Raw genomic sequence first — 57671 nt, 5'->3', positions numbered from 1 at the left:
AACAGGATGACGACGATCACCACCAGCACGATGGCTTCGAGCAGGGTGTGAATGACCGACTCGATGGAGGCTTTCACAAAGGCCGTCGTGTCATAGACGATGTCGAAATCCACACCCTCCGGCATGGTCTTCTTCAGATCGGCCATGGCGGCGTGGACGTTCTCAGAAATCTCAAGTGCATTGGAGCCGGGGGCCTGGAACACGCCCATGCCCACAGCCTGCTTGTTGTCGAGCAGCGAGCGCAGGGAATAATCGGCAGCCCCCATTTCAACGCGCGCAACATCGCCCAGCCGGGTGATTTCACCTTCGCTGCCCGATTTTACAACGATATTGGCAAATTCTTCCGGTGACTGGAGACGGCCTTGCGCATTGACGGAAAGCTGGAGGTCCAGACCCGAAACGGATGGCGATGCGCCGATGACACCGGCAGCGGCCTGAACATTCTGCTGGCGGATGGCATTGGCGATGTCGCTTGCGGAAAGTCCGCGCTCGGCTGCCTTCTGCGGGTCAATCCAGACACGCATCGAATAATCGCCACCGCCGAAAATCTGCACCTGACCGACACCCGGAACACGGGCAATCCGGTCCTTGACGTTCAGAACGGCATAGTTGCGCAGATAGTTCACGTCATATCGCCCATCGGGCGAAATAAGGTGAACGACAAGTGTGAGGTCGGGCGAGCTTTTGGCAGTTGTAACGCCAAGGGTGCGCACTTCTTCCGGCAGGCGTGGTTCGGCCTGTGAAATACGGTTCTGCACGAGCTGCTGGGCCTGATCGGGATCGGTGCCAAGCGCGAAGGTGACGGTCAGCGTCATGACGCCATCGGCGGTCGCCTGACTCTGCATATAAAGCATGCCCTCGACGCCGTTGATCTGTTCTTCAAGCGGCGTTGCGACTGTTTCGGAAATAACGGCCGGGTTGGCGCCTGGGTATTGTGCGCGAACCACAATTTGTGGCGGCACGACTTCCGGATATTCCGAGATCGGCAGACCTGTCATGCCGATCAGACCGGCAACGAAGATCAGAACTGACAGAACGCCAGCGAAGACCGGGCGGTCGACGAAAAAGCGTGAAAAGTTCATCTGTTTATCCCCCTTAAGCGGGAAGGCAAAGACTCTCCTGACCCGCGGGAACGTGCGTTCTCGCGGGTTGATGAGGCTGAGTTCTTGCGTCTAGCGCGCGCCGTAAGACGCGCCGTTTCAACTAATTCTTGGCAAGTGTTTCGGTGACAGGCTGCGGTACGACGACCACGCCCGGACGAATGCGCTGCAGGCCGTTGACGACGATATTCTCGCCGGGCTTCAACCCGCTTTCGACAATGCGCAGGCCGTCATAATTGCGACCGAGAACCACCTGCCGGTATTCAACCTTGTTATCCGCGCCGACGACGAAGACGAATTTCTTGTCTTGATCGGAAGAAATCGCCCGGTCGCTCACCACCAGTTTTTCATCCGGTTCCGGCTCGCCGAAACGAATGCGGACAAACTGGCCCGGTATGAGCCTTCCATCCGGATTGTCGATTGCCGCGCGAACGCGGATCGTTCCGGTCGTGGCATCGACTTCATTGTTGATGAGCTGTATATGGCCGGAAATCGGGGTGCCTTCATCGGAAGCGGTGCCGATCTGGACGGGAATGCGCTCGATGGCACTTCCGCCGGGTGAGGCGGCAAGCTTGGCAAGCGCCTTGGTGACGACTTCCTCATTGGCGCTGAAGCTTGCATAGATCGGATCGACCGAAACAAGCGTGGTCAGGACCGGCGAGGCGGAACTTGCGGCAACCAGATTGCCCGCCGTGACTTCCAACCGTCCGACGCGACCGGAAATCGGCGCGCGCACTTCCGTATATTGAAGGTCAAGCTCGGATGAACGAAGTGCTGCCTTGGCGGAACGCAGGCTTGCCTGCGCCTCGTCATAGGCGCTGGAGCGCTGGTCGAGGCCGCTCTGGGCAATGGTGCGGGTGGTCACGAGCTGACGCCCGCGTTCCAGTTCCGTTTTGGCCAGCGCAACGCGGGCTTCTTCGGCTGAAACCTGCGCTTTCGCCTTTTCGACTGCCGCCGCATAGGGCTCCGGATCGATGGTGACGAGCAGGTCGCCCTGCTTTACCAGTGCACCTTCGCGGAAATGAGCTTTCAGGATAGCGCCGCCGACGCGCGGGCGAATTTCAACCCGGTCAATCGCTTCCAGACGACCGGAAAATTCTTCCCAGCTCACGATGCGTCGCGATTCCGCCTTGGCGACCGAAACCGGTACGGCAGGTGGTGGAGCGGAAATATCGGTTGCGGCGTCGGCCTTGAGGTGAGGAACACCAAAGAGAATGGCGCCGCCGCCGGCTGCAGACAATAGGATACTCAGGCCGGCGCCCCAGAGGGCCCGGCGGGCTGTGATCGATGTCATTGTTGTATCTCCTAGAGCATAATCCGACCGGAGTGGAACGAGGATCGGTCAGATTATGCTTTCAATAAAGGAGGTTAGAGCTCCGCTCTAACCGGTGGGGGCCGGTCTCAATGTGAGCATCAGATCAAAGCTTGGGAGGACTTCAAAACTGATGTTATGCTGCGATTGGCTTTGCTCCTGCCTGCCGGAAGAAATCGGCAAACAGGTCGATAAGTTTATGTTCCTGTGGCGACCAGTCGGTGCCCGCCACCTTGTTTTCGGGTATCCAGCCGGCTTTTCCGGGCAGGACATGAGACTGAACCTTCACGCCCGCCTGACGGAGACGCTCGGCATAGGCTTGCGTTTCATCGCGCATCGGACATTGGGCGCTGGTGACAAGCAAAGTGGGTGCCAGGCCAGCAAGACGCGTACACAAGGCAGGCGCAGCATAGGGGTGGGTGAAACCCGCACACTCGCCCAGATAATGCTGCCAGCCATCCGACATCGTCTGAACGGCGCTTTCCGGGCAATATTTGCGGAAAGACGCCGTGGCGAGGCAGGGGTCTAGCATGGGCGAAAGCAGTATCTGACCCTTGAGATCGGTCAGATATTGATCGCGCGCCATGAGGGCCACGCCGGCAGCAATATTACCGCCCGCCTCTTCACCGGCGACGAACAGCATCGACTTCTTGTGCGCAAATTCAGGGCAACGCTCGCGCATCGAAGTCAAAATGGAGTAGGCTATCTCAAGCGCCGCCGGGAACGGGTTGAGGCAGGCCGACGAATATTCCGGCGATACGACCACCGCACCTGCCTCGGCAAGTGTTTCGGCAACGCGTTCGCAAGCGCCAAGGCAATTGACCGAGAAAGCCCCACCGTGAAGGTGCAACACCACCGGCGGAGGAGAGAGCAATTTGGCACCCTTATAAATGCGCGCCGTGCAGTTGGTGTTACCCGCCTGCATTGTCTCTACACTAAACTTCTCGCACATCTTTCTTGGCCTTCATGTATAGCGGCAAACCGCCATGGTCAGATATTAGCATTGTCTATAGGCTGGAATAGTCCCCTATAATTGGTTACACTGTCCAGAATCTCGAACAATGACGGCTTTTTGATAATGGACCAGCTCTCGGCCATGCGCGCTTTTCTCCGGGTTGTTGAAACCGGGAACTTCACGCGCGCCTCCGCCTCGCTCAATATGCCCAAGGCAACGATCAGCAATCTCATCCAGGGATTGGAAGCCCATCTGCGTACAAAACTCCTCAATCGTACGACCCGCCGTGTTCTCGTAACACCGGACGGCGCGCTTTACTATGAGCGTGCAGCACGATTGCTGGCCGATCTCGCGGAACTTGACGGCAGCCTGTCGAGTGCCCAGACCTTGCCGAAAGGTCGCCTGCGCGTTGAAATGGCGAGCGCGGTCGCCAATCTCATCATCATTCCGGCGCTGATCGAGTTTCACCAGCGTTATCCCGATATCCAGATTGACCTCGGCGTATCGGACCGGCCTGTCGATTATGTGGCGGAAAATGTCGATTGCGCCATTCGTATCGGTGAGTTGACCGACCAGTCGCTGATTGCGCGCCGCATCGGCGACATGCATTTCACTGCCTGCGCTTCCGCCGAATATCTCGACCGCTGTTCCACGCCGCTCCATCCTTCCGATCTCGGCAGGAACAGCACGGTGGTCGGTTATTTCCGGCCCTCGACGGGCCAGCAGATGCCGTTCCGCTTCAAAAAGGGGACGGAGGAAATCGAGGTCAACGGGCGCTATGTCGTGGCGGCGAACGAATCGACCACCTATCTCGCCGCCGCGCGGGCAGGGCTCGGTGTGGTGCAGGCGCCTTTGTTCATGGTGCGCGAGGATCTTGCAAACGGCACGTTGCGCCCTGTCCTGCAGGAATGGGAAATCGAGCCGATGCCGATCTATCTGGTCTATCCACCCAATCGGCACCTCAGCAACCGCCTGCGCGTCTTTGCCGACTGGGTGGTCAAGACGGTCGCAAGGTCTCAACTCAATGGAAATTAGCGCGCGCAGCGCCGCTTGTTGAGCCGGACCTTGATCCTGTCGGGAGAGGTATTTTTCGCCTTGTGGTCTGACGAGACGATGTGCGCACGCACAGTGCAGTCGCCGGCCAGAACCTCGAAATTATTGGAGCGGATATACATCACCGTATTGATCGGCTGGTCGGGCATTTTCTGCGCGACCGCATTGACGACAGCGGTGACTTCCTTCGCCCGTTGCTTCGAACTGCCATTGCTGGCAGCGAACGCCGGGCTGAACGCGGATGAGAATGCGAGTATGCCCGCAAGTAGAAAAGCAGCGTTAGCTTTCTTCATTGGCATGGCCTCCGATTGAGCTGGAATTGAATGGACCAACATAGGCCCCAATTGCGTCAATACCAGTACCGGAAGGCCGTTTTACCCACTCTTTGTCTCGTTTATGCCGTTTGCGATGCGTTTTACCGTGGTTGCAATCAGTAGCAGGCAGAGGAGCGGCTGCAGCCAGAAAATCCAGTCCGGGAGGCCGCCATCAATGGCGATCCAGGCGCCGAGCACGCCGAATATCACGGCGCGGTCGCTCTTGCCCATCGGTCCGTCATAGCGACGGCTCGCACCCACGGACGCACCGGCAACGCCTGCAAACTCCGTCAGGGTGGCCAGCAGTATAATCGCAAAAATCCAGGGCGCTGACAAAGGTGCGATGATCGCAAAGGGTGCGTACAGCGCGGCATCGGAGACGACATCGCCAATCTCGTTGAGATAGGCACCGAGCGTCGATTTCTGCCCGTGTTCGCGCGCCAGCATCCCATCGACGGCATTGAGCGCCATGCGCAGGAAGAGCCAGATCGGGACGAGGGCAAACCATGCCGCATTTCCGCTCCACGTCAGAAAAGCGCCAAGTATGATTGAGACGAGCGCGGCGGAGACTGTAACCTGATTGGCCGTTACACCGCCTGCCGCAAGTCGCACGACAAGAGGTCTCAGTAAATTCTGGAAACGCGACTTGAGTTGATAAACCGACATCAAGAATCTCTTGGGAAACGAAGAATAAGTATTGAACAGCTATTTGCGGTTCGCTCCAGCTCGTTTATTCAAACATTGTGTTTCACTCAATAGAAATTGGGGGCAATCGGCCCGTGAGGAAACAGGTGGAGAGGGGATGGCATGAACGAGCACGCAGTAAAACCGCATCGCGCCGCGCAGGAAAGCCAGTTCGTCACCCATGACGGCACCTCGCTGTTCTACCGTTTCTGGCCATCACTCTCCGACAAGCCGAAAGGCGTCATCGTCCTGCTGCATCGTGGCCATGAGCATAGCGGACGCGTCGCACATCTCGTCGACGAGCTGGGGCTGGATGACTATGCCTTCTATGCATGGGATGCGCGCGGTCACGGCCAGTCGCCGGGCGTGCGTGGCTTCTCGCCCTCATTTGGTGCGTCGATCCGTGACCTGGATAGTTTCGTAACCCATATCCGGCAGGAAACCGGCACCGCCATCGAGGACGTGGCAATCATCGCGCAGAGTGTTGGCGCGGTGCTGGCCGCTGCCTGGGTGCATGATTATGCACCTCATATCCGTGCACTGGTGCTGGCTTCACCTGCCTTTGACATCAAGCTCTATGTGCCATTCGCCAAGGAGGGCATCGGCCTGTGGCAGAAGCTGAAGGGCACGTTCTACGTCAATTCCTACGTCAAACCACAGTTTTTGACTCATGATCCGGAACGCATCGAATCTTATCGCACCGATCCGCTGATCACACGGCCCATCGCGTCTCACATCCTGCTGCAACTCTACGAGACGGCAAAGCGCGTGGTGGACGATGCGCGGGCGATCACCGTTCCGACGCAACTGCTCATTTCCGGCAGCGATTTTGTCGTGCGTCCTGCGCCGCAACATCGCTTCTTTGAAAATCTCGGCAGCCGCATCAAGGAGCGGCATGTTCTGAAAGGGTTCTACCACGACACGCTGGGCGAACGGGACCGCAAACCGGCAATCAAACACATCCACGATTTCATCGAGGCCCGTTTTGCCGAAAAGCCGCAGCGCGCCGATCTGACGGATGCGCATATTGCAGGCCACACGCGCGACGAGGCAGACCGGTTGTCGAGCCCGCTGCCGCTTCTGACCGCGCAGGGGCTTTACTGGGCGTCGACACGCGCTTCGATAGCCTTCGGTGCGTTGTTTTCGGAAGGGTTGAAAGTCGGCAAGCGTACGGGATTCGATTCCGGTTCCACGCTCGATTATGTCTATGAGAATGAAGCGCGGGGCCTCGGGCCGGGCGGCAAGCTCATCGACAAGCAGTTTCTGGAAGCCATCGGCTGGCGTGGCATCCGCCAGCGCAAGGTGCATCTGGAAGAGCTGATCGGTGCGGCGATCAAGCGCCTCAAAAGCGAGGGCCGCTCGACCAATATTCTCGACATTGCCTGCGGCCACGGCCGCTATGTCATCGATGCGGTGGTGCGTGCGGACGAAATGCCGGACAGCATTCACCTGCGCGATTATTCGCCGATCAATGTGCTGGCGGGCAACAAGCTCATCAGGGATCGCGGGCTGGAAGCCATTGCTCATATGGAAGAGGGCGATGCTTTCAACGAGGAAAGCCTTGCAGCGGTCACGCCACAGCCGGACCTCGCCATCGTGTCCGGTCTTTACGAACTTTTCCCCGATAATGCGTTGATCAATCGTTCGCTATCGGGGCTTGCCCGCGTGCAGAAGCCCGGCTCATTGCTGATCTACACCAACCAGCCATGGCATCCGCAGCTCGAAATGATCGCGCGGGCGCTGACGTCGCATCGTGGCGGCGAGGCATGGGTCATGCGCCGCCGCACGCAGGGCGAAATGGACCAGCTTGTCGAGAAGGCAGGCTATCGTAAGATCGAACAGCGCGTCGATCAGTGGGGCATTTTTTCCGTATCGATTGCAGAACGCGTTGGAGACGGCGAAGCGTGACCACGCAATTAACGGAAGTGGATGGATCTTCACGGTGGTCAGTGATCCGCCGCGCGGTCCTTTGGCTTCTGTTTCTCGCACCCTTCTTCTACCTGACCTACGGTACGGCCAACTGGCTCGCATCGCAGCAAGGTCATGTGCCGAACCTTGCTTTCGGATGGGAAAGCCAAGTTCCGTTTATCGCGTGGAGCATCGTTCCCTATTGGTCGGTCAATCTGTTTTACGCAATTGCGCTGTTCGTCAATGACAGCCCCGAACAGGTCGACCGGCTGGCAAAGCGCTATCTCACCGCGCAGATTATCGCTGTTCTCTGCTTCGTCGCCTTTCCGCTGACCGCAACCTTCGTAAAACCCGCGACAGCCGGTCTACCCGGTTTCATGTTCGATGTGCTTGGCGGCTTCGACAAACCCTTCAATCAGGCGCCCTCGCTGCATATTGCGCTCTTGATTATCATCTGGGATCAGATGCGCCGCGTGATGGGCGATGCCATGCGCGTGGTCTGGCATGTCTGGTGTCTGCTGATCGGTCTGTCGGTGCTGACCACCTATCAGCACCACGCGGTCGATATTCCGGCAGGCGCTTTGCTCGGCCTGTTTGCCTTGTGGCTTTTTCCACGCAATGGCCCTTCGCCTCTGGCAGAGTTTCGGTTCACATCAGACCCCAAAGCCAAAAGGATCGGGTTTTACTATCTGGCAGGTGCGATCCTGTTTCTTGTGCTCGCCATCCACGGCCTGACCGTCACTGGTTATGCGGTTTTCTGGCTATGGCCTGCAACCGCACTGGCCATCGTGGCTCTTGGCTATTTCGGTGCAGGTGCTGACATTTTCCAGAAGCAGACAGATGGATCGGTCAGTCTTGCAAGCCGCTGGCTGCTTTGGCCTTACCGGCTTTTTGCCCGGCTGAATGTGCGGTTCTGGACACGCAAGCTGCCGCCGCATGTCGAGCTTGCCGACGGAGTGTTTCTCGGGCGGTTTCCAAAAACCGCAGAACTGTCATCCTTTGCGGCCGTCATCGATCTCGCCGCAGAAATGGTGCCGCCATCCCATTCTATCGAATGGAAAAGTTTCGGCACGATTGATCTGATCGCGCCGTCATCCGAAAAAGTGCAACTGGCCTCCGATGCCGTTGAAGCAGCACGCCACAACGGCTCGGTTCTTGTCTGCTGCGCGCTTGGTTTTCAACGCAGCGCAACAGTTGCGGTCGCGTGGCTCGTCTCTACCGGCCGTGCCGCCAGTGCGCGGGAAGCCGAAGCGCTGATCCGTGCCAGGGGCTGGCCGGTCCATCTGCATCGGGCCGGGGGACTGGCATGAATATGCCTGCAACCTCCATGGCAATTGTTCTGCGCCGCAATGGCTTTCTCGGCATTGCTTTCGCAGTCGTTCTTCTTGCGGTCGCCCCCTTCATGCGCCCGGCGCATGATCTGGCTTTCTGGTTGATCTGGCCGTTGCTGCTGGCAAGCGCATTGATCGTGCTGGGTATCGCTGCGCATCTTCTGTTCGATGCTGCGCTCTTCAGGTTGATCGCCAGTTCCGGCGAAACGGGCTTGGCTGAAGTGGACCATATTCTTGAGCGCATGGGCCTGCGTTCCAATGACGGCGCCGTCCGTCCGCTTGCGGCAAGGATTGAAGGCTCGCGACGGATCATGGGGCGTCAGCGTTTCTTCATGGGGCTTGGTATTGTGCTTTTCATTCTGTTGGCCACAGTGCCATTGGGTCAGGGGCTGTGACATGCGGGAACTGATCCGCCATCAGGTGCAATCGATTTTCGGCTCGCTTCTGGCAATCCTGTCGCGTGGGATTACCGGTGTACGGCCAATCTGGAGTGGCACCGGGCCATCGCGCAATCAGCGCATCTATTTTGCCAACCACACCAGCCATGGCGATTTTATCCTGCTTTCCTCCTGCCTCGATCAGGAGGAACGTGCGCGCACCCGCGCTGTTGCCGGTGCGGATTACTGGCGGGGAAACCGCGTGCGCCAGTTCATGGCGGAAGTTCTGCTGCGCACCGTCCTTGTGGAACGCAACTGGGTAGAACGCACGCAAGACCCGATGGAAGTGATGCTGAAAGCTTTGGCCGATGGTCATTCGCTCATCATCTTTCCCGAAGGCACGCGCAACATGACCGATGAAGCGCTGCTGCGCTTTCGTTCCGGCATCTACAATCTGGCGTTGGCGCGCCCTGATGTCGAGCTGGTGCCGTGCTGGATTGAAAACATGTCTCGCGTGCTGCCCAAGGGCGCCATGTTGCCGGTGCCGCTTCTGTGCCGGGTCATTTTCGGTGCGCCGGTGCAGCTTGGCGACGGCGAGGACCGCAAGGAATTTCTCGCCCGCGCCCGCCAGAGCCTTCTCGATATTCAGCCCCATAACGGTAAACTCCCATGAGTGAAACGACCCGATTATTCCTTGGCCTCATGGGCGTTCTGATAACGGCAAGCGCCGTTGCCGGTATTCTTTCATGGCGCGCACCGAAGCCGCTTTCGTCCACGCTGGTCAATCTCAATGCCCGCATCAAGGCATGGTGGATCATGGTCGGGGCCATGTGCATTGCCTTCCTGTTCGGCAAGGGCGGCGTGATCGTGCTGTTTGCGCTGATCTCGTTTGCTGCGTTGCGTGAATATGCAACGCTGACGCAAACACGCCGCGCCGACCATCGCGTGCTGCTCGGCATGTTCCTGCTGGTCATTCCGGTGCAATATTATCTGATCTGGATTGACTGGTACGGGCTCTATTCCATCTTCATCCCGGTTTATTGCTTCCTCGCCATGCCGGTTCTGACAGCACTTTCCGGTGACACGTCGCGCTTTCTGGAACGCATCAGCGAGCAGCAATGGGGCATCATGCTCTCGGTCTATTGTATCAGTCATGTGCCCGCGCTGATGACGCTGGATATTCCCGGTTTCGATGGCAAGAAGCTGCTTCTGATCGCGTTTCTGGTGGCGACCGTTCAGGGCAGCGATGTGTTGCAGTATATTTTCGGCAAACTGTTCGGCAAACATCGCATCGCGCCCAGCATATCGCCGTCGAAGACCTGGGAGGGGTTTGTCGGCGGGGTTGCCGCAGCGTCTCTTTTGGGAGCAGGGCTTGCCTGGCTGACGCCGTTTTCGCCGGTTCAGGCGGGCGCACTTGCTGCGACTTCCTGCATCATGGGCTTCTTCGGCGGGCTGGTTGCTTCCGCCATCAAGCGTGATCGCGGCGTGAAGGACTGGGGCCACATGATTGAGGGACATGGCGGGATGCTTGACCGCGCCGACAGCCTCGTTTTTTCGGCGCCTGTCTTCTTTCACATCGTGCGGTATTTCTGGACGTGAGACAGCAGCGCTAAACCCTGTCGGCCGTGCGGGCCGGTTCTTCCTTGTCGATCAGATGGGAAGGGGCTGCGAATTGCAGCAGCTTGTTCTTGTTCGTGATCTTGATTGCGGAGGCCTGCACACTGACGCCATGGGAACCGAGTGTCGCAAAATTGCGTGACAGGTTCTCCGGCGTCATGCCAAGATAGGCGGCCAGCGTTCGTTTTTCATAGGGGATCATCACGACCTCCGCGCCGTTGTTCAACAGCGATTCCTTGACGATCCAGTTGGCGAGGCGCTGCACACTGCTTCGAAGCTTCTGTGCCTTCAATTCCTTGACCAGACGGCGATAGGAGCGTGCGGTTTCAAAAACGACGGCGCGCATGAAGCCGACATCCTCGCTCATCAAATCCCGGACAAGGCTGGAGGGCACCATTAGCACGCGGGTCGGCGTCAGTGTCTGCGCGGTCTGCAGGCACACATCGTCATTGAGCACGGCTGCGAGAATGAAGATGTCGTCGTTGCGCAATATCTCCAGTGCCGTTTCGCCGTCATCCGATTTCGCCGACATCAGCACAAGGCCATCAAGGATCGCGAACAGAAAATCGGCAGGCTCGTCTTCCTTGATCAAGGTCGTTCGCGGCGGAAATGACTGCACGAAGCTCGGACGCATGATCCGCTCGAATGTGGCATCTGCCATATCCATGAAAAGCGGCAGATTTCTCAGCGCGTCGATATCTTCCTTCCGCATTAAACCTCACTCTTAGGGTCAAGTTTTTGTTGGCCTATTATGCTTGATTAATATCAATCAGGCAATGCGTATTAATCAATACTTAGGGCAAACTAAATCTATTTTTGTCGTTAACTCACGAATATCTTAAATTCAACTTGAATAGTCAGACGATATTGATCTTAATCAATGTATTCATCTGAAAGTCGACGCATAAGTGCAAACGAAACCTTCCATGGTATTCAATTCGGAGTACGCCTATGCAACAAGTCGCAGGGGAAAATCCCAGGGCGCAGACTACCGCGCTGGCGATGAGTACGACCGCATTCACAGTCTGTTTTGCGGTCTGGACCATCTTCGCAATCATCGGCATTGAAATTCGATCCGAGCTTGGCTTAAGCGAAACCCAGTTCGGTCTGCTCGTCGGTACGCCTATTCTGACCGGGTCGCTGATCCGTGTCATCCTGGGCATCTGGGCGGATCGCTATGGTGGCCGCGCCATCTTTACGCTCACAATGCTGGTCTCGGCGGTCGCCACTTACCTTCTGACCTACGCCACCACCTATCCGCAAATGCTGATTGCAGCGCTTGGCGTCGGCGTGGCGGGCGGGTCGTTCTCGGTCGGTGTTGCCTATGTCTCGCGCTGGTACCCACCCGAGAAGCAGGGCGTTGCGCTCGGCATTTTCGGCGCGGGCAACGTTGGTGCAGCGGTAACGAAGTTTTTTGCGCCAATGGTCATGGTCGCGCTTGGATGGCATGCAGTTGCCGAAATCTGGGCGGCTGCGATGGTCATCATGGCGCTGATCTTCTATTTCACCACGAGCGACGATCCCGTTCTGGTTGAGCGTCGGCGCAAGGGCGAAAAACCGACAAGCACGCTGATGGAGCTGGAGCCGCTCAAGAACGTGCAGGTCTGGCGTTTCTCGCTTTACTATTTCTTCGTCTTCGGCGCTTTCGTGGCGCTCGCGCTGTGGCTGCCGCAATATCTGATCCATGTCTATAGCGTCGATATTCGCCTCGCAGGCATCATCGCAGCGTTCTTCTCTGTCCCGGCCAGCCTTTTCCGCGCCTATGGTGGGCATCTTTCGGATGTCTATGGCGCGCGCCGGGTCATGTACTGGACCTTCGCCGTCTCGCTGGTCGCGACATTCATACTGTCCTATCCGCCGACGGATTATGTCATCCAGAGTGATAATGGCCCACTGGCCTTCCACGCGGAAATGGGTGTGATCGGCTTCACCATCACCGTCTTCATCCTCGGCTTCTTCATGGCCTTGGGCAAGGCAGCCGTCTTCAAGCACATTCCGGTCTACTATCCGGGCAATGTCGGCTCCGTCGGCGGTCTGGTGGGGATGATCGGCGGTCTTGGCGGCTTCATTCTGCCGATCCTGTTCGGCGTGCTGCTGGATCAGACCGGCCTTTGGACGAGCTGCTTCATGCTGCTCTTCGTCATCGTCGCGGTCTCCTTTGCCTGGATGCATGTCTCGATCCGCCAGATGGAGCGTGCAGCCGAAGGCAAGGCCACGGAAGAGCTTCCGCCCTTTGCCGAACTGCAAGGGCTCAAGAAGGCCGAAGTCAAACCTGCAAAGGGCGATTCCGTCCTGACCGACTGGCGTCCGGACGATCCGACCTTCTGGGAACAGAAGGGAAGGAGGATCGCCAAGCGCAACCTGTGGCTTTCGATCCCGGCACTTCTCCTGTCTTTCGCCATCTGGCAGGTCTGGTCCGTGGTGGTGGCGAAGCTGCCGCTGGTCGGCTACCAGTTCACGACCGACCAGCTCTTCTGGCTGGCGGCGCTCCCCGGCATTTCGGGCGCGACCTTCCGCATCTTCTATTCCTTCATGGTGCCGATCTTCGGCGGTCGCCTGTGGACCACACTGACCACCTGGTCACTGGTCATTCCGGCCATCGGTATTGGCTATGCCGTGCAGAACCCGAATACGCCTTACTTCGTATTCTTGCTTCTGGCACTGTTCTGTGGCTTCGGCGGCGGTAACTTCGCTTCCTCCATGTCCAACATTTCGTTCTTCTTCCCGAAGCATGAAAAGGGCAATGCGGCGGCGCTCAATGCAGGTCTCGGCAATCTCGGTGTCAGCGTCGTGCAGTTCGTCGTTCCGCTCGTCATCACTGCCGGTATTTTCGGCAAGCTTGGCGGCGATCCGGCAATGGTTGCGACCGAAGCGGGCAGCACGCCGCTCTGGCTGCAGAATGCCGGCTTCTTCTTCGTGCCGTTTATCGTCATCACTGCTTTCGCCAACTGGTTCGGCATGAACGATATCGCCTCGGCCAAAGCATCGTTTGCTGATCAGGCCGTCATTTTCCGCCGCAAGCACAACTGGATTATGTGCTGGCTCTATACCGGTACTTTCGGCTCGTTCATCGGTTATTCGGCGGGCTTCCCGCTTTTGACCAACATCCTGTTCCCCGAGGTCAATGCGCTGCAATTCGCCTTCCTTGGACCTTTGGTCGGCGCGCTGTCGCGGTCGGGGTCGGGCTGGCTTGCCGATAAATATGGCGGCGGTCGCGTGACCATCTGGGCCTTCGTGCTGATGATGATCGGCGTGGCGGGCGTTCTATACTTCGTCGGTATCAAGGATCAGCCGAACGCTTTCTGGGGCTTCTTTGCTTCCTTCGTCCTGCTGTTCTTCGCAACCGGTATCGGCAATGCCTCCACCTTCCAGATGATCCCGGCGATCATGTCGAAGGAAATGGTGCGGCTGATGCCCAACGCCACCCCGGAAGAACGCCGTCACGAGGCGGACAAGGAATCTGCTGCCATCACCGGCTTCACCTCGGCCATTGCTGCCTTCGGCGCCTTCTTCATCCCGAAGGGCTACGGCACCTCGATCAGCATGACCGGCGGACCGGAAGCAGCACTCTGGGCCTTCCTGATCTTCTACGTGACCTGCCTCGTCATCACCTGGGGCGTCTACACCCGAAAAGGCGGTCTGCTTTATGACGTCGAGCGCCGCAACAAGACAGCCGCTGCTGCTGCCTGAAGAAATAAAGTGAGGATAAAATCATGAGTCTACTCCTCGACCGCCTGAATTTTCTTGCGCGCAAGAATGTCGGCACCTTCTCGGAAGGCCATGGCGTCACGACCAATGAAAACCGTGACTGGGAAGAGGCCTATCGCAAGCGCTGGCAGCACGACAAAATCGTCCGCTCCACCCATGGCGTGAATTGCACCGGCTCCTGCTCGTGGAAAGTTTACGTCAAGGGCGGCATCATCACCTGGGAAACCCAGCAGACGGATTATCCGCGCACGCGCGCCGACCTGCCGAACCATGAACCGCGCGGCTGTTCGCGCGGGGCAAGCTATAGCTGGTATGTCTATTCGGCCAACCGCGTGAAATATCCGCTGATCCGCTCCCGCCTCCTGAAGCTGTGGCGCAAGGAACGTGCGGTGAAAACGCCGGTCGCAGCCTGGGCCGCAATTCAGCAGGACCCTGCCAAGCGCGCCGACTATATGAAGGTGCGCGGTCTCGGCGGCTTCGTTCGCGCAACGTGGGAAGAGGTCAACGAGATCATCGCTGCGGCCAATGCCTATACGGCCAAGACCTATGGACCGGACCGCGTGATCGGCTTCTCGCCGATCCCGGCCATGTCGATGGTGTCCTATGCTGCGGGCTCGCGTTACCTGTCGCTGCTGGGCGGCGTCTGCATGTCGTTCTATGACTGGTATTGCGATCTGCCGCCGGCTTCGCCGCAAACCTGGGGCGAGCAGACCGACGTGCCGGAATCGGCTGACTGGTACAATGCCGGTTTCCTCATGCTCTGGGGTTCCAACGTACCGCAGACCCGCACGCCGGATGCGCATTTCTATACGGAAGTACGTTACAAGGGCACCAAGTCGGTCGTGGTCTCGCCGGATTATTCGGAAGCCGCAAAGTTTTCCGATCTGTGGCTGCATCCCAAGCAGGGCACCGATGCCGCGCTGGCGATGGCGCTCGGCCATGTCATCCTGCGCGAATATCACATCGACCGGCAGGTACCCTATTTCGAGAATTACTGCCGTAAATATTCCGATTTCCCGATGCTGGTCATGCTGTCGAAGAAGGACGGGCGTTATGTGCCGGATCGCTTCTTGCGCGCTTCCGACTTCAAGGGCGATCTCGGCGAAGGCAACAATCCTGACTGGAAGACGGTCGCCTTCGATACGAAATCGGGTGCCTATGTTGCGCCGCAGGGCTCCATCGGTTTCCGCTGGGGTGACGACGGCCAGTGGAACCTTGAAGAAAAGGACGGCAAGGGCAAGGATGTGGAACTTGCCAAGAGCTTTATCGACAAGGACAGCCATGATGCCGTTGCCGATGTGGCCTTCCCATATTTCGGTAATCGCGAGCACGATTACTTTGAAGGCACGGACCATGAAAGCGTGCTGGTGCGCAAGGTTCCGGCCCGCAAGCTGAAGATCAAGGGCGGCGACGTCATGGTCGCGACAGTGTTCGACCTGTTTGCCGCCAATTACGGGCTTGATCGCGGACTTGGCGACGAGAATTCTGCCAAGTCCTATGACGAGGGCCTGCCATATACCCCGGCCTGGGCAGAGAAGATCACGGGCGTCCCGCGCGACCAGATCATTGCGGTCGCCCGCGAATTCGCAACCAATGCCGAAAAGACCAACGGTCGTTCCATGGTCATCCTCGGTGCCGGTCTCAACCACTGGTACCACATGGACATGAACTATCGCGGCATCATCAACATGCTGGTGATGTGTGGCTGTGTGGGGCAGTCCGGCGGCGGCTGGAGCCATTATGTGGGGCAGGAAAAGCTGCGTCCGCAGACCGGCTGGACAGCGCTTGCCTTCGCGCTCGACTGGAACCGTCCGCCGCGCCACATGAACTCAACCTCGTTCTTCTATGCCCATACCGACCAGTGGCGCTACGAGACGGTCAAGGTGCAGGACATCCTCTCGCCGACGGCCCCCGAGGGTGCATGGGACGGCACGATGATGGACTATAACATCCGCGCCGAACGCATGGGCTGGCTGCCTTCCGCGCCGCAGCTCCAGACGAACCCGCTGGAACTTGCCAAGGAGGCTGCCGCATCGGGCAAGGAGCCGAAAGACTTCATCGCGAATGCTTTGAAGAACGGCACCGTCACCATGTCCTGCGAGGATCCGGACCATCAGGCCAACTGGCCGCGCAATATGTTTGTCTGGCGTTCGAACCTGCTCGGTTCGTCGGGCAAGGGGCATGAGTACTTCCTGAAGCACCTGCTCGGCACGTCGAACGGCCTGCTTGGCAAGGATCTGGGTCAGGAAGGCGCACAGGAAAGCCGTGAGGCCGTGTGGCATGAGAATGCTCCGGAAGGAAAACTCGACCTGCTGGTCACGCTCGATTTCCGCATGTCCACGACCTGCGTTTATTCCGATATCGTTCTGCCGACCGCGACCTGGTATGAAAAGAACGATCTCAACACGTCCGACATGCATCCTTTCATCCATCCACTGTCGAGCGCAGCAGACCCGGCATGGGAAGCACGCAGCGACTGGGAAATTTTCAAGGGCATTGCGAAGAAGTTCTCCGATGTTGCCCCGGAAGTGCTGGGCGTCGAAAAGGACATCGTTCTCGTGCCGACGCTGCACGACACGGCGGGCGAACTGGCGCAGCCGAAGGATGTTCTCGACTGGAAGAAGGGTGAGGTCGAGCCGATCCCCGGCAAGACGATGCCATCGGTCGTGGTTGTGGAACGTGATTATCCAAACCTCTACAAGCGCTATACTTCCGTCGGGCCGCTTCTCGACAAGCTGGGCAATGGCGGCAAGGGCATTTCGTGGAACACCGAACATGAGGTCGAGCTGCTCGCCAATCTGAACGGCAAGGTTCACGAGCCGGGGGCAAGCGAGGGGCGTCCGCGCATCTATACCGACGTTGACGCGACCGAAGTCATTTTGTCGCTTGCGCCGGAAACCAACGGCGAAGTAGCGGTCAAGGCGTGGGAAGCACTGTCGAAGTTCACAGGCCGCGACCATTCGCATCTGGCCATTCCCAAGGAAGACGAGAAGATCCGCTATCGCGATATTGTTGCGCAGCCGCGCAAGATCATCTCTTCGCCAACCTGGTCGGGCATCGAATCCGAGACCGTCTGCTATAATGCGGGTTATACCAATGTTCACGAGCTGATCCCGTGGCGCACGCTGACCGGTCGTCAGCAGCTCTATCAGGATCACCTGTGGATGCGTGCATTCGGCGAAGGCTTCTGCGTCTATCGCCCGCCGATCGATACCAAGACGGTCAACCCGGCAATCCGTGAAAAGGCGGACGGCAAGCCGCATCTGGTGCTGAACTTCATCACGCCGCACCAGAAATGGGGCATCCACTCCACCTATACGGACAATCTGTTGATGCTGACGCTCAATCGCGGCGGGCCGGTTGTCTGGATTTCGGAGCCGGATGCAGCAAGGGCAGGCCTCGTCGATAATGACTGGGTGGAAGTCTACAACGCCAATGGCGCCATTGTGGCCCGTGCGGTCGTCTCCCAGCGCATGAAGGACGGAACCGTCTTCATGTATCATGCGCAGGAGAAGATCGTGAATACGCCCGGCTCGCCGCTCACTGGCCAGCGCGGCGGCATTCACAACTCCGTCACCCGCATCATCACCAAGCCGACGCACATGATCGGCGGCTACGCTCACCAGTCCTATGGTTTCAACTATTACGGAACCGTCGGCGCAAACCGTGACGAGTTCGTGGTCGTGCGCAAGCTTGAGAAGGTGGACTGGATGGAAGGTCCGCTTGAAGAAGGCAACCAGAGCTCCGCAGCGAAGGAGGCAGCAGAATGAAAATCCGTGCGCAAATTGGAATGGTACTCAATCTCGACAAGTGCATCGGCTGCCACACCTGCTCCGTGACGTGCAAGAACGTCTGGACCAACCGCGAAGGCGTGGAATATGCCTGGTTCAACAATGTTGAAACCAAGCCCGGCATCGGCTTCCCCAAGGAATGGGAAAACCAGAAGAAGTGGAACGGTGGCTGGGTCCGCAAGAAGAACGGCAAGATCGAGCCGAAGATGGGCTCCAAATGGCGTATCCTCGCCAAGATTTTCGCCAATCCGGACCTGCCTGAAATCGACGACTATTATGAGCCGTTCGACTTCGATTACGGCCATCTCCAGACCGCAGGCGAAAGCAAGACCATGCCGACCGCCCGTCCGCGCTCACTGATTTCCGGCGAGCGGATGGAAAAGATCGAATGGGGCCCGAACTGGGAAGAAATTCTTGGCGGTGAGTTCGCCAAGCGTTCGAAGGATTACAATTTTGAAGGTGTGGAGAAGGAAATCTACGGCCAGTTCGAAAACACCTTCATGATGTACCTGCCGCGCCTGTGCGAGCACTGCCTCAATCCGACCTGCGTTGCAGCCTGCCCGTCAGGGGCGATCTACAAGCGCGAGGATGACGGCATTGTCCTGATCGATCAGGAAAAGTGCCGCGGATGGCGCATGTGCGTCTCCGGTTGCCCCTACAAGAAGATTTATTACAACTGGAGTTCGGGCAAGTCCGAGAAGTGCATCTTCTGCTATCCGCGCATTGAAGCAGGCCAGCCGACCGTATGCTCGGAAACCTGCGTAGGCCGCATCCGCTATCTGGGTGTCATGCTCTATGATGCCGACCGTATTGCGGAGGCCGCTTCCACGGCCAATGAACAGGATCTCTATCAGGAACAGCTCAACATCTTCCTCGATCCGAACGATCCTGCCGTGATCGAACAGGCGCGCAAGGACGGTGTGCCGGAAGCCTGGCTGGAATCTGCCAAGCATTCGCCGGTCTACAAGATGGCGATGGACTGGAAGATCGCCTTCCCGCTTCATCCTGAATACCGCACCCTGCCGATGGTCTGGTACGTACCGCCGCTCTCGCCGCTGCAGTCGGCTGCTGCATCTGGCAAGCTCGGCATGGATGGCCCACTGCCGGATGTGCGTTCCATGCGCATCCCGGTCCGCTATCTGGCCAATCTTCTGACGGCAGGCAAGGAAGAGCCGGTCATCTCGGCACTGGAACGTATGCTCGCCATGCGTGCCTATATGCGCGCCAAGACCGTCGATGGCGTTCTTGACGAGGCGATTGCCGACCGTGTCGGCATGAGCGGTGCGATGATCGAGGAAATGTATCACATCATGGCGATCGCCAATTACGAAGACCGCTTCGTCATTCCGACCACGCATCGTGAAATCACCGAGGACGCCTATGATGTGCGCGGCTCGTGCGGCTTCACCTTCGGCAATGGCTGCTCGGGTGGTTCTTCGACGGAAGACCTGTTCGGCTCCAAGCGCCAGAAGGTGGTCCAGACGCCGACGGATATTTTCAGGGAGCAGGTGTAATGAACAAGACCCTGAAAATCATATCGCTGCTGCTTTCCTATCCGACCGCCGAGCTGCAGCTTGGCGGAGGGGAACTGAAAGAGGTGCTGGCGGGGGAAAAACTTTCCCCCGGCATCCGCAGGCTTCTCGATAGTCTCGTCGATTATGTCTGCGACTGCGACCTCTATGAAGCACAGGAACGCTACGTGCATCTCTTCGACCGCACGCGGTCGCTGTCACTGCATCTTTTCGAGCATGTACACGGCGAAAGTCGTGATCGCGGCCAGGCGATGGTCGATCTGATGAAGATGTATGACGACAACGGCTTTGTGGTCGATGCCAAGGAACTGCCGGACTATCTGCCCCTGTTCCTGGAATTCCTGTCGACGCGCTCGCCAGCGGAAATCCACGATCTTCTCACCCAGACGGGTCATATCTCGGCGGCTATCGGCGAGCGTCTGCGCAAGCGTCAATCGCCTTATGCCAACGCCTTTGCGGCGCTGCTTCATGTGGCCAATGCCAAGCCGGACAAGAACCTCGTCGGAGAGTTGCTTCGGCAAGAGGAAGACGACCCGAACGATCTCGCCGCGCTCGACCGCATCTGGGAAGAAGAAGCGGTAACCTTCGGCGGCAATGCGGGCGAAAATTCTTGCGGACCGGACCGGTTGCGCACGCAGATGCGTGCAGCGCAGCGCAAGCCCGGCTCCCCGTCCAACCCTTCACATATCTAGGAGACGGAAAATGGCTTATCTCCATACGTTTCTTTTCGGCATCTATCCCTATATCGCGTTGAGCGTGCTCGCGCTGGGTTCGATCTTCCGCTACGACCGCGAGCCCTATACGTGGCGTTCGGGCTCAAGCCAGCTTTTGCGGCGCAAACAGCTCATGTGGGGCTCGGTTCTGTTCCATCTCGGCGTGCTGTTCATCTTCGCCGGTCATCTGGTCGGCCTGCTGACGCCGATCTGGGTCTTCGACATGCTCGGCGTCAGCCATGAGGCCAAGCAGATTCTCGCCGTCGTGGCGGGTGGTATTGCCGGCGTGATGGCAATCGTCGGCGCCAGCATGCTGGTGCATCGTCGTGTGTTCGATCCGCGCGTTCGCGCGTCCTCACGGCCGACCGATACGCTGATCATCATCCTCTTGTGGTTGCAGCTTCTGCTGGGTCTCGGCACGATCCCGATCTCGTTGCAGCATATCGACGGCGGCGAAATGGTGACATTCATGAACTGGGCACAAGGTATCTTCACCTTCAATCCGGCGGCATCCAGCTACATCGCCAATGCGTCGTTCATCTTCAAGATGCATATCTTCCTGGGGCTGACCATCTTCCTGCTGTTCCCGTTCACGCGGCTTGTGCATATGCTGAGCGCACCGGTGCGTTATGTCTGGCGTCCGGGCTATCAGGTTGTGCGTGAGCGCAACCATACCGCTCAGCCCTCGCATATGCGCATTCCTGCGGAGTAAAGATCATGGTTACGCTTTTTGACCGGAAACAGCCAACCGAACAGTCGCCTGGGCATGCCCATGATCATAACACCGGTTACACGACCTATCAGGAGCCGGATACGCGAGTGCCGCCAAAACCACGCCCGGTTTTCGATGCAGTGTCCGTCAATGGCGTGGCGATCAACGAAACCGACATTCTGACGGAGGCACAAAACCATCCGTCGGAAAATCCCGGCGCGGCACTGCTTGCTGCCGCCCGGGCGCTTGCAGTGCGTGAACTTCTTCTGCAGCGCGCAAGGGAAACCGGCATCGTGCCTGAAAGCGAGAAAGATGCGGAGGGGCGCAGCGAGACTGATGAAGATGCCCTCGTGCGCATGGTGATTGAACGGGAGGTCGAAGTGCCTTCCGCCACGCGCGAGGAAGCCTTGCGCTTCTACGAAAACAACCGTCACCGCTTCACCAGTGCGCCCATTCTGGAGGCAAGTCACATCCTGATCGCCGCCGATCCGGCCGACCAGCGCGAGCGGGAAAAGGCCCGCACGACGGCATCCTATCTGGCTACCTCGGTGATTACCGAGCCTGCCACCTTCGCTTCGGTCGCCCATGAATACTCGTCCTGCCCTTCGGGCGCGCAAGGCGGCAATCTGGGCCAGCTCACACGCGGCAGCACGGTGCCTGAATTCGAACGGGCGCTGGAGCGCCTCACACCTGGCGAAATAACGCCGACGCCTATTGAAAGCCGCTTCGGCTTTCATATCGTGCGGCTTGACCGTCGTATTGAAGGCGAAGAACTGCCGTTCGATTATGTCGCCGACAGGATTGCCGGGTGGCTGGAAGCCTCAACCTGGTCGAAGGCCGTGTCGCAATATATCGCGATCCTCGCAGCGGATGCCGATATCACTGGCATCGATCTGCTTTCGAATGATGGAGCGGATGGATGAGCGGTGTACCGACGCTTGCGGCCATCCGGGCCGCGAAGGACGAGCCGGTTGACCAGCTTCTGGCAGACGTGGCGCACCGGGCCAGGCAGGCTGGACTGCACGTTGTGGGCTTTCTTCAGCACCGCGAAAGCAACACGGATGAATGCTGCCGCGATATCGAGATCGAGCATATAGGCACCGGCGTGACGCAGATCATCTCGCAGTCGCTCGGCTCGGGATCGAAGGGGTGTCGTCTCGATCCGGCGGCCCTTGCCGATGTGGCAGGCCAGCTTCTGGCGGAACTGGATGACGGCGCCGATATGCTGATCCTCAACCGTTTCGGCAAGGGCGAGACGGACGGGCACGGTTTCCGCGCCATCATCGAGACGGCCTATGCGCGCCAGATTCCGGTGCTGACCGTGGTACGGGAAACCTATGTCGACGGATGGAACGACTTTGCCGGTGACTGCGGCGTTCTTCTGGCTCCCGACAGCAAGGCAACGCTTGGGTGGTTCGACCGTGTGACGGAACCCAGGCAATTGCTGGAAGCCGTGTGACGGCTGCCGCTCTATAAATCGAGCTGGTCGCGCCGGTCTTCCGCAATCAGCTTGCGGATCTGATAGACGATCTGGTCTCCATGTGCCTTGCCAAGCAGATCGGCTGTATCCACGTCCCGTTCTTCGATGGCGCGGATCATGTCTTCGTGTTCGGTGACATAGCGTTCCGGCAGGCGATCGGCGAAGGACTGGTAATAGAGACGCAACAGCCTGCGCCCTTCATCGAGAAGCCTCGAAAAGAAAGTGGTGTAGAAGGGATTGCGGCCCGCTTCCGCAATAGCCGCGTGAAAATCGCGGTTGGTCGCGATCATTTCCAGTGCATTTTGTGAGCGGACTGCGCGGGCAAAGGCTTCCTGATGCGCGCGGATGTTTTCAAGATCCTTGTCGGACCGGTTGCGGGCGGCAAGCCGCGTCGTTACGCGATACATCAGCGTCACCGCGTCGAAAAACGCGGGCAGGCTCAGAAAGTCGATATTGGACACAACGGTCGAGCGATTGGGGAGCGTGGTCACGAACCCGTCACTTGCAAGCCGCACCAATGCTTCACGTATAGGCGTGCGCGACATGGAAAAGCGTTCTGCGAGCTGGTTTTCATCAATAGGACTGCCTGGCGCGAGTGAAAGATCGATGATTTCGTCACGCAATACGTCGTAAACCAGCTTGACGCCCGAACCCTTCTTCCGATCGGCTGACTGGTTTGCGTCGTCTTTGTCCATGATCGTGTTTGTCCTCTGTCGTGATGTTCTGGCGACCCGGAAACAGGCTCAGCGCGGACCAACCGCATTCTAAACACCAGTTTGGACCCGGTCAGTCAAGCAATCCTAACCTGAAATAAAATTTTGGTCGACAAGAAAAATACAAAGTGTATATTTGTTTCCATACAACGCTCGGCAGACCGATTGTAGATTCAGGTTGTGTGAAAAGCGCTCAAGGAAAAACGCTATGACCTCTAACATTTTCTCCGGTTGCATTCCGGCCCTCATGACCCCCTGCAAACCCGACCGCACGCCGGATTTCGATGCGCTGGTCCGCAAAGGCAAGGAACTGATCGCGAAGGGCATGTCTGCGGTCGTCTATTGCGGCTCCATGGGTGACTGGCCGCTCCTCTCGGACGAAGAACGCATGGCTGGCGTCGAAGCGCTTGCCAAGGCTGGCGTGCCCGTCGTCGTCGGCACCGGCGCCGTCAATACGAAGATTGCCGCCGCCCATGCCGCTCATGCGCAGAAGGTTGGAGCGAAGGGCCTGATGGTCATCCCGCGCGTTCTTTCGCGCGGCTCATCGATTTCGGCGCAGAAGGCCCATTTCAAGGCGATCCTGGCGGCGGCTCCCGATCTGCCAGCCGTTATCTACAACAGCCCGTATTATGGTTTTGCGACCCGCGCCGACCTGTTCTTCGCACTGCGCGCAGAACATCCGAACCTCATCGGGTTCAAGGAATTCGGCGGTGCGGAAGCCATGCGCTACGCTGCTGAAAACATCACGAGCGCCGATGATGATGTAACTTTGATGGTCGGCGTCGATACCGGTGTTTTCCACGGCTTCGTCAATTGCGGCGCGACCGGCGCGATCACCGGCATTGGCAATGTGCTGCCGAAGGAAGTCCAGCATCTGGTAGCGCTGTCGAAGGCCGCAGCCCGCGGCGATGGCGAAGCGCGCAAGCTGGCGCTGGAACTGGAAGCCGCACTTGACGTGCTGTCATCCTTCGATGAAGGCCCTGACCTTGTTCTCTTCTACAAGCATATGATGGTTCTGACCGGCAATCCGGAATATGAGCTGCATTTCAACGAGACGGACAAGCTGTCCGATAGCCAGCGCGGCTATTGCGAAACCCAGTTGAAGCTGTTCCAGACCTGGTACGCCGACTGGAACAAGCATGGCGGCGTTGCAGCGAAATACGCAGCCTGAAACCGGTTGAGATAAAAGAAAAAGGCGCCGAATTCCGGCGCCTTTTTTGTCGGGTTCGGGTCAGGACACAGCGTCCAGCCCCTTTTCCTTCAGCTTTTCCAACAACGCGATCTCGGTTGCGGTGAGCGCAATGCCTTTGGCCAGTGAATCGCGACGGGCGGCAAAGCGGCGCTGCGACGGCAGGCGCGCGCCCTGTCCGGCAATCGCTTCGATCAGGATTTCGCCGCGTTCCACGGGGTTGCCACGGCCACCGGCCATGCGCGCAGGGTCGAAGGCGATGATGAGTTCGCCGTGGCGCGGTGCAAGCGTTGTCGTGCCGAGGAAATCGAGCGCCTCGGGGCTGGTGAAATCGCCGATCATCACGCCGGCCAAAAGTTCGATCATTGTGGAAATGGCCGATCCCTTGTGCCCGCCAAACGGCAGCATTGCGCCTGCAAGGGCGGCTTCCGGATCGGTCGTCGGGTTGCCGTCCGCATCGACGGCCCAGCCTTCGGGCAGTTGTTTTCCGGCGCGACGATAGAGTTCCAGTTCGCCGCGTGCAGCAACACTGGTGGCAAAGTCGAACACATAAGGATAATCGCCGGGGCGCGGCCAGCCGAAGGCGAAGGGGTTGGTGCCGAGAAGCGGTTTCGTTCCGCCTGCGGGTGCCACGGTGGCGTAGCTTGGGCACATGGCTATTGCCGCAAGTCCCTGCTCCGCGAGCGCTTCGACTTCAGGCCACAGGGCTGCGAAATGGGTGCAGTCGTTGATCGCCAGCGCCGCGATGCCGAGCTTGCGTGCCTTTTCAACGAGGGCAGGCGTGCCGCGCTCGAAGGCCAGATTGGCAAAGCCCCCCTTGGCATCGACGCGGACGACAGCACTATCGTCGGTCGTGACGACCGGTTCGGCATCGGCTACAACCTTGCCGCTCTTCAGTGTGCGAAGGCAGCCTTCGATGCGGTACACACCATGCGATTTGCAGCCGTCGCGTTCGCCCGCCACAATGGTTTTGGCAATGGCTGCGGCATGGCCGTCGCTGAACCCCGCCTTGTTCAGGATTTCTCGCACAAGCTCTGCGAGTTCTTCCGTCGAAATCGAAATGGTATCGCTCATTCTGCTATTCCTTGGCAGTGTTGGGCCGTAATGGGCGTAAAGCTCATTGAATGCATACAAGATGCATGCAGTATTGTCATGCCGGGCGGGCGGGTATGAAACTGCGGCAAAAGGGCTGGTGGAAAACGGGCCGTTTCTCCTGCCTGTGTTCGTCAATGGTGCGTTAGCCGGGGGCTGAAAATCAATCAATTTTATTCGGATCGAAATCTGACCGTTGTTATCAGGAATAACTTCACCTCTTTGATCCAAATCAAAGAGGTTGATCGGGGACAGGTCTAAATCCGGTTATGCGGGCGCATCGAGACCCAAATGGCAGATGCGCCCATCGATGGAGATCAGGACAAAAATGCGTAACCTCGCGATCAAATTTGCTGCGGTAGGCATCCTTGCCATGCTGGCGGCCCCCGCTTTAGCTGAAAATATCGAAGTGCATATGCTCAACAAGGGTGCCGAAGGCGCCATGGTTTTCGAGCCCGCCTATATCAAGGCCAATCCCGGTGACACGATCACCTTCATACCGATCGACAAGGGGCACAATGTCGAGTCCATCAAGGACATGATCCCCGAAGGTGCCGAAAAGTTCAAAAGCAAGATCAATGAGAACTATGTGCTGACAGTTACCCAGCCCGGCGCATATCTGGTAAAGTGCACACCGCATTATGCCATGGGTATGATCGCGCTGATTGCAGTGGGTGACAGCCCGGCCAATCTCGACCAGATCGTTTCGGCCAAGAAGCCGAAGGTCGTTCAGGAACGGCTGGAAAAGGTCATCGCCAGCGCCAAATAAGATTGACCGAAAACTCTCGATTAGCCGAACTTGAACCGGCTACATGACGAGGACATCATGACCAGACAGCCAAGCCTGCAGGCAGTACCTGCTGCGATGCCATCCGATCAAAAGGGTATGCCGCGTGGACTGAAAATGACTGGTCCCGTCCTCCTCAGCTATGGCTTCCGCCCATTTTTTCTGGGCGGAGCCATATGGGCCGTTCTGGCCATGCTCTTCTGGATATTGTCATTGACACTCGGAATGCCGCTGGGCGGCTCCTATGGCGGGTTGAACTGGCATGCCCATGAAATGGTGTTTGGGTTCTCCTCGGCTGTTTTGGCGGGCTTCCTGCTGACAGCCATTCCGAACTGGACCGGTGGCCTGCCGGTGTCGGGCATACCGCTTGCGGTTCTCTTCGGGGTGTGGATTGCGGGCAGGCTCGTGTTTCTGGAGCCTGATCTCGTCGATATACGGTTCGCCGTTGCGGTAGAAAGCTTGTTTCTGCCCTTGCTGCTTTTCATCTGCGGACGGGAAATCATTGCCGGACGCCAATGGAAAAACCTGAAGGTGCTGATCGGCGTGGCAACGGTTATGATTGCCAATCTCGTCTTTCATTATCTGATCCTGACCGATGGCGACGTGGCATTGGCCAACCGCATTGGTGTCAGTGCCTATGTCCTGCTGGTCATGGTGATCGGTGGGCGCATTGTGCCAAGCTTCACCCGCAACTGGCTCAACAAGATGGGGCGGACGCGCTTTCCGGTGCCGTTCAACCGCTATGACGGTTTCAGCATTCTCGTCGGTGTGGCCGCCTGCATCGGCTGGATCGCCGCACCCGATCAGACGATAACCGCCGTTCTGGCGTGGATTGCAGCCCTGTTCCATATCGTGCGGCTTTATCGCTGGCGGGGTTGGTCGGTGGCACGGGAAAGGCTGCTGCTTGTTCTTCATGTCGCCTATGCGTTTATCCCGCTCGGTTTCATCGCCATCGGTCTCTCGGCCATTGATCGCCTCAATCCTTATTCCGCACTGCATGTCGTGACGGTGGGTGCGATCGGCTGCATGATGCTGGCGGTCATGACGCGGGCCACCCGCGGCCATACCGGACGCGAACTGACGGCTTCGCCCGTCACGCAGGTCGCTTATCTTTGCCTTGTCGCGGCAGCGCTGATCCGCCCGCTGGCGGAAGTCATGCCGAATTTCTTCCATACTATCCTCGCCGCATCGGCTTTGCTCTGGATGGGCGCTTTCGGGCTTTATGTTCTCGAATATGGTCCGATGCTGTTACGCGAGAGACGCCAGCGCATGGCCGGCGCGTAATTCAGCTCATCTAATGCCATTTCTAAGAAGCAGTCCGTGGGTCGCCTACGGGCTGCTTTTTTGAGTTTCGGGAGGTGAGTCGCGACGCCAGAGCTGCGATTCGCCCCCTCTGAACGGCTGAAAACAAGGGTGTGGAAAGAAAAATCACACTCAAGATCACATTTAAATCGTTATAATGTTATGGCCGTATTGTTATGCTTTTGAAACGGTGTTACCGCAATTGGTGCCTGGGGCGCTGGTCCCGAAAAGACCGCAAAATCTCGGGCAACGCGAGCGCTTCGCACGCAATTGCCTTTGTGCAAATGCGCTCCGGCTTTGTTGTTTTTCTGCATGTCGGCGTCGGAAAGCCGGTCTCAGTTTCCGCGACATGCTTAAGGCTTTGCTTTGGCAAGGAGGTTGCCGCCGATGAATTTCGCCCCGCCAGTATCTGATATGCTGCAACTTGCCAACTGCATTCGCGCTCTTTCGATCGATGCCGTCGATGCCGCCAATTCCGGCCATCCGGGAATGCCGCTCGGCATGGCTGATGCAGCAGCAGTTCTGTTCTCGAAGCATCTGAAATTCGACGCGTCGACGCCGAACTGGGCGGACCGCGACCGTTTCGTGCTCTCCAACGGCCACGGCTCGATGCTGCTTTACAGCGCGCTTTATCTGGCGGGCTACAATGATGTGTCCATCGATGAGCTGAAGAACTTCCGCCAGTGGGGTTCGAAGACCGCCGGTCATCCGGAATATGGTCACACCGAAGGCGTTGAGCTGACCACCGGCCCGCTCGGTCAGGGTCTCGCCAGCTCGGTCGGCATGGCAATTGCCGAACGCGCGCTCGCCGACCAGTTCGGCAAGGATATCGTCGATCACCGCACCTATGTGTTCTGCGGCGACGGCTGCCTGATGGAAGGCGTTGGACAGGAAGCGATCTCGCTTGCCGGTCACCTTCGCCTCGGCAAGCTGATCCTGCTTTACGATGATAACGGCATCACCATCGACGGCAGCACGGAAATCGCCTTTACCGACGATATTCCGACCAAGTTCAAGGCGTGCGGCTGGAATGTCGAAAAGGTCGACGGTCACGATCATGATGCCATCGACGCTGCTCTGACGCGCGCCAGGGCACAGTCCGACCGTCCGACACTGATCGCGCTCAAGACCGTCATTGGCTATGGTTCGCCAAATCGTGCCGGTACGAGCGGCGTGCACGGCGCGCCGCTGGGTGCCGCTGAAAATGCCGCCACCAAGGCAGCGCTTGGCTGGACGGCTGAAGCTTTCGAAATTCCCGGCCCCTTGCTCAATGCGTGGCGTGAGGCCGGTGCGCGTGGCGTTTCGCAGCGTGAAGCATGGCAGAAGCGCGTCGATGCGCTGCCTGCAACCGAACGCGCCGAATTCGACCGTCGTATTGCTGGCGTTCTGCCGGAAGGCTTTGCAGCGGTCGTCGGCGATGCCAAGCAGCGTCTCCTCAACAAGCCGCAGAATGTTGCGACCCGCAAGGCAAGCCAGATCGCGCTTGAAAGCCTGACGGCAGCCCTGCCGGAAATGATCGGCGGCTCGGCTGACCTTACCCATTCGAACCTCACCCGCGTTCCTGCCGTCGATAGCGATTTCACGCCGGAAAAGAGCGGTCGCTATGTCAGCTACGGTGTGCGGGAATTTGCAATGGGCGCAGCCATGAACGGTATCGCGGTCCATGGCGGCTTCATCCCTTATGGGGGCACCTTCATGGTGTTCTCCGATTATGCCCGTAACGCCATTCGCCTTTCGGCTCTGATGGGCGTGCGTGTCATCCACGTGTTGACGCATGACTCCATCGGCCTTGGCGAAGACGGACCGACCCACCAGCCGGTCGAACATCTGGCCAGCCTGCGCGCCATGCCGAACCTTCATGTCTTCCGTCCGGCAGATACGATTGAAACGCTGGAATGCTGGGCTGTGGCGGTTTCCGATCCGCATACGCCTTCCGTTCTGGCCCTGTCGCGCCAGAACGTGCCGCAGTTGCGCACCGACAATGGCGAGAACCTTTCCGCACGCGGCGCCTATGTACTGCGCGAAGCAAAAGGCGAACGCCAGATCACATTGCTTGCCACGGGTACGGAAGTGTCGCTCGCTGTGAAGGCTGCCGAAAAGCTTGCCGAAGAAGGCATTGCAACGGCGGTCGTCTCCATGCCGAGCTGGGATCTGTTCGAAAAGCAGAGCAAGGATTACCGCAAGGGCGTTCTGGGCGATGCGCCGCGCATTGCTGTCGAGGCCGCAGGCAAGTTCGGCTGGACGCGTTATGTCGACAGTGAAGACGATGTGATTGGCATGGATGGCTTCGGCGCTTCGGCACCTGCCGAGGTGCTCTATGAAAAATTCGGCATTACGGCTGAGGCGATTATCGCCCGCGCCAAATTCTTGCTGGAGCAGGGCAAATGACGATGGCTGGCAATTTTTCTCCGCTGGTTCTGGTGGGCGATAGCGATCGCGTGGAAGCCGAAGCTGTCGGCGCTTATCTCGACAACTGGGCTGGCAAGGACGCGCTGCGCCTTGCGACCGCCGATGCAATCAAGGCTATTCTGGCTGGCGCAACGCGGCTTGCCGGTCGCATCGCACGCGGTTCGCTTCCCGGTGATCCGGGCAAGCTCGTCGGCGTCAACAGTGATCAGGACCAGCAGAAGTGCATCGATGTCGGTTCGCACAATCTGTTCGTTGAACTGCTGATTGCTGCGGGTGCCGCCTCCATTCTTTCGGAAGAAGCGGACCTCCCCGTGGCAGGCAAGGCCGATGGGCTGATCGCCGTTGCCATCGATCCGCTCGACGGTTCGGGCAATGTCGGTCTTGGCGCACCGCTTGGCACGATTTTCTCGGTTTTCCCGGCAGATACGGCAGAGCCATTCTTGCAGCCCGGTAACCGCCAGATTGCAGCCGGTTATGTTTCCTACGGCAATTCGATCGATCTCGGCTTTTCGGTCGGCGAGGGCGTAATCTTCGCGACCTTTGATCCGGCAAGCGGGATTTTCCATATCACGCGCCGTAATGTGACGCTGCCGGAACGCACGTCCGATCTGGCGTTCAACGCATCCGTCCAGCGGCATTTGTCCGCTGGCATGCAGGCCTATGTCAACGATGCATTCCTTGGCAAGGATGGTCCGCGCGGGCGTAACTTCAACATGCGCTGGCTCGGTGCTGCGGTGGGCGACATGCACCGCATCATGCAGCGCGGCGGCCTGTTCTTCTATGTGAATGACAGCCGCCCCGGCTATGAGAAGGGCCGTTTGCGGCTCGTCTACGAAGCCAATCCAATTGCTTTCCTCGCCCGTGAGGCGGGTGGCAAGGCGACCGACGGTTCGAGATCCATTCTCGATATCGTCCCGCAAACCTATCACGAGCGCAGTGCGCTGGTGTTCGGCGTGGCCGAAGAGGTGGATATCCTCGGCGAATATTTCGCGAAATAACCTGATCTGACATCGTCTGGAGCATTGGCAATGCTCCATCCATTTGTTTTTACGCGCATCTTGTTCCGAAAACCGTTTCACACTTTTCGGGATGCGCTCTAGGAGGCTAGAAATGGCGCGCATTACGCTGCGGCAATTGCTCGATCACGCCGCTGAAAAGGGTTACGGCGTCCCGGCATTCAACATCAACAACATGGAACAGGCGCTTGCCATCATGGAAGCGGCGGATGCCGCCGATGCGCCGGTGATCCTGCAGGCTTCGCGCGGCGCGCGTTCCTATGCAAACGACATCATGCTCCGTCACATGATGGATGCGGTAACGGAAATCTATCCGCATATTCCGGTCTGCGTGCATCTCGACCATGGCAACGAAGCCGCCACCTGCATGACCGCCATTCAGGCGGGATTCACTTCCGTCATGATGGACGGCTCGCTCAAGGCCGACGGCAAGACGCCTGCCGACTGGGACTACAATGTTTCAGTCACGCGTCAGGTCAGCGAGATGTCGCATCTCGGCGGTATTTCGGTGGAAGGTGAACTCGGCGTTCTGGGTTCGCTCGAAACCGGCATGGGTGATGCAGAAGATGGCCACGGCGCGGAAGGCGTGCTGTCGCACGACCAGCTTCTGACCGATCCGGACGAAGCTGTGAAATTCGTGCGCGAAACCAAGGTCGATGCACTGGCAATCGCCATGGGCACGTCGCATGGCGCTTACAAGTTCAGCCGCAAGCCGGACGGTTCCGTCCTCGCCATGAATGTGATCGAGGAAATCCATCGCAAGCTGCCGAACACGCATCTTGTCATGCACGGTTCGTCGTCGGTGCCGGAAGAGCTGCAGGAAATCATCAACAAGTATGGCGGCAAGATGAAGCCGACCTGGGGCGTTCCGGTTGAGGAAATCCAGCGCGGCATCAAGCATGGCGTGCGCAAGATCAACATCGACACGGACAACCGCATGGCGCTGACCGGCCAGATCCGCCGCGTCCTGCAGGAAGATCCAAGCGAATTCGATCCGCGCAAATATCTGAAGCCAGCAATGGCTGCCATGACCAAGCTCTGCAAGGAGCGCTTCGAGCAGTTCGGCACTGCCGGTCATGCTGCATCAATCCGTCCGATCCCGCTTTCCGAAATGGCGAAGCGCTATCGCGATGGTTCGCTGGACCCGAAATTCAGCTAAATTTGCTGTTACGGCAAAAGAAAAGCGGAGGGGAAACCCTCCGCTTTTCTGCTTTCGCGTTCCATTGATAATAGTTGATAAAGGCTTTATCCTGCAATTATGCAGACCGATGGAGGCCAACCGGATGATCAGCGCAGACCTTGGCAAGCAGCTTGAAAGCTACATTCAAGACCTCGTCAATACGGGGCGGTACGGCTCGAAAAGCGAAGTTTTGCGAGAAGGCGTACGTCTTGTGCAGGAACGCGAGATGCGTCTTGCCGCGCTTGATGCCTCCATCACGCGGGGTATTGCCGATGCCGATGCTGGCCGTATACACGGTTCCGAGGAGGTTTTTAGCGAGTTGCGTAAGCGCTACAAGGTGATGCTGACGGACACGACCGAATGAAGGTCCGCTTCACGGCTGAAGCAAGGACCGATTTGCAGCAGATCGGCGACTATATAGCGGAAAGACAATCCGCTCAGGGTCTTATCATTTATCGATGAGCTGGAGCAGGAATGTCTGGTGATTGCTGCCTCCGCGGAAGCTTTTCCGCTGGTGCCCCGATATGAAAAGCAGGGCATTCGGCGCAAGATTCATGGCAATTACCTGATCTTTTACCGTGTGGATGCCGACCAGTTGGTTGTCGTCCATATTCTGCATGGCGCAAGGGATTATGCAGCCATAATTCCTGAAAACTGAACCGGTTTTGTTATCACTACTTCGGCCCGGAAGACGCTTCCGACTTTCGGGCCGAGGCTATGAGTTCCGATCGATCAAGCCTTGTTGTATTTCGCGTCAACTTCGTTGATCGCGTTGACATTGCCAGCCGAGCGGCCGTTTTCGTCAAAGGTCTCAGCGAGGAAGGCGTCGGCAATGGTCTTGGCCACTTCCGAGCCGATGACGCGGGCGCCCATGGTAATGATCTGCGCATTGTTGGAGAGCGCTGCGCGTTCCGCCGAATAAGTGTCGTGCGTCAGCGCGGCGCGGATGCCGGGAACCTTGTTGGCCGCGATGCATACGCCGATGCCGGTGCCGCAAACGAGGATGGCGCGATCATAGGTGCCATCGAGAACGGCGGAAGCCACGCGGTCGGAGAGATTGGCGTAGAATGCATCCGCGCCAGCATCCGTGCGCGAGATTTCCGAGACCTCGAAGCGATCCTTGAGATGATCGGCGAGAACTTTGGCCAGACCTTCGCCAGCACTGTCGCCTGCTACTGCTACTTTCATGACGTTACTCCTTATTTGGATGCAATTTTGGCGGCGCATTTGGCCAGAATGTCGAGATAGCCTTCGACGTTCCATGCCGAGCGACCGATGAAAAGCCCGTCGATATGCGGGCAGGCGATCAGCTCTTCGCAGTTGCCCGGATTGACCGAGCCGCCATAAAGGCAAGGCACGCGGCGACCGAGCACGCTTTCTGCAACCGCAATGATTTCCGCTTGTCGCGCATCGGCATAGTCCGCCGATGCCGGGATGCCATTTTCGCCGATGGCCCAGACCGGCTCGTAGGCAAACAGGATTTCGGCCTGCTTCTGCGCATCGGAGAGTTTGGAAAGCGCGCCGCGTACTTCTTCTTCCAGCACTTGCGCCGCGCGTCCGCTTTCACGGTCTTCCAGTGTCTCACCGATGCAGATGAGCGGGATCAGGCCGTGACGCACGGCGGCTTCCACTTTCAGGCCAACAGTTTCGTTGGTTTCGCCGAAATGTTCGCGACGCTCCGAGTGGCCGAGTTCGACAATATCGAGATTGCAGTCCTTGAGCATCAGCGGCGAAATCTCGCCGGTCCATGCACCCTGATCGGCCCAATGCATGTTCTGCGCGCCGACCTTGACGGATGTGCCGGAGAGAATTTCCTTCACTTCGCGCACGGCGGTAAAGGGCGGAATGACGAAGCGCTGGATGTCCGACGAACGGTTCGCATCGGCAGTTTTCAGCGCTTGCGCGAAAATACGCGCTTCGGCCAGCGTCTTGTTCATCTTCCAGCTCGTGCCAATCCAGAATTTGGTCATGCTCAATTTTCGTCCTTTAGGTTTATGCGCAGTCGTCAGCGATGGTCAGTGCAATGCCAGCCTGTTCAAGATCGGCCAGTACAGTCGCGTCGGGGGAGGCATCGGTTATGATCGCGTCGAAATCGGAAAGATCAGCCATGACATGCAGTGCGGGGCGTCCGAACCGCTGGTGATTGACCAGAAGGCAGGTGCGGGCGGCGGATGCCGTCATGGCGCGCTTGGTGCGAACAACATTCTCATCCATGTGATAGACGAGCTTGCCATTGACTGCGGGCGAGGAAATGAAGGCGATGTCGGCGCTGAGATGCGACAGGGCCCCTTCCGTCAGGATGCCGAAAAACGCATTGAACTTGGCTGAATAGGTTCCGCCGAGCGCAATCAGATTGATCCCGTTCTCGCCCTTCAATTCATCGATGATGACGGCATTGTTGGTGATGACTGTCAGCGGGCGCTTTTCCAGAAGCATGCCGCCAAGGACAGCCGCCATGGAGCCGTCATTAATCATCACCGTCATGCCGGGTTCAACAAGCTCAAGCGCGGCGCGGGCCATTTTCTGCTTCGCTTCGCCGTCCTGCCGTTCGCGGAAGCGGAAATCGCTTTCGAACTGGGTGCCGGTATCGATCGTCGCACCGCCACGTACCTTGCGCAATACGCCGGAATGTTCCAGCGAATCCAGATCGCGGTGGATCGTCATTTTTGAAACGGCAAACCGATCCGCCAGATCGTCGAGATCGACAGCCTGATTTTCGATCAGAAGGTTGATGATCGCCTGTCTTCTGTCGTCGCGCTTCACGCTGTTTCCGATCTCATTGGCGGAACATTTTCTGCGCGAAGTTAAATCACAAAATCACAAAATAATCCATTGCAAAAATGTTACTTTGTTATTTTCCATCTGTCTTTTCAACGAGTGCCTTTGCCGTGCGTTCATCGGTGATGAGGCCGTAAAGACGCCCGCTTTTCAGCACGGCGCGGATGGCTTCTGTCTTGGGAAGACCACCGGCAAGCCCAACGATTCGGCTCATATCCGCGTTTTCCACGGAGGCGGCGATGGTGCGGGCCGTGAGCGCGGTTTCAAGGCGCTGGCCGTCCGCGTCGAAGAAATGCCCGAGCATTTCACCGACGCCGCCGAGGCTGGCAATCTCCTCGACCTCGGCCAGTTCTATCATACCGGATGTGACGAGCTGCGCTTGCGCATCGACGGTGCCGATGCCGACGATCTTCAGTTCCGCACGGCATCCCATGTCGAAAACAGTGACCACACCGCGCTGGGCGAGCAGCACTTCGCGGTCCTCCGCCGTGTTGGCGAAGAAGGGGACGGGCATCACATAGGCGGGCATGCCGGTCTTCTCGGCGATGCGGTGCATCACGTCATGCGGGTTGGCGGCAAAATTGCGCGTCAGGCCGCCGAGCAGCGAGACGAAACGCAGGTCGTTGGCGACGACACGCGGCATATAGCCCACCGCTGCAGAAAGCGTGCGGCCATGACCGATGCCGATGACCTCATGATCACCATGTTCGATTTCGCGGCGCATGAAATTCGCGCCCGCATGGCCGAGCGCCATCAGCGGCAGGCCCTCCTCGCCGATATCCGGCGCAACCTCGCAATAATCGAGGCCATAGAGATCCGCCAGACGGTTTTCGAGATCGATACATTCGGTGATATCACCGTCGATGGTCACTTTCACCGCACCATCGGCGACAGCCTTGGCGATGAGGCGATGCGCCTTCACCGAGGGCAGACCAAGGCGTTTCGCAACGGCTGACTGGGTCATGCCCGCCACGAAATGAAGCCATGCGGCGCGCAGCGCCAGAGAGTCGTCCGAATCTGCCATCTTAAAAGTGGTCGGCCCCTGTTTTTTCTAGAGCGGTTCCGATTAATACCGAATCGTTGGAACCGCCCTAACTATTTGTTTTGCCGCATTATCCGACGCAAAACCGCTTCGCACTTTTGCTGGAAATGCTCTATATCTTCAAATCCTTAGCGCCGGTGTCAATGTGCGGGGCCCAGAAAGCCACACTTTCCGCGATCTGCGGAATGACTTCACGGTCGTTCGGTTCGCGTTCCTTGAATGAAAGCTCGAGGCAGATTTCATTGTCCTTCGCGCCGCCTTCGGCAAAGGCTTTCAGAAGCGGTTCCGGCTGGATACGACCCTTGGCATTGAATGCCGCAGTGAATGGACGATGGCCGCCCTTGTCCATCAGGCTCTGCTTGATGTGGATGATCGGCGAGACTTTCGGGACAGCGCGTGCCCAGGCATAAGGATCGAAATCGTCGGGATTGGGCGAGGTCACGTCGCCGTGGTCTATATCGGCCATCATCCACATCGGAATTGCCATATCGGCAGCGGTCAGGCGATCCTGAAGCTTCATGCATTCGGCAATCGTCTCGCCAAATTCACGCCCGATGCTCATGGGTTCCCAGAACACATAGTCGAGACCGGCACGGCTCGCATGTTCGGCGACTTCCGCCCAGCAATCGATGGCGATCTTGATCAGATCTTCGCGGCGCGCAGCGTCATCGAAATCCTTATAGGTGAAGATTGCAAACTGCGTGCCGACCGACTTGCCGCCAAGATCGCCGATAATGTCGGCAAAGGTCTTGAACCAGTCGATATAGTAGCGACGCACTTCCGCATCCGGATGGCCGAAATGGTTGAGACGGCCATAGGGGCCGGTCATGCCCGAAGTGACACGAACGCCGGTGCGCTGCAAGGCCTTGTCCATGTCGCGCGTCAGACGGCGAATGGTCGAAGCCTGCCAGCTCGGATTGATGAATTCATGCGTGAGCTGAAGATCGCGCAGGCGCAGGTCGCGCGCAACGGTTTCGATCAGATCGTCCGGCTCGGCAAAGCGGTTGACCAGTGGATTGGTGTTCAGCGAAAGCGTAAGGGCCATGGCTTCCTCAGGCAGTAATATTTGCGTTGTCGAACCATGCGATGAATGCGGCACGTTCGGCTTCGGTCAAGTGCAGGTAATGCTTGGTACGGCGATAGAGAATGTCTTCCGCCGTCTTCGCCCATTCCCTGGCCACCAGATAGCGCACTTCCGCCTCATGGAAGTTGCCGCCGAAATGACGGCCAAGCCCTTCAAGGTTCTGTGCGCCTGCAACGACGTCTTTCGTGCGCGCACCGTAGAGGCGGCCATAATGATGGACGAGCGTGCGCGGCATCCACGGATAGGTGTCGCGCAAGCTATTGGCGAAGGTTTCATAATCGGCATTAGCGATTTCGCCGCCGGGAAGCGGTGCGCCATGCGTCCAGTCACCGCTCATCTTCGGGAAGATATGCTTGAGGCGATGCATGCCGCGCTCTGCCAGCTCGCGAAACGTGGTGATCTTGCCACCGAAGACGTTGAGCAGCGGTGCGTCGTTGGTTTCATCGAGATCGAAGACATAATCTCGGGTGACGGCGGATGGATTGCCCTTGCCGTCGTCAAACAGCGGGCGCACACCGGAGAAGGAATGCAGCACGTCTTCGCGCCTGAGCTTTTCCTTGAAATAGCGGTTCACCGCCGTCAGCAGATACTCGATTTCCTTCTCGTCTGCCGCAACATCTTCCGCACGGCCTTCATAGGCGATGTCGGTTGTGCCGATCAGCGCCTTGTCGCCCTCATAAGGATTAATGAAGATAACGCGCTTGTCGTGGTTCTGGACGAGATAGGCATTTGCGCCTGACCAGAATTTCGGAACAATGATGTGGCTGCCTTTGACGAGACGTACATTGCGCGACGAGTTGGAACCGGCAACATTGTGGATGACATCCGTAACCCACGGTCCGGCGCAGTTGACGATGCAGCGCGCGCGGAATGTGCGGGCCTCGCCTGTGTCGCTGTTTCTGGTCTCCACGATCCAGCCGCCTTTTTCGCGGCGGGCGGAAACGACAGGCGTGCGGGTCAGGATAGTCGCGCCCTTTTCGGCAGCGCCCACCGCATTGAGCGCTACAAGACGGGCATCATCGACCCAGCAATCGGAATATTCAAAACCCTTGGTGTACTGGTCGAGGATCGGCGTGCCTTCCGGATCGCGCCGCAGATCCAGCGTGCGCGTACCGGGAAGCTTCTTGCGACCGCCCAGATGGTCATAGAGAAACAGGCCGAGCCGCACCAGCCAGGCTGGACGGTCCTGCGGGCTGTGCGGCAGCACGAAACGCATCGGCCAGATGATATGGGGAGCAGCGTTCAAAAGCACTTCGCGCTCGATCAGCGCTTCGCGCACAAGGCGAAACTCATAATATTCGAGATAACGCAGGCCACCATGCACCAGCTTGCCGGAGCGCGATGATGTTCCCTGCGCCAGATCGTCCTTCTCCGCCAGCACAACCTTGAGGCCGCGCCCGGCGGCGTCACGGGCCACGCCCGCGCCGTTGATACCACCGCCGATGACAAACAGATCGCAGGTTTCCGGTTCAGCCATTTCATGCTCCTTCGGATGCAATCGCATCCCATAGTCTAGAGCGCATTTCGATCTGATTGAATCAGATCGGCGCTCTAAGTGTTTGTTTTGAACCGCGCATCTTATCCGAAAACCGTTTCACACTTTTCGGGATGCGCTCTATATGCGTGCCAACTTGTCCCATACCGGCGTCAGTGCCAGCCGAGCTTCCTGATAGGCAACGAAGAGTTCCTCATAGTGCTTTGCGCGCGGACCGTCCGGGGCCTCGCAAGGGCCAAGCAGCGGCTCGACCCATTCCGCAATACACGCATCCATGCTGGGATAGGCGCCGATGGCTACCGCCGCCATCATAGCGGCGCCTGCGGCTCCCGCCTCTTCACGCGAGGAAACGCGCACCGGCGCATTCACTGCTGCGGCAAGGGTGCTGCGCAAAGCCTTTGAGCGTGCGGCACCGCCGGTGATGCGCAATTCGGCAGGCATTTCACCCATGGCTGCGTAACAATCGCGCGTCGCCATACCGAGGCCCTCGACAACCGAGCGCACCATTTCGGGGAAACGGTCGCGGCTGGAAAGACCAATGAAGCCGGCTCGTGCATAGGCATTGACGAAGGGGCCGCGTTCTCCGGCTTCCGAAATATATGGATGATAGAGGATCGCGCCGGGACGGCTTGCATTGAACCAGTCATCAAGGCGGGGAATAAGGTCACCGAGCGAAATGGGCTTTTCCGGTGTCGACATCAGATCGGCAGCGACCTGCAATATCCAGTCTATATTGATCGTTGCGCCCATATTGGTCTGCACCTGCGTAACGATACCGGGGATGGGCAGTGCGATGACGTAGCCGGTGCCTTCCTTGTTCAGATGGATATCGGCAACCGGCTTGGCGCGCATATGCACGCCTGTGGAACCGATGGTTGAACATCCAGCGCCTGCTGTACCGCCGCGCACGCCTGCGCCAAGCGCGGTCATGGCCATGTCCACATAGCCAAGGCTGACAGGTGTGCCAGCCTTCAGGCCGGTGGCGGCTGCTGCTTCAGGGGAAAGCGGGTGCTGCACTTCGGTGCCGTCGATGATTTCCGGCAACAATCCACGGCGTTTCGTCAGGCCGAGTGCATCAATGACCGTATCGTCGTACTGGCGATTACGGAAGTTGCCGAAGGTGAAGCTTGCTTCCGAGGGGTCGGTGGCGCGGACACCGGTCAGGTTGAGGTAAAGCCAGTCCTTGCAGTGGAGCGCGACTTCGGCATTGTCGAGCAGCTCGGGCGTGATGCTATCCATATGCGCCATCTGGGAACCCTGCTGGCAGGTGTTCAGCCCGGTGCCGGTCGCTTCAAAGCGCGCGCGGTTCATGGGACCTGCGGCAAGACGTGTGACCGTCGTTGCCGCGCGGGCATCGAGCCATAGCCATGCATCGCCGACCGGCTGGTTGTCGCGACCGACAAGCCAGGTGCCATCACCCTGTCCGGTAACGGCTATCGCTACGGTACGTTCGGCAAGGCCCGGCATTTTGGCGGCAAGGTCGCGCAATGCGCGCGCGCAGTCCTGCCATGTCTGGGAAAGGGATTGTGTGACGGCGCCATGATCGCCGGTATCGTATTTGTTGCGAACAGCCGCCGTTCCGATCTGGCGTCCGCCGAGGTCGAAAGCGACTGCCTTGAGCACGGATGTGCCCGCGTCGATCCCGATGATGATGTCACCTGTCTCACGCATGGCGGATATGTGCTTTCATAGACATTTGGATTCCTCCGGCGACTGAAAATACGTCGCTCGCAGCCCTGTTTATAATGAAATCGGGCGATGGCGTATGCTGGAGATAACATAACGCTACCACGTTGTCTGTAAAATTTTCGATGGCGAGCATTTTTTTTCACTAAACAGTGATTGCAGGGGAAATCGCTATGATTCAATGAGCGGATTTTGACCTGTTTCTTTTCTTTCTGGCAAAGGTTTTCCTATTACGAAATTACTAACTATCTGAAATAAACTATTATATTGGGGGTGGCTCTTGCATTGCCATGTGCATTTATCGAGAAAATCCACTGTGTGAATAATTCGCGTTGTAACGGAATATGTAGTGGATTTCTCTGGATTGTGATGTGGATTCAGCATGAAATGGTGCTAATTAACCGGTGTTTCGAAAACATCCGATTGACAGCTTTCAAGCTTTATAACATCATTATTGGAGTTAATAACACACCGCTATCATATGCTCTGATTGCGGTGCATCTGTTTCCAGGTTGCACGGAGGAGCGGGGCCCTGGAATTCATGTGGAGGCTATCATGATCTTGTCCATCGCATCTTGCACCGCTTTGGCGGAGGCTCCTGCCTATCCGGCAGGCCCGATGGCAATGATCGAGAATAGTCTACAGGCGGCTTAAATCCAGCCGCATCATCCGTTTCCATAACGACAATACGGCAGAATTGCTGAAGGCGTTTGATAATGAGTGCACAAACCAGTCAAGTTTCACAAAAGCCCGCCAAGCTGAGCCGCGCCGTCGTGTGGAGCGTGATCGCTGCGGTGGTGGTTGTCGGCGCGATTGCCTTCGACACGAAGGTCGTGAAGATCGGGTCTGATTCCGATGTGCGTCAGCAGGCTTTCTCTCCCGATGCCTACGGTGCTTCCGAATTCCCCAAGGTGAAGGCCAGTGTCGAGCAACGTGCCGTCGATGCAGCCGAAGTGGGAACCGCGCTCGCAGCCGACAAGGCCGCAGCCGGGAAAAAATATGGCGTGGGCGATGTTAATCCGGTCATCCCGGTCAAGTTCACGGGCATCGTTGAAGAGCGCAAGTCCAACTACAACGTCGTGAAGGTCGACGGCCTGCCGGACGGCGTCGCCATCCGTGTCCAGACCGGCCCTGCCGTCAACGGCACCGACCTGCGCGATGCGACTGGCGAAATCCAGTTCGGTCAGTTCAAGAACCAGATCGAATATCAAAATGCCGGCTCGGCTTTGAACAATGAGATGAAGAAGCAGGTGCTTCAGGGCGTCGATGTCGAGAATCTCGTCGGCAAGACCGTGACGGTGGTCGGCGTGTTCAAGGTCGTCAATCCGAAGAACTGGCTCGTCACGCCTGTGGGGCTCGAAGTGAAATGAGCACCGGTTCGAAAATCGAGGGTAAAAACGGCGATGTCGTTCTTGCCGCGCATAACGTCGCCAAATCCTACGGTCGCATTCATGCTTTGAAGGGCGTGAATTTCGAGATTCGTCGTGGTCAGGTCACGACGCTTTTTGGCGAAAACGGTGCCGGAAAATCGACGCTGATGAAGGTGCTTTCCGGCGTCATCCAGCCGACCTCCGGCACGATCATTCTCGATGGCGAACCGGTGACGTTCAATTCGTCTACTGAAGCGCGCGATCTCGGCATCTCGATCATCCATCAGGAACTAAGCCTCGCGCCGAACATGAACGTGCGCGACAACATCTTCATGGGGCGTGAGATCCGCACCGCCACCGGCGTTGATTTTGCCGAGGAAGAGCGGCTGACACGTGAGCTTCTGAAAGAACTGGAAGAAGACATCGATCCGCTGACGCCGGTTGAGGAGCTTCGCCTCGGCCAGCAGCAGGTCGTTGAAATCGCCCGCGCTCTTTCGGTCAATTCGCGCATTCTCATTATGGATGAGCCGACATCGGCGCTCAGCGCCTCGGAAGTCGAGGTTCTGTTCAAGGTGATCCGCGACCTGACGGCGCGCGGTGTCGCCATCGTCTACATTTCGCACCATCTGGAAGAAGCGTTGCAGATCACCAATCATGCGGTGGTGCTGCGCGACGGCACCATGACGGCCTATGCGCCGCGTGAGGAAATCGATCTGGAATGGATCGTGCGCAACATGGTTGGCGCAAACTTCGATCTCGGCTCGCCGCCGACCGGATATGACTGGGGTGACATAGCGCTCTCTGTCGAAAACCTGACCGTTCCCGATCCGGGCGGCGCGGGCTTCTCGCTGGTCGACCGCATGTCGCTCAACGTGCGCGCGGGTGAAATCGTCTGCATTTACGGTCTCATGGGTGCCGGTCGTACGGAGCTTCTGGAAACCGTTGCCGGTCGTCTCAAGGCAAGCGGTGGACGTGTTGTTCTGAAAGGGCAGGACGTCTCCAGCCTCACCATCGCGCAGCGCATCGAGAAGGGACTTGTGCTGGTGCCGGAAGATCGCCAGCGCGACGGTCTCGTTCAGACGATGACGGTCGGCAGGAACCTGTCGCTCGCCAGCATTGCCGAAATGACGAAGGGGCTGTTCACGTCGCGCAAGCGCGAAAAACAGATCGTCGATCAATCAATCAAGAATGTGCACATCAAGACGGATGGCGGCGAAGCGGCAATCGGTTCGCTTTCCGGTGGCAACCAGCAGAAGGTCGTGATCGGCAAGATGCTGGCGACCGAGCCGGAAGTCATCCTGCTCGACGAGCCAAGTCGCGGCATCGATATCGGAGCAAAGGCGGAAGTGTTCAAGCTTCTGGCTGAAAAGGCGAAGCAGGGTCTGGCCGTCGTCTACACGACTTCGGAAGTCGGCGAATGCCTCAGCATCGCGCACCGTATCATCGTCATGCACCGTGGACGCATCTCCGCCGAATTCGGATCGGACGTGTCCAAGGAGAAGATCATGGCCGCCTCGGGCGAAGCCATGGTCGGTCACTAAAATAGTTATGGAGCACTGATAGAATGTCAGTCACGAGCACCAACAAAGAAACAGCGGCTCCGAACGGCGCGAAGCGGAAACCCGGCATCGTGCATCTGCTGCTCGAAGGTCGTGCATTTTTTGCGCTGATCGCGATCATCGCAGTCTTCTCGTTCCTTTCGCCTTATTACTTCAGCGTCGACAACTTCCTCATCATGTCGTCGCACGTGGCCATTTTCGGCCTGCTTGCCATCGGCATGCTGCTCGTCATCCTCAATGGCGGCATCGATCTTTCTGTCGGCTCCACACTGGGACTGGCAGGCGTGGTTGCGGGCTTCCTGATGCAGGGCGTGACGCTGCAGGAATTCGGCATCATTCTCTATTTCCCGGTCTGGGCCGTGGTCCTCATCACCTGTGCGCTCGGCGCTTTCGTCGGCGCGGTCAATGGCGTGCTGATCGCCTATCTGCGCGTTCCAGCCTTCGTCGCGACGCTTGGCGTTCTTTATTGCGCGCGCGGCGTGGCGCTGCTGATGACCAATGGCCTGACCTACAACAATCTCGGCGGACGTCCGGAGCTTGGCAATACCGGCTTTGACTGGCTCGGTTTCAACAAGCTTTTCGGCGTGCCGATCGGCGTTCTTGTTCTGGCGGTTCTCGCCATTATCTGCGCCATCGTTCTCAACCGCACTGCATTCGGCCGCTGGCTCTATGCATCGGGCGGCAATGAACGTGCGGCTGAACTGTCCGGCGTTCCGGTCAAGCGGGTCAAGGTGTCGGTCTATGTCATTTCCGGCATCTGCGCCGCCATCGCGGGTCTGGTTCTTTCTTCGCAGCTCACGTCGGCTGGTCCGACGGCAGGCACCACTTACGAACTGACGGCAATCGCTGCCGTGGTTATCGGTGGCGCAGCGCTCACTGGGGGGCGCGGTACTATCCAGGGCACGCTTCTCGGCGCTTTCGTGATCGGTTTCCTTTCCGACGGCCTCGTGATTATCGGCGTGTCCTCCTACTGGCAGACCGTCTTTACCGGCGCGGTGATCGTGCTCGCGGTTCTGCTCAACAGCATTCAATACTCCCGGCGATGATCGATAGCGGCTCTGTCCACCGTTCCGGGCGGAGCCGCAGAAACATCCGGGTGTATCGAACGGTTTCCAGGAAGGCGCACCATCTCGAAAACGGCCCAATGGAAATAAGTACCGCCGGGGAACCGGCATAACGCAAATGAAAAACGTCAAGGGAGTGAGACTATGTTCAAGAAGGGTATGCGCGTTCTGTTCGCCGCTGCGGCAGCGTTGCCTCTCATCGCCAGCACGGCCTGGGCCGAAGGACTGATGACGATCATCGTCAACGATCCATCCAACCCGTACTGGTACACCGAAGGTGAAATCGCCAAGAAGACCGCCGAAGGTCTCGGTTACAAGGCTGTTGTCGGTGGCCACAAGGGCGACACCAACACCGAAAGCAACCTGATCGACACGGCTATCACCAACAAGTCGGTTGCCATCATTCTCGATCCGGCCAATGCGGACGGTTCGGTTGGTGCGGTCAAGCGTGCAATCGCCGCCAATATCCCGGTTTTCCTCGTCAATGCGGAAATCAACCAGGAAGGTCTGGCCAAGGCGCAGCTCGTTTCCAACAACGCACAGGGCGCCGCTATCGGTGCGACCCAGTGGGTCGAAAGCGTTGGCGACAAGGGCAAGTATGTCGAACTGTTCGGTTCGCCATCGGACAACAACGCCGCAACGCGTTCGAACGGCTATGAAACCGTTCTGTCGCAGTATCCGGATCTGGTGAAGGCCGGTCAGGACGTCGCCAACTGGGATCGTACCCAGGGCCACGACAAGATGCAGGCTCTGCTTCAGGCCAATCCGGACATCATCGGCGTCATCTCCGGTAATGACGAAATGGCTCTGGGCGCAATTGCTGCTCTGAAGAAGGCTGGGAAGCTGGATCAGGTGAAGGTTGGCGGTTTCGACGGTTCGCCGGATGCGGTTGCAGCCATCAAGGCCGGTGAACTGCAGTACACCGTTCTGCAGCCTGTTGCCGTGTTCTCGGAAGCTGCCGTCAAGCAGGCCGACAATTTCATCAAGACTGGCAAGACCGGCGTGGATCAGGAAAAGCAGCTCTTCGACTGCATCCTGATCACCAAGGATAATGTCGACAAGTACACCTCGCCGTTCGTTCTCGAACAGTAAGGTTTGAACAAGGCGCATCCCGTAAGCAGAAACACTTTCGGGGTGCGCATTTCCAGAAGTCCCACGCAATATAGGGCCTATCAGGCGATTCCAAAGCTTTCGGAACGCGCAAGCAAGGGGACAAGTGACAGGCATGGCAGTGAGCAGCAAAGCAAGCATTGACAAGCTGATGACGGAGCAGGTGCCGAACGACAGCCGGCATGCACGTCAGCTCGTCCGGCGCCAGCAGATTGCAGAAACTGTAATGGCTGAAGGCTCGATGCGTATCGAGGATCTCACCGAACGGTTCGGCATCAGCCTGATGACAGCGCATCGCGACGTCGATGAACTGGTAAGCCGCGGGCTATTTCGCAAGTCACGCGGCATCGTGTCGGCCGCGCCGACAAGCCTGATCGAGGCAAGCGATCTTTACCGCGTCACGCGCCAATCGGAAGAAAAGAAACTGATCGCCGAAGCCGCGATGCAGTTTGTCGAACCTGGCCAGGCGATTTTCTTCGACGATTCCACCACCGTTCTGCAGATGGTGCCGCATCTTCCGGGCAAGGGGCCGCTCACCGTCATCACCAACTCGCTGATCCTGATGAACGAGGTGCGTGACATCAAGGATGTGACGCTGCTCGGTCTTGGCGGTCAGCTCTATAACTGGTGCAACGCTTTTGTGGGCGGCATGACGATCCACGAAATTCGCCGTCTTCGCGCCGATGTGGCCTTCATTTCGATTGCGGCGATCACCGACGATCTTTTGTTTCACCAATCCCCGGAAATGGTGGAAACCAAGCGTGCCATGCTCGACTGCGCCGCCAAACGCATCCTTCTGGCCGATCACACCAAGTTCGAGCGCAGGGCCCTGCACAATTTCGGTGCGCTCAGCGACTTCGACGTCGTCATCGTCGATGAAAATACGCCTTTCGCGCATATCGAGCGCATGGAGGCGCAAGGCATCAATGTGGTGGTTGCCCGCGCCAATGCCCGGACAAGCGGGAAGCAAGAATAGCCCGCGCATATTTATCAGGAATACGATCCATGCCCTCTCTGCTCGGAATCGACAGCGGACTGACCGTTACCAAAGCCGTATTGTTCGATATTGACGGAACCACCCTTGCCGTCGCGCGTCGCCGCGTGGCGCAATCCTTTCCGCGCGCGCGCCATGTCGAACGCGACATGGATGAATTCTGGAATGCGACCGCCGATGCGATCACCGAGGCCATCGCCAGAAGCGGGCGGCCTGCCTCCGATATTCTGGCAATCGCCACCACGGCCCATGGTGACGGCATCTATATGCTGGACAAGGACCACCGTCCGCTTGGCGCAGGCATATTGTCGCTCGACAGCCGTGCCGGTGATATTGCGGAGCGCTGGGTGAACAGTCCTGTCGCCGACCGCGCCATTACCATAACCGGTCAGTTGCCCCATGCATCGGCTCCATCCGCCATTCTGGCATGGGTGAAGGAAAACGAACCGGAACGCTTTGGCCGCATCGCCCATGTGATTGCCTGCAAGGACTGGCTGCGCTTTTGTCTCACCGGCGACGTTGGCACGGATCGCACCGAAGCCTCGACCTCCTTTACCGATGTGAACACGCAGGATTATTCGAAAGAGGCGCTGGCCTTGTTCGGGCTCGACGCACTTTGGGATGCGCTGCCGCCCATGTCGCGTTCCGATGAAATCGTTGGCAGTGTCTCTGCCGAATGCACGGAGCGCACCGGCCTCGTTGCCGGTACACCGGTCGTCGGCGGCCTTCATGACGTGACCGCCTCGGCGCTCGGCGTCGGTGGGCTTGGCATCGGGACCGTTGCTGTGGTTGCCGGAACCTATTCGATCAACGAAACGCTGTCGTCCGAACCGCGCGTCGACAAAAGCTGGTTCTGCCGCAACGGCATTGCACCGGGCGAATGGAACAACATGTCGATCTCGCCCGCATCGACAGCCAATTACGACTGGTTCCTCGATAAGCTTTGCCCGTCGGAACGACGCGAGGCGGAAGAAACGGGGCGCTCGATCCACGATATGCTGCGCCCGGAAATCGATGCGGCATTGGCAAAGCCTTCGACAGCGATGTTCCATCCCTATCTCTTCGGTTCGCCCTATGGGGCAATGGCGAGCGGCGCTTTTTTCGGTTTGCGCGGCTGGCAGGACCGGGGCGACATGCTGCGCGCGATCTGGGAAGGCATTGCCTTTAATCATCGTATCCATGTCGATCACCTGAAGGATGGTTTCGCGATCTCTGCAGCGCGTCTCACCGGTGGCGTGTCGCGCAGCCCGGCTTTCGCGCAGATGTTTGCCAATGTTCTCGGCATGCCCGTTACCGTCACGGATACGGACGAGGCCGCCGCGTGGGGAGCTGCCCTTTGTGCTGGTAAGGGGGCAGGTGTTTTTGCCGATGTCTATAGCGATCCGCGCAATCTCGACGCCGTAGGCCGCACCTATGAACCGGATGCCGGACGAAGCACGCTTTATGAAAAGCGTTATGCGCTTTTCCAGGAAATCGCATCGGCACTCGGGCCGATCTGGCCGAAGATCGAAGCCCTCACGGATTGAAATAAACGGCGTTTCCCGCGCCTTAGCGACGTAAAGACAGTAAGATGAATGATTTCGTAGGCAATGCCGAAATGAAAAGCCGCATCGGACAATTGGAGGCCGAGGGTGTGGATGTTCTCATCCTTGGTGCGGGTATCAATGGTGCAGGGCTTTATCGCGATCTGAGCGAGCAGGGCGTGAGCTGTCTCGTCGTGGACAAGGCGGATTTTGGGTCCGGCACAAGTGCCGCGCCATCGCGGCTTATTCACGGTGGCCTGAAATATCTTGAAACCGGCGAATTTGGGCTCGTGGCCCAGTCAACGCTGGAACGCAATCTGCTTCTGAAGAACGCGCCGCACAATGTTGAGCCGCTGCCGACTTTCATTCCGGTCTTTTCGTGGACGAAGGGTATTCCTGCGGCGCTGCGCACCTTGTTCGGATCAACGACCGCGCCACGCAGCCGCGGTGCTGTGCTCATCAAGATCGGTCTGGCGCTTTACGATTACTTTGGCGCACGCGAGCGTGTCATGCCGCGCCACCGCTTTCTTTTGAAGGAAACAGCGACCAGGGAAATGCCCTATATCACGCCGTCGATTGTGGCGGGCGGCATCTATCACGACGCGAAAGTCAGCCAGCCGGAACGTCTGGTTTATGAGCTTGTCAGCGACGGGCTGCGCGCCAATTCGAAAAGTGCCGCAGCCAATTTTACGGCACTGGTTTCCGCCGAGAGCGGCGTGATTAGTTTTGAAGGACCGGATGGCAAGACATTCACCGTCAGGCCGAAGCTGGTCATCAACGCAGCCGGACCATGGATCGACCGGGTCAATGCTGCACTCGGCAAGCCGACCAAGATGATCGGCGGCACCAAGGGGTCGCATATTCTTGTCGATCATCCCGAACTGGTGAAAAGCCTCAATGGACGCATGATCTATTTCGAGGCGGATGACGGACGTATTTGCCTTGTCTACGATTATCACGGGCTGGCGCTGGTGGGTTCCACCGACATTCCGTCGGATGATCCGGACAATGTACGCTGCGACGACCCTGAAACCGACTATTTCATCGACAGCCTGCGTTCGCTTTTGCCGAAACTCAAATTCGACCGCAGCCAGATCGTCTATACCTATAGCGGCATTCGTCCGCTTCCCGCTTCCAATGCTTCCGAACCGGGCTTGATCAGCCGCGATCATTCCGCGCCTGTGATCGAGCCGGATAGTGGTCGGCCATTTGCGATCATTTCGCTTGTCGGCGGCAAATGGACCACATTCCGCGGCTTTGCCGAGGAAGTGGCCGACAAGGTTCTTGGGCGTTTCGGTCAGGCCCGGCGGGTATCAACGCGCAACCTCGCCATCGGCGGCGGCAGGGATTATCCGTCTGATGATCGCGCCCGCAAGGCATGGGTGACGAGGTACGCCACCGAAACACGGTTATCCGCCGCACGGGTCGAAACCTTGCTGAAGCGCTATGGCACCACAGCCTTGCCGATCATCCGCGAGGAAGCAGGTGCAGCGGTTACAATGCTACCCGAAACCGACACGGTCAGCGCGACGGAAGTCGCATGGATTGCGCGCAACGAGCTTGTCGTGCATCTGGCCGACGTCGTTCTGCGGCGCACCACGCTTGCAATCGACGGGGCACTGACGACCGGCAATCTTGCCGCGATCGCCGATATTCTGGCGCGGGAACTGGGCTGGGACGATGTCCGCAAGACGCAGGAAATCGAGGCAGTCAATATCGAGCTTGAAAAACGGCATAATGTGATTTTGCGAGCGCAGCCCGCCAAAAGGCGCTGATCTATTCGTGAAGTTGATCTATCTGTTTGCTTGACGCGCATCTTGTTCCGAAAACCGTTTCACACTTTTCAGGATGCGCTATGGTGCGCCTCTCATATTCGAAAGGAAACGCGCCATGGATATCAAGCGAAACGGAACCGACCCTTCGGGCAAAGGCCCAGCCGATTGGTTTACGGGCAATGTCCGTATCGATCCGCTGTTCTCCCCCAATAATGCCCGGCGCGCTGCGGCTGCGACCGTGACTTTCGAGCCCGGCGCGCGCACCGCCTGGCACACGCATCCGCTTGGCCAGACCCTGATCGTGACCGCCGGTCTCGGCCTTGTGCAACGGGAAGGTGGACCGATTGAGGAAATCCGGCCCGGCGATGTGGTCTGGTTCGAGCCAGGCGAGAAACATTGGCACGGTGCGTCCGCAAGCAATGCCATGACCCATATCGCGATTCAGGAACAGCTCGACGGCAAGGTCGTTGACTGGATGGAGCATGTCAGCGACGTGCAATATGGCGGAGGGAAATAAATTTCGCCCCGGTTTTGCGCAGCTTTCAGAAAACGACCCGACCGATCAATGGTCAAAGGCTGCGCAAAACGCAAAGATGATTGCGTATATTGCGAACAGGCGTTTCCTGTTTCCCCTATCATGTTGTTCTCAATAAAAACAAAGGGGAGAAGCTAATGAAACGCATAGTTCTTTTGCTTGCAGCAAGCGTCGCCAGCCTTGCCTGCGTGCAGGCACATGCTGCTGAAGGCGCAAACTGCAAGGCGCCCAAATTCTCCGATGTCGGCTGGACCGACATTACCGCAACAACGGCGCTTGCGTCGTTGGTGCTTGAAAAAGCCGGATACGAGCCGCAGACAACCATCCTTTCCGTGCCGGTCACCTTCCAGTCGCTGGAAAACGGGCAGATTGATATTTTCCTTGGTAACTGGATGCCGCTTCAGGAAGAAGCCCGCAAACCTTATCTTGAGGGAAAGAAGATTGAGCAGGCCGGGGTGAATCTAGAAGGCGCCAAGATTGGTCTTGCTGCGACGGGCAAGGATCTTGGCATCAAGAATTATGCCGATGTCGCAAAGTTCAAGGACCAGCTTGGCGGCAAGATTTACGGCATCGAGGCTGGCAGCAGCGCCAACGCCACAATCCAGTCGATGGTCGAGCAGGACAAATTTGGCCTGAAAGATTTCCAGCTCGCGGAATCGAGCGAGCAGGCCATGCTTTCGCAAGTCCAGAATGCAGTGCGCAAGGATGAGCCTGTTGTTTTCTTTGCCTGGACGCCGCATCCGATGAATATTCGTTACAAGCTCACCTATCTTGAAAATGGCGACAATCTGTTTGGTCCGGACGACGGTGCTGCGACCGTCGAAACATTGACCCGCAAGGGCTACGCAGCGGATTGCCCCAATGTTTCGCGCTTTCTGTCGAACCTGAAGTTCAATACGGAGATGGAAAGCACGATGATGAACATGATCCTGAACGATGGCATGGAAGCGAAAGACGCCGTGACGAAATGGATCACGGAGAACCCGGCACAGCTTGATGCGTGGCTTGATGGCGTGACCACTGTCGACGGCAAGCCAGCGCTTGCAGAGGTGAAGTCGGGACTGGGCCTTTAATTTAGGGTGTCTTTACTGCCGCAGCTTGCTCGGCGATTGACCAAAATGCCGCTTGAAGGCGCGCGACAGCGAACTGATCGACGAAAAGCCGGTCTGTTCCGCTGTGTCCGCCATGGAAAGATGCGTATCGAGGATCAGTCGCCGGGCCGCTTTCAGCCGGAGCGACAGATAGTAATTGCCCGGTGACTGCCCGATCACATTGGCAAACAGCAATTCGAGACTGCGTGTCGACAGGCCAAGCCTGCGGGCGATGCCCGTCACAGGGATCGGGCGGTCGATATGAGTTTCCATGATTTTTATGGCATTGGCCAGTCGCGGCTCGCGGTTAAGCAATCGGCCAAGGGATACCAGCGGCTGCGCGTCGGAAGCCTGTTTCACTTCATCGTAGATGTAGAGGCTCGCCACATCGAGCGCGATGGAATAGCCGTGGCGGGCGCGAATGAGTGCCAGCATCATGTCGAGCGCGGGGGCAGCGCCGCCGGTCGTCAGAAAAGCTCCGTCCCGTACCCAGCGGTCGGATTGCATTTCGACTTCCGGGAAACGCTGTGAAAATGCTTCCATGTCTTCCCAGTGCGTCGTTGCCTTGCGTCCGTTGAGCAGCCCGGCTTTTGCAAGCACCCATGATCCGGCTTCCACGCCCACGACGAGTTTCGATTGCTTGGCAGCCTGTCGCAGCATGGCGAGGAGTTTTGGCGTGGCGTGTTCCAGTGCGTGAAAGGCGCTGACGATAATGAGAATGTCCTGCGCCCCGGCCTCAAGACAGCCATCCGCCGCAACCTTGAGCCCGCTGGATGTAACGGGGTCGCTGCCATCCGGCGACACCACGCGCCAGCGATAAAGAGAACGTCCCGTCACGCGGTTGGCGCCGCGCATCGGGTCGAGCGTCGCGGCCAGCGACATGAGTGAACAATCCGGCAGGACCAGCAGGGTAACGCTCAGTTCTTCGTCGGATGGTTCAAAGATCATATGCTTCGCTCTTCGCCAAATAGATTTCGTAAAATGATAATCCCGGCATTTCGTGACCTGTCAAGCTCGGCGAAAATCGAGGGAAACGATCATGCCTTTAAAGCCCGCTCGCGAAATATTCATCACAGCAGCCGTTACCGGCGCTGGAGCCACCACGCATCGCTCGAACAAGGTGCCGATTACACCGCGCCAAATCGCGGATGCGGCCATCGAAAGTGCTGAGGCAGGCGCTGCCGTCGCGCATATTCATGTTCGCGATCCGGAAACCGGCGAGCCTTCGCGCAAGCTGGAACTTTTCCGCGAGGTTGTCGATCATATCCGGTCGTCGAATGTCGATATCGTGCTGAACCTGACGGCAGGTGTCGGCGGCGATCTGGTTTTCGGCTCGGCGGAAGCACCGCTGCCGCCCAATGCCGCCAAGACCGATATGGCGGGAGCGACGGAACGGCTTGCCCATATTGCGGAACTGCTGCCGGAAATCTGCACGCTGGATTGCGGAACGATGAATTTCGGCGAGGGCGATTACGTGATGACCAACACGCCCGCCATGCTCAGGGAAATGGCCGCGCAGATACAGCGGCTCGGCGTGCGCCCGGAGATCGAAATCTTCGATACCGGTCATCTGCCGCTTGCCCAGTGGTTGCAGCAGCAGGGCCTGCTCGATGATCCGGTTCTGGTGCAATTGTGCATGGGTATTCCATGGGGCGCGCCCGATGATCTGGCAACGCTGGTATCCATCCTCCACAACCTCCCGGATAACTGGATTTTCTCGGCATTTTCCATCGGGCGCAATCAGTTGCCCTACGCAGCCCTTGCCGTGCTGGCGGGTGGCAATATCCGTGTGGGATTGGAAGACAATATCTGGCTCGACAAGGGCGTTCTGGCTTCGAACGGCGATCTGGTTGAACGAGCCAAAGCGATTGCCGTCAATATGGGGACGACGGTTCTGACGCCTGCTGAAGTCCGCGAGAAACTTAAGCTCACAAAGCGCTGGTGATAGCCATGAACACCCATCCTCCCAAGATTGCCTGCATCGGTAGCGGTGTTATCGGCAGCGGCTGGGCCGCACGCTTTCTCCTGAACGGTTTCGATGTTGCCGTTTACGATCCGTCGCCCGATGCAAAGGCGACGACAGAACATATTCTCGATAATGCGCGCCGGGCACTGGCGGCACTGACCACCATGCGTCTTCCGCAGGAGGGGCAACTGTCCTTTTCCGCTTCGCTGGCGGAGGCGGTGGCAGGCGCGGCGCTTGTTCAGGAAAGCGTGCCCGAGCGTCTCGACCTGAAACTTGCCGTGCTGGCGGAGATCGAGGCCGCTTGCGCAGACGAAGCGCTGATCGCCTCTTCCACCTCCGGTTTTCTTCCAAGCAAGTTGCAGGCTGGGTTACGGCATCCGGAGCGCCTCTTGATCGCGCATCCCTACAATCCCGTTTACCTGTTGCCGCTGGTCGAGCTGGTGCCGGGCGAAAAGACGACCGGATCGGCGATCGAGAGCGCTTCCGCGTATTATCGCCAGACCGGGATGGAGCCGGTTGTGCTTGAAAAGGAAATCGATGCTTTCGTGGGGGACCGCCTTCTGGAAGCGCTGTGGCGTGAGGCCTTGTGGCTTGTGCGTGACGGTATCGCTACAGTCGAGCAGATTGACGATATCATTCGCTATTCTTTTGGTCTTCGCTGGGCTCAGATGGGGTTGTTCCAGACCTATCGTATTGCGGGTGGTCCCGCAGGTATGCGGCATTTCCTCGCCCAGTTTGGGCCTGCGCTGCAATGGCCATGGACGAAACTGACGGATGTGCCCGATCTTGATGAAAGCCTCATCAACCGTATCGCCGACCAGTCGGACGAACAGAATGAAGGGCTTTCAATTCGCGATCTAGAGCGGATTCGCGACGAAAATCTGGTCGCCATCATCCGTGCCCTCTCACAACAGCAGCAGGGTCGGGGTTGGGGCGCGGGCGCGCTTCTCAATGCCTATACCGCGCGGCTTGAAACCGCTGCGGATCGCCCCGAGGCGGGCAGCGGTCCGCTCCGACTTCTGGATGTACGCGTGATCCCGGAGTGGATCGACTATAATGGGCATATGACCGAGCATCGTTATCTCGATGTATTTGGGCAGGCGACCGACAGGTTTCTGGCGCATATCGGCGTGAATGAAGCTTATCTGAAATCCGGACACAGCTATTACACGGTCGAAACCCATATCATCCATCGTGGTGAGGCCAAGGCAGGCGATGCGCTGCATGTGGAAACGCAATTGCTCTCTTTCGACGAGAAACGTGCGCATGTCTTTCATAGTCTGAGGCGCGCCGAGACGGAGATTGCCAGCGCTGAGCAGATGCTGCTGCATGTCGACAGCAAGGCAGGCAAGGCGGTGGCGGCGAAGGCTCAAATTCTTGCCGCACTGGAGGGGCTTTCACGTGCACACCGTGAAATGCCGACACCGATTGCCGTCGGGCGGCATGTCGGAAGAAGAGGCTGAACGACCTCCAGTTCTTTCCTTGAAGAATAACGCGTCGATCTTGGATCGACGCGATTTTCGTCGTTGCTTGACATTTAATCAATCGATTGATTAAATCAAATAATGAACACGACAAAACATCATCGATCGGAACCGCCTTCGGTGGATCAGACGCGAATGGCGCTGATCCACGCGGCCTTGCAACTGTTTGGTTCGAAGGGTTACGACGCCACATCGACACGCGAGATTGCGGGTCGGGCCAAGGCAAATATCGGCTCCATAGCCTATCATTTCGGCAACAAGGAAGGGCTGCGGCTGGCTGCGGCAGACTATATCGTTGAAACGATACAGGGCGTTGCCGGGCAGGCGCTTGGGCATTATGCGGCGATCAATGCGCCTGCCGAGACGAAGGAAACCGCTCGCCAGCAGCTTGGTCTGGCGCTGGAGCGCATGACCCATTTCATTGTTGCGCAACCGCAATCCGGTGAGATCGTCCAGTTCCTCTTGCGTGAACTGGCGCATCCGACGGCGGCGCTCGACCGCATTTATTCCGGTGTTTTCGAGCCGACGCATAAAAGGCTTTGTGCCATATGGGAAGTCGCGACAGGCGAGCCTGCCGAAAGCGAGAACACAAGGCTCGTCATTTTCACTCTGCTTGGACAGGTCGTTTATTTTCGTATCGGCCGAGAGGCGGTGAAACGGCGCATGGGCTGGTCCACGATGGGCGCGGAAGAGGCGGCGGCGGTCGCGGCAATTGCGCGCCAGAACCTCATGGCTATTCTTGCAGCGAAAGACGCTACGAGAAGCGGCGAGGTGGCGTTATGAGCGTTCTCTGTATTCTTCCTTTTGCGACCTATCTTTTCGCCGCATGCAACGCGCAGCCTCTTGCTGTTGGTTATGTGGAGGGCGAGTTCGTGCAGCTTGCACCGCTGGAAGTGGCGCAGGTTCAATCCATTGCCGTCAGACGTGGCGATCGTGTCGAGCCGGGCAAGCCCATAGCAATGACGGAGGATGCGGACGCAAAGATCGCCGTTGCGCAGGCCGACGCAGCGCTGGCGCAGGCACGCGCGCAATTGGCGGATTTGCAGGTCGGCAAACGTCCCGATGAAATTGCTGTTCTGGAGGCGGCTGTAAGAACTGCCAAGGCACAGGCAGACGATGCCCGGCGAACGCTTTTGCGTACGCAGGATCTGACGAAGCGCGGGGTTATGACACAAGCGCAGCTTGACGACGCCGCCACCAAGGTCGAAGTGGCAGAAGCCTCGATCAATCAGGCGACAGCCAATCTGGCGGTCGGTCGCTTGCCCGCGCGTCCTGAAGAAATCAAGGCGGCGGAAAATGCTGTCAGGAGCGCCGAGGCGCAGCTTGATTCCGCGCGCTGGCATCTGACCAAGCGAACGATCGAGGCGCCGGCATCGGGCCGGATCACCGATGTCATCCGCAATCCGGGCGATATTGCCGGTCCGTCTGCGCCCGTGCTGACTATGCTGCCCGACGGCGCGGTCAAGCTGAAGGTTTACATACCGGAAGACAAGTTTTCGGCGGTGCGGGTGGGCGATATGCTGTCCGTGCGCTGCGATGGCTGTGCACCCGGCCTGCAAGCCCGTGTCAGCTATGTTTCGCCCGATCCGGAGTTCACGCCGCCAGTCATCTATTCGCTCGAAACGCGCCAGAAGCTTGTCTATCTCGTCGAGGCGCATCCGGTCGATCCCGCATCGCCTCTGCAGCCCGGCCAGATCGTGGATGTCGATCTGGCTTCCCAATAGGCGGAGACCAAAATGTCGAATGCCATCGATGTCAAAGGTCTCGTCAAACGGTTCGGCGATGCTACGGTTGTCGATCATGTGAGCATGGCGGTGGCCGAGGGCGAGATCGTCGGCTTTCTGGGGCCGAACGGTTCGGGAAAGACAACCACCATCCGCATGATGTGTGGGCTGCTGACCCCCGACGAGGGGGAAGGACAGGTGTTGGGGTTTGATCTTCGCACCGAAGGCCTGAAGATCAAGCGTGAAGTCGGCTACATGACGCAGCGGTTTTCTTTCTATGAAGACCTGACCATAGCCGAGAACCTTGAATTCGTAGCCCGGCTCTACCGGTTGAAACCGGTTAAGGATCATGTGGTACGCACACTTGAGGAGCTGGGACTGACCTCGCGTGGGGATCAGTTGGCGGGCACGCTTTCCGGTGGCTGGAAACAACGGCTGGCACTGGCAGCCTGTATCATGCACAAGCCCAGGCTCCTGCTGCTGGATGAACCGACCGCTGGGGTCGATCCGAAGGCACGACGCGATTTCTGGGACGAGATACATCGTCTGGCCGATGGTGGACTGACCGTACTCGTCTCGACCCATTACATGGACGAAGCCGAGCGCTGCCATCGCATCAGCTATATTTCCTATGGCAAGCTTCTGGCCACCGGGACCGTCCGGGATATCATCGAGAAGGCGGGACTGACGACCTTCATCGTCAATGGCCCGCGGCTTGGCGAAGTGGCACGCGAACTGGAAGGTGAACCGGGTGTCGAGCAGGTTGCGCCTTTTGGTGCGACACTGCATGTCGTGGGGTCCGACAGGGCGAAGCTTGAGGCGCCTCTGGAGAAGATCAGGCATCGCGAGGGGATCACAGTCGAGGCGGGCGAAACCAGTCTTGAGGACGTGTTTATCCAGTTCATGGCCAATGCGCAGGATAATATGTCCAAGGACAGGAACTCCGGGAGCGGCAAACCATGAGCGGCTGGTTCTCGTTCGAACGTCTTGGCGCGATGCTGGTGAAGGAATTTATCCAGATGCGGCGTGATCGCATCACCTTCGCCATGATGCTGGTCGTTCCATTGATGCAACTGCTGCTCTTCGGCTTTGCCATCAATAATGATCCAAAAAGCC

At 58.1% G+C, this 57671-nt stretch carries 52 protein-coding genes and 1 pseudogene (2 of these 53 only partly in view); 36 read left to right on the top strand and 17 right to left on the bottom strand.

From position 1 onward, the window contains the following. The 3 genes from ACYSN1_RS13300 to ACYSN1_RS13290 all read right to left on the bottom strand — a co-directional run. Positions 1-1082: the 5' portion of an efflux RND transporter permease subunit gene (locus ACYSN1_RS13300; protein WP_461726114.1), read on the bottom strand. It extends 2104 nt beyond the left edge of the window; the window shows 1082 of its 3186 coding nt (coding positions 1-1082); its start codon is at positions 1080-1082; its stop codon lies beyond the left edge, outside the window. A gap of 121 nt (positions 1083-1203) precedes the next feature. After that, a complete protein-coding gene (locus tag ACYSN1_RS13295; protein WP_176038224.1) occupies positions 1204-2394 on the bottom strand; it encodes an efflux RND transporter periplasmic adaptor subunit in 1191 nt (396 codons plus the stop codon). Positions 2395-2548: 154 nt separating this feature from the next. Beyond that, positions 2549-3364, bottom strand: coding sequence for an alpha/beta hydrolase (locus ACYSN1_RS13290; protein ID WP_461726113.1), 816 nt, complete (start codon positions 3362-3364; stop codon positions 2549-2551). Positions 3365-3490: 126 nt separating this feature from the next. Here ACYSN1_RS13290 and ACYSN1_RS13285 point away from each other — a divergent pair, with 126 nt between their 5' ends. Continuing rightward, positions 3491-4402: a LysR family transcriptional regulator gene (locus ACYSN1_RS13285; RefSeq protein ID WP_461726112.1), complete on the top strand. Its 912-nt coding sequence runs from the start codon at positions 3491-3493 to the stop codon at positions 4400-4402. Here ACYSN1_RS13285 and ACYSN1_RS13280 read toward each other — a convergent pair. Continuing rightward, complete coding sequence (locus tag ACYSN1_RS13280) at positions 4399-4713, bottom strand: hypothetical protein (RefSeq protein ID WP_461726111.1); 315 nt, start codon at positions 4711-4713, stop codon at positions 4399-4401. The two genes, ACYSN1_RS13285 and ACYSN1_RS13280, sit on opposite strands and share 4 nt — an antisense overlap. 81 nt (positions 4714-4794) lie before the next feature. Next, the gene (locus tag ACYSN1_RS13275) at positions 4795-5400 is read right to left on the bottom strand and encodes a CDP-alcohol phosphatidyltransferase family protein (RefSeq protein WP_461726110.1); all 606 of its coding nucleotides are present in this window, start codon (positions 5398-5400) and stop codon (positions 4795-4797) included. A gap of 141 nt (positions 5401-5541) precedes the next feature. Here ACYSN1_RS13275 and ACYSN1_RS13270 point away from each other — a divergent pair, with 141 nt between their 5' ends. Genes ACYSN1_RS13270 through ACYSN1_RS13250 form a run of 5 tightly spaced genes read left to right on the top strand, consistent with a single transcriptional unit; the run spans position 5542 to position 10633 of the window. Continuing rightward, positions 5542-7326, top strand: a complete 1785-nt coding sequence (locus tag ACYSN1_RS13270; protein ID WP_461726109.1) for a bifunctional alpha/beta hydrolase/class I SAM-dependent methyltransferase — start codon at positions 5542-5544, stop codon at positions 7324-7326. After that, positions 7323-8636, top strand: coding sequence for a phosphatase PAP2/dual specificity phosphatase family protein (locus tag ACYSN1_RS13265; protein WP_461726108.1), 1314 nt, complete (start codon positions 7323-7325; stop codon positions 8634-8636). Before ACYSN1_RS13270 ends, ACYSN1_RS13265 begins: the two co-directional genes overlap by 4 nt. Then, entirely contained in the window at positions 8633-9052 is a 420-nt protein-coding gene (locus ACYSN1_RS13260) for a hypothetical protein (RefSeq protein WP_461726107.1), read from the top strand. The genes ACYSN1_RS13265 and ACYSN1_RS13260 overlap by 4 nt, the downstream gene beginning before the upstream one ends. A gap of 1 nt (position 9053) precedes the next feature. Next, positions 9054-9707, top strand: coding sequence for a lysophospholipid acyltransferase family protein (locus ACYSN1_RS13255; RefSeq protein WP_461726106.1), 654 nt, complete (start codon positions 9054-9056; stop codon positions 9705-9707). Continuing rightward, entirely contained in the window at positions 9704-10633 is a 930-nt protein-coding gene (locus ACYSN1_RS13250; RefSeq protein WP_461726105.1) for a phosphatidate cytidylyltransferase, read from the top strand. The genes ACYSN1_RS13255 and ACYSN1_RS13250 overlap by 4 nt, the downstream gene beginning before the upstream one ends. Before the next feature lie 10 nt (positions 10634-10643). On the opposite strand, the gene ACYSN1_RS13245 is transcribed toward ACYSN1_RS13250, so the two are convergent. Further along, positions 10644-11363, bottom strand: coding sequence for a cyclic nucleotide-binding domain-containing protein (locus ACYSN1_RS13245; RefSeq protein ID WP_461726104.1), 720 nt, complete (start codon positions 11361-11363; stop codon positions 10644-10646). Between the two features lie 239 nt (positions 11364-11602). On the opposite strand from ACYSN1_RS13245, the gene ACYSN1_RS13240 reads away from it, so the two are divergent. The 7 genes from ACYSN1_RS13240 to ACYSN1_RS13210 are packed head-to-tail and all read left to right on the top strand — an operon-like array spanning position 11603 to position 22566. Continuing rightward, positions 11603-14341 carry a nitrate/nitrite transporter gene (locus tag ACYSN1_RS13240; RefSeq protein ID WP_461726103.1) on the top strand — a complete coding sequence of 913 codons (2739 nt, stop codon included), beginning with the start codon at positions 11603-11605 and terminating at the stop codon, positions 14339-14341. 23 nt (positions 14342-14364) lie between these two features. Beyond that, positions 14365-18129 carry a nitrate reductase subunit alpha gene (locus ACYSN1_RS13235; protein ID WP_461726102.1) on the top strand — a complete coding sequence of 1255 codons (3765 nt, stop codon included), beginning with the start codon at positions 14365-14367 and terminating at the stop codon, positions 18127-18129. After that, positions 18126-19664: a nitrate reductase subunit beta gene (gene narH, locus ACYSN1_RS13230; RefSeq protein WP_461726101.1), complete on the top strand. Its 1539-nt coding sequence runs from the start codon at positions 18126-18128 to the stop codon at positions 19662-19664. Before ACYSN1_RS13235 ends, narH begins: the two co-directional genes overlap by 4 nt. Next, positions 19664-20374: a nitrate reductase molybdenum cofactor assembly chaperone gene (gene narJ / locus ACYSN1_RS13225; protein ID WP_461726100.1), complete on the top strand. Its 711-nt coding sequence runs from the start codon at positions 19664-19666 to the stop codon at positions 20372-20374. Before narH ends, narJ begins: the two co-directional genes overlap by 1 nt. Before the next feature lie 10 nt (positions 20375-20384). Then, positions 20385-21107, top strand: a complete 723-nt coding sequence (gene narI / locus ACYSN1_RS13220) for a respiratory nitrate reductase subunit gamma (protein ID WP_461726099.1) — start codon at positions 20385-20387, stop codon at positions 21105-21107. Positions 21108-21112: 5 nt separating this feature from the next. Further along, positions 21113-22030 carry a peptidylprolyl isomerase gene (locus tag ACYSN1_RS13215; RefSeq protein WP_461726098.1) on the top strand — a complete coding sequence of 306 codons (918 nt, stop codon included), beginning with the start codon at positions 21113-21115 and terminating at the stop codon, positions 22028-22030. Further along, on the top strand, positions 22027-22566 hold the full coding sequence (locus ACYSN1_RS13210) for a DUF2478 domain-containing protein (RefSeq protein WP_461726097.1): 540 nt from the start codon (positions 22027-22029) through the stop codon (positions 22564-22566). The genes ACYSN1_RS13215 and ACYSN1_RS13210 overlap by 4 nt, the downstream gene beginning before the upstream one ends. A gap of 11 nt (positions 22567-22577) precedes the next feature. Here the strand turns inward: ACYSN1_RS13210 and ACYSN1_RS13205 are convergent, their stop codons facing one another. Beyond that, positions 22578-23282 (bottom strand): GntR family transcriptional regulator, encoded by a 705-nt coding sequence (locus ACYSN1_RS13205; RefSeq protein ID WP_461726096.1) that lies wholly within the window; start codon positions 23280-23282, stop codon positions 22578-22580. A 226-nt stretch (positions 23283-23508) separates the two neighbouring features. Here ACYSN1_RS13205 and ACYSN1_RS13200 point away from each other — a divergent pair, with 226 nt between their 5' ends. Then, positions 23509-24471 (top strand): dihydrodipicolinate synthase family protein, encoded by a 963-nt coding sequence (locus tag ACYSN1_RS13200; RefSeq protein WP_461726095.1) that lies wholly within the window; start codon positions 23509-23511, stop codon positions 24469-24471. A 60-nt stretch (positions 24472-24531) separates the two neighbouring features. On the opposite strand, the gene ACYSN1_RS13195 is transcribed toward ACYSN1_RS13200, so the two are convergent. Then, entirely contained in the window at positions 24532-25563 is a 1032-nt protein-coding gene (locus ACYSN1_RS13195; RefSeq protein WP_461726094.1) for an Ldh family oxidoreductase, read from the bottom strand. Positions 25564-25909: 346 nt separating this feature from the next. Here ACYSN1_RS13195 and ACYSN1_RS13190 point away from each other — a divergent pair, with 346 nt between their 5' ends. The 7 genes from ACYSN1_RS13190 to ACYSN1_RS13160 all read left to right on the top strand — a co-directional run bounded on the left by ACYSN1_RS13190 (position 25910) and on the right by ACYSN1_RS13160 (position 32933). Then, positions 25910-26350 carry a pseudoazurin gene (locus tag ACYSN1_RS13190; protein WP_140020897.1) on the top strand — a complete coding sequence of 147 codons (441 nt, stop codon included), beginning with the start codon at positions 25910-25912 and terminating at the stop codon, positions 26348-26350. Positions 26351-26407: 57 nt separating this feature from the next. Further along, a complete protein-coding gene (locus tag ACYSN1_RS13185) occupies positions 26408-27652 on the top strand; it encodes an NnrS family protein (protein WP_461726093.1) in 1245 nt (414 codons plus the stop codon). Positions 27653-28057: 405 nt separating this feature from the next. Then, positions 28058-30058 (top strand): transketolase, encoded by a 2001-nt coding sequence (gene tkt / locus ACYSN1_RS13180; protein WP_461726092.1) that lies wholly within the window; start codon positions 28058-28060, stop codon positions 30056-30058. After that, positions 30055-31077 (top strand): class 1 fructose-bisphosphatase, encoded by a 1023-nt coding sequence (locus ACYSN1_RS13175; RefSeq protein WP_461726091.1) that lies wholly within the window; start codon positions 30055-30057, stop codon positions 31075-31077. The genes tkt and ACYSN1_RS13175 overlap by 4 nt, the downstream gene beginning before the upstream one ends. Positions 31078-31189: 112 nt before the next feature. Beyond that, positions 31190-32254, top strand: coding sequence for a class II fructose-bisphosphate aldolase (gene fba / locus ACYSN1_RS13170; RefSeq protein ID WP_010660864.1), 1065 nt, complete (start codon positions 31190-31192; stop codon positions 32252-32254). A 124-nt stretch (positions 32255-32378) separates the two neighbouring features. Continuing rightward, a complete protein-coding gene (locus ACYSN1_RS13165; RefSeq protein ID WP_461726090.1) occupies positions 32379-32639 on the top strand; it encodes a type II toxin-antitoxin system ParD family antitoxin in 261 nt (86 codons plus the stop codon). Positions 32640-32756: 117 nt separating this feature from the next. Next, a complete protein-coding gene (locus ACYSN1_RS13160; RefSeq protein ID WP_461726089.1) occupies positions 32757-32933 on the top strand; it encodes a type II toxin-antitoxin system RelE/ParE family toxin in 177 nt (58 codons plus the stop codon). A gap of 74 nt (positions 32934-33007) precedes the next feature. On the opposite strand, the gene derI is transcribed toward ACYSN1_RS13160, so the two are convergent. The 8 genes and pseudogenes from derI to ACYSN1_RS13120 all read right to left on the bottom strand — a co-directional run. Beyond that, entirely contained in the window at positions 33008-33463 is a 456-nt protein-coding gene (gene derI / locus ACYSN1_RS13155) for a D-erythrulose-4-phosphate isomerase (RefSeq protein WP_461726088.1), read from the bottom strand. An 11-nt stretch (positions 33464-33474) separates the two neighbouring features. After that, a complete protein-coding gene (locus tag ACYSN1_RS13150) occupies positions 33475-34245 on the bottom strand; it encodes a triose-phosphate isomerase (protein ID WP_461726087.1) in 771 nt (256 codons plus the stop codon). 22 nt (positions 34246-34267) lie between these two features. After that, positions 34268-35038 (bottom strand): DeoR/GlpR family DNA-binding transcription regulator, encoded by a 771-nt coding sequence (locus ACYSN1_RS13145; RefSeq protein ID WP_461726086.1) that lies wholly within the window; start codon positions 35036-35038, stop codon positions 34268-34270. A gap of 88 nt (positions 35039-35126) precedes the next feature. Beyond that, positions 35127-36077 carry a sugar-binding transcriptional regulator gene (locus ACYSN1_RS13140; protein WP_461726085.1) on the bottom strand — a complete coding sequence of 317 codons (951 nt, stop codon included), beginning with the start codon at positions 36075-36077 and terminating at the stop codon, positions 35127-35129. 130 nt (positions 36078-36207) lie between these two features. Continuing rightward, positions 36208-37140, bottom strand: coding sequence for a TIM barrel protein (locus ACYSN1_RS13135; RefSeq protein ID WP_461726084.1), 933 nt, complete (start codon positions 37138-37140; stop codon positions 36208-36210). Positions 37141-37147: 7 nt separating this feature from the next. Further along, positions 37148-38656 (bottom strand): glycerol-3-phosphate dehydrogenase, encoded by a 1509-nt coding sequence (locus ACYSN1_RS13130; RefSeq protein ID WP_461726083.1) that lies wholly within the window; start codon positions 38654-38656, stop codon positions 37148-37150. A gap of 138 nt (positions 38657-38794) precedes the next feature. Next, positions 38795-40345, bottom strand: a complete 1551-nt coding sequence (locus ACYSN1_RS13125) for an FGGY family carbohydrate kinase (RefSeq protein ID WP_461726082.1) — start codon at positions 40343-40345, stop codon at positions 38795-38797. A gap of 658 nt (positions 40346-41003) precedes the next feature. Then, positions 41004-41097: pseudogene (locus ACYSN1_RS13120) on the bottom strand (ATP-binding protein); the annotation flags it as partial. On the opposite strand from ACYSN1_RS13120, the gene ACYSN1_RS13115 reads away from it, so the two are divergent. From ACYSN1_RS13115 to choX, 9 genes are all read left to right on the top strand, one after another. Further along, on the top strand, positions 41077-41730 hold the full coding sequence (locus ACYSN1_RS13115; RefSeq protein ID WP_461726081.1) for a DUF2291 family protein: 654 nt from the start codon (positions 41077-41079) through the stop codon (positions 41728-41730). The pseudogene ACYSN1_RS13120 and the gene ACYSN1_RS13115 sit on opposite strands and share 21 nt — an antisense overlap. Further along, positions 41727-43271, top strand: a complete 1545-nt coding sequence (locus ACYSN1_RS13110; protein WP_461726080.1) for a sugar ABC transporter ATP-binding protein — start codon at positions 41727-41729, stop codon at positions 43269-43271. Before ACYSN1_RS13115 ends, ACYSN1_RS13110 begins: the two co-directional genes overlap by 4 nt. 23 nt (positions 43272-43294) lie before the next feature. Continuing rightward, on the top strand, positions 43295-44335 hold the full coding sequence (locus ACYSN1_RS13105; protein WP_010660874.1) for an ABC transporter permease: 1041 nt from the start codon (positions 43295-43297) through the stop codon (positions 44333-44335). A gap of 162 nt (positions 44336-44497) precedes the next feature. After that, positions 44498-45445 carry a D-ribose ABC transporter substrate-binding protein gene (locus tag ACYSN1_RS13100; RefSeq protein WP_140020912.1) on the top strand — a complete coding sequence of 316 codons (948 nt, stop codon included), beginning with the start codon at positions 44498-44500 and terminating at the stop codon, positions 45443-45445. A 133-nt stretch (positions 45446-45578) separates the two neighbouring features. Next, positions 45579-46439 carry a DeoR/GlpR family DNA-binding transcription regulator gene (locus tag ACYSN1_RS13095; protein WP_461726079.1) on the top strand — a complete coding sequence of 287 codons (861 nt, stop codon included), beginning with the start codon at positions 45579-45581 and terminating at the stop codon, positions 46437-46439. Positions 46440-46468: 29 nt separating this feature from the next. Continuing rightward, complete coding sequence (locus ACYSN1_RS13090; RefSeq protein ID WP_461726078.1) at positions 46469-47983, top strand: FGGY-family carbohydrate kinase; 1515 nt, start codon at positions 46469-46471, stop codon at positions 47981-47983. Between the two features lie 44 nt (positions 47984-48027). After that, positions 48028-49755 (top strand): glycerol-3-phosphate dehydrogenase/oxidase, encoded by a 1728-nt coding sequence (locus ACYSN1_RS13085; protein WP_461726077.1) that lies wholly within the window; start codon positions 48028-48030, stop codon positions 49753-49755. Positions 49756-49870: 115 nt separating this feature from the next. Further along, complete coding sequence (locus ACYSN1_RS13080; RefSeq protein WP_011982660.1) at positions 49871-50272, top strand: (R)-mandelonitrile lyase; 402 nt, start codon at positions 49871-49873, stop codon at positions 50270-50272. Between the two features lie 155 nt (positions 50273-50427). After that, positions 50428-51363, top strand: coding sequence for a choline ABC transporter substrate-binding protein (gene choX, locus ACYSN1_RS13075; RefSeq protein WP_461726076.1), 936 nt, complete (start codon positions 50428-50430; stop codon positions 51361-51363). Positions 51364-51375: 12 nt separating this feature from the next. Here the strand turns inward: choX and ACYSN1_RS13070 are convergent, their stop codons facing one another. Beyond that, complete coding sequence (locus ACYSN1_RS13070) at positions 51376-52329, bottom strand: GlxA family transcriptional regulator (RefSeq protein WP_461726075.1); 954 nt, start codon at positions 52327-52329, stop codon at positions 51376-51378. Positions 52330-52420: 91 nt separating this feature from the next. Here ACYSN1_RS13070 and ACYSN1_RS13065 point away from each other — a divergent pair, with 91 nt between their 5' ends. From ACYSN1_RS13065 to ACYSN1_RS13040, 6 genes are all read left to right on the top strand, one after another. Further along, on the top strand, positions 52421-53326 hold the full coding sequence (locus tag ACYSN1_RS13065) for a beta-keto acid cleavage family enzyme (protein WP_461726074.1): 906 nt from the start codon (positions 52421-52423) through the stop codon (positions 53324-53326). Positions 53327-53331: 5 nt separating this feature from the next. Beyond that, positions 53332-54810, top strand: a complete 1479-nt coding sequence (locus tag ACYSN1_RS13060) for a carnitine 3-dehydrogenase (RefSeq protein WP_461726073.1) — start codon at positions 53332-53334, stop codon at positions 54808-54810. A gap of 102 nt (positions 54811-54912) precedes the next feature. Further along, positions 54913-55614, top strand: coding sequence for a DUF1956 domain-containing protein (locus ACYSN1_RS13055; protein WP_461726072.1), 702 nt, complete (start codon positions 54913-54915; stop codon positions 55612-55614). Beyond that, the gene (locus tag ACYSN1_RS13050) at positions 55611-56555 is read left to right on the top strand and encodes an HlyD family secretion protein (RefSeq protein ID WP_461726071.1); all 945 of its coding nucleotides are present in this window, start codon (positions 55611-55613) and stop codon (positions 56553-56555) included. Before ACYSN1_RS13055 ends, ACYSN1_RS13050 begins: the two co-directional genes overlap by 4 nt. A gap of 12 nt (positions 56556-56567) precedes the next feature. Further along, positions 56568-57518 carry an ABC transporter ATP-binding protein gene (locus ACYSN1_RS13045; protein ID WP_461726070.1) on the top strand — a complete coding sequence of 317 codons (951 nt, stop codon included), beginning with the start codon at positions 56568-56570 and terminating at the stop codon, positions 57516-57518. Then, positions 57515-57671 carry the 5' end (the start) of an ABC transporter permease gene (locus tag ACYSN1_RS13040; RefSeq protein WP_461726069.1) on the top strand. It continues 980 nt past the right edge of the window, so the window shows 157 of its 1137 coding nt (coding positions 1-157); its start codon is at positions 57515-57517; the stop codon falls past the right edge of the window. Before ACYSN1_RS13045 ends, ACYSN1_RS13040 begins: the two co-directional genes overlap by 4 nt.

It is taken from the genome of Brucella sp. LJL56, assembly GCF_054871705.1.
This window is presented reverse-complemented; position numbering and strand designations above follow the sequence as displayed.

Bases quoted from the DNA above. Each gene is read 5' to 3' on its own strand.
- ACYSN1_RS13280 (WP_461726111.1), bottom strand. From the start codon at position 4,713: ATGAAGAAAGCTAACGCTGCTTTTCTACTTGCGGGCATACTCGCATTC.
- ACYSN1_RS13060 (WP_461726073.1), top strand. From the start codon at position 53,332: ATGAACACCCATCCTCCCAAGATTGCCTGCATCGGTAGCGGTGTTATC.
- narH (WP_461726101.1), top strand. From the start codon at position 18,126: ATGAAAATCCGTGCGCAAATTGGAATGGTACTCAATCTCGACAAGTGC.
- ACYSN1_RS13195 (WP_461726094.1), bottom strand. From the start codon at position 25,563: ATGAGCGATACCATTTCGATTTCGACGGAAGAACTCGCAGAGCTTGTG.
- ACYSN1_RS13150 (WP_461726087.1), bottom strand. From the start codon at position 34,245: ATGACCAAATTCTGGATTGGCACGAGCTGGAAGATGAACAAGACGCTG.
- ACYSN1_RS13295 (WP_176038224.1), bottom strand. From the start codon at position 2,394: ATGACATCGATCACAGCCCGCCGGGCCCTCTGGGGCGCCGGCCTGAGT.
- ACYSN1_RS13270 (WP_461726109.1), top strand. From the start codon at position 5,542: ATGAACGAGCACGCAGTAAAACCGCATCGCGCCGCGCAGGAAAGCCAG.
- ACYSN1_RS13275 (WP_461726110.1), bottom strand. From the start codon at position 5,400: ATGTCGGTTTATCAACTCAAGTCGCGTTTCCAGAATTTACTGAGACCT.
- ACYSN1_RS13090 (WP_461726078.1), top strand. From the start codon at position 46,469: ATGCCCTCTCTGCTCGGAATCGACAGCGGACTGACCGTTACCAAAGCC.
- ACYSN1_RS13260 (WP_461726107.1), top strand. From the start codon at position 8,633: ATGAATATGCCTGCAACCTCCATGGCAATTGTTCTGCGCCGCAATGGC.
- ACYSN1_RS13115 (WP_461726081.1), top strand. From the start codon at position 41,077: ATGAGTGCACAAACCAGTCAAGTTTCACAAAAGCCCGCCAAGCTGAGC.
- ACYSN1_RS13055 (WP_461726072.1), top strand. From the start codon at position 54,913: ATGAACACGACAAAACATCATCGATCGGAACCGCCTTCGGTGGATCAG.
- ACYSN1_RS13065 (WP_461726074.1), top strand. From the start codon at position 52,421: ATGCCTTTAAAGCCCGCTCGCGAAATATTCATCACAGCAGCCGTTACC.
- choX (WP_461726076.1), top strand. From the start codon at position 50,428: ATGAAACGCATAGTTCTTTTGCTTGCAGCAAGCGTCGCCAGCCTTGCC.
- ACYSN1_RS13095 (WP_461726079.1), top strand. From the start codon at position 45,579: ATGGCAGTGAGCAGCAAAGCAAGCATTGACAAGCTGATGACGGAGCAG.
- narJ (WP_461726100.1), top strand. From the start codon at position 19,664: ATGAACAAGACCCTGAAAATCATATCGCTGCTGCTTTCCTATCCGACC.
- ACYSN1_RS13105 (WP_010660874.1), top strand. From the start codon at position 43,295: ATGTCAGTCACGAGCACCAACAAAGAAACAGCGGCTCCGAACGGCGCG.
- derI (WP_461726088.1), bottom strand. From the start codon at position 33,463: ATGAAAGTAGCAGTAGCAGGCGACAGTGCTGGCGAAGGTCTGGCCAAA.
- ACYSN1_RS13190 (WP_140020897.1), top strand. From the start codon at position 25,910: ATGCGTAACCTCGCGATCAAATTTGCTGCGGTAGGCATCCTTGCCATG.
- ACYSN1_RS13255 (WP_461726106.1), top strand. From the start codon at position 9,054: ATGCGGGAACTGATCCGCCATCAGGTGCAATCGATTTTCGGCTCGCTT.
- ACYSN1_RS13125 (WP_461726082.1), bottom strand. From the start codon at position 40,345: ATGCGTGAGACAGGTGACATCATCATCGGGATCGACGCGGGCACATCC.
- ACYSN1_RS13110 (WP_461726080.1), top strand. From the start codon at position 41,727: ATGAGCACCGGTTCGAAAATCGAGGGTAAAAACGGCGATGTCGTTCTT.
- ACYSN1_RS13140 (WP_461726085.1), bottom strand. From the start codon at position 36,077: ATGGCAGATTCGGACGACTCTCTGGCGCTGCGCGCCGCATGGCTTCAT.
- ACYSN1_RS13215 (WP_461726098.1), top strand. From the start codon at position 21,113: ATGGTTACGCTTTTTGACCGGAAACAGCCAACCGAACAGTCGCCTGGG.
- ACYSN1_RS13050 (WP_461726071.1), top strand. From the start codon at position 55,611: ATGAGCGTTCTCTGTATTCTTCCTTTTGCGACCTATCTTTTCGCCGCA.
- ACYSN1_RS13100 (WP_140020912.1), top strand. From the start codon at position 44,498: ATGTTCAAGAAGGGTATGCGCGTTCTGTTCGCCGCTGCGGCAGCGTTG.
- ACYSN1_RS13070 (WP_461726075.1), bottom strand. From the start codon at position 52,329: ATGATCTTTGAACCATCCGACGAAGAACTGAGCGTTACCCTGCTGGTC.
- tkt (WP_461726092.1), top strand. From the start codon at position 28,058: ATGAATTTCGCCCCGCCAGTATCTGATATGCTGCAACTTGCCAACTGC.
- ACYSN1_RS13235 (WP_461726102.1), top strand. From the start codon at position 14,365: ATGAGTCTACTCCTCGACCGCCTGAATTTTCTTGCGCGCAAGAATGTC.
- ACYSN1_RS13245 (WP_461726104.1), bottom strand. From the start codon at position 11,363: ATGCGGAAGGAAGATATCGACGCGCTGAGAAATCTGCCGCTTTTCATG.
- narI (WP_461726099.1), top strand. From the start codon at position 20,385: ATGGCTTATCTCCATACGTTTCTTTTCGGCATCTATCCCTATATCGCG.
- fba (WP_010660864.1), top strand. From the start codon at position 31,190: ATGGCGCGCATTACGCTGCGGCAATTGCTCGATCACGCCGCTGAAAAG.
- ACYSN1_RS13205 (WP_461726096.1), bottom strand. From the start codon at position 23,282: ATGGACAAAGACGACGCAAACCAGTCAGCCGATCGGAAGAAGGGTTCG.
- ACYSN1_RS13085 (WP_461726077.1), top strand. From the start codon at position 48,028: ATGAATGATTTCGTAGGCAATGCCGAAATGAAAAGCCGCATCGGACAA.
- ACYSN1_RS13240 (WP_461726103.1), top strand. From the start codon at position 11,603: ATGCAACAAGTCGCAGGGGAAAATCCCAGGGCGCAGACTACCGCGCTG.
- ACYSN1_RS13200 (WP_461726095.1), top strand. From the start codon at position 23,509: ATGACCTCTAACATTTTCTCCGGTTGCATTCCGGCCCTCATGACCCCC.
- ACYSN1_RS13175 (WP_461726091.1), top strand. From the start codon at position 30,055: ATGACGATGGCTGGCAATTTTTCTCCGCTGGTTCTGGTGGGCGATAGC.
- ACYSN1_RS13165 (WP_461726090.1), top strand. From the start codon at position 32,379: ATGATCAGCGCAGACCTTGGCAAGCAGCTTGAAAGCTACATTCAAGAC.
- ACYSN1_RS13185 (WP_461726093.1), top strand. From the start codon at position 26,408: ATGACCAGACAGCCAAGCCTGCAGGCAGTACCTGCTGCGATGCCATCC.
- ACYSN1_RS13135 (WP_461726084.1), bottom strand. From the start codon at position 37,140: ATGGCCCTTACGCTTTCGCTGAACACCAATCCACTGGTCAACCGCTTT.
- ACYSN1_RS13290 (WP_461726113.1), bottom strand. From the start codon at position 3,364: ATGTGCGAGAAGTTTAGTGTAGAGACAATGCAGGCGGGTAACACCAAC.
- ACYSN1_RS13210 (WP_461726097.1), top strand. From the start codon at position 22,027: ATGAGCGGTGTACCGACGCTTGCGGCCATCCGGGCCGCGAAGGACGAG.
- ACYSN1_RS13045 (WP_461726070.1), top strand. From the start codon at position 56,568: ATGTCGAATGCCATCGATGTCAAAGGTCTCGTCAAACGGTTCGGCGAT.
- ACYSN1_RS13285 (WP_461726112.1), top strand. From the start codon at position 3,491: ATGGACCAGCTCTCGGCCATGCGCGCTTTTCTCCGGGTTGTTGAAACC.
- ACYSN1_RS13130 (WP_461726083.1), bottom strand. From the start codon at position 38,656: ATGGCTGAACCGGAAACCTGCGATCTGTTTGTCATCGGCGGTGGTATC.
- ACYSN1_RS13250 (WP_461726105.1), top strand. From the start codon at position 9,704: ATGAGTGAAACGACCCGATTATTCCTTGGCCTCATGGGCGTTCTGATA.
- ACYSN1_RS13080 (WP_011982660.1), top strand. From the start codon at position 49,871: ATGGATATCAAGCGAAACGGAACCGACCCTTCGGGCAAAGGCCCAGCC.